General features: G+C 60.3%; 57 protein-coding genes (2 of these 57 only partly in view). 51 read left to right on the top strand and 6 right to left on the bottom strand.

Translation table 11 applies throughout. From position 1 onward, the window contains the following. Together BLT00_RS12745 and map are read right to left on the bottom strand one after the other, a co-directional pair. A protein-coding gene (locus BLT00_RS12745) for a [protein-PII] uridylyltransferase (RefSeq protein WP_063322767.1) crosses the window boundary here: on the bottom strand, positions 1-1589 show its 5' portion. 1114 nt of this gene lie to the left of the window's left edge; the window shows 1589 of its 2703 coding nt (coding positions 1-1589); the start codon lies at positions 1587-1589; its stop codon lies off the left edge, out of view. Positions 1590-1627: 38 nt separating this feature from the next. Beyond that, complete coding sequence (gene map, locus BLT00_RS12740) at positions 1628-2410, bottom strand: type I methionyl aminopeptidase (RefSeq protein ID WP_057448350.1); 783 nt, start codon at positions 2408-2410, stop codon at positions 1628-1630. Positions 2411-2857: 447 nt separating this feature from the next. Here map and rpsB point away from each other — a divergent pair, with 447 nt between their 5' ends. From rpsB to ispD, 23 genes are all read left to right on the top strand, one after another. Beyond that, positions 2858-3595 carry a 30S ribosomal protein S2 gene (gene rpsB / locus BLT00_RS12735; protein ID WP_003198231.1) on the top strand — a complete coding sequence of 246 codons (738 nt, stop codon included), beginning with the start codon at positions 2858-2860 and terminating at the stop codon, positions 3593-3595. Between the two features lie 194 nt (positions 3596-3789). Further along, positions 3790-4656, top strand: coding sequence for a translation elongation factor Ts (gene tsf, locus BLT00_RS12730; RefSeq protein WP_092144062.1), 867 nt, complete (start codon positions 3790-3792; stop codon positions 4654-4656). A 213-nt stretch (positions 4657-4869) separates the two neighbouring features. Continuing rightward, complete coding sequence (gene pyrH, locus BLT00_RS12725; protein WP_003198235.1) at positions 4870-5613, top strand: UMP kinase; 744 nt, start codon at positions 4870-4872, stop codon at positions 5611-5613. After that, a complete protein-coding gene (gene frr, locus BLT00_RS12720; protein WP_063322765.1) occupies positions 5610-6167 on the top strand; it encodes a ribosome recycling factor in 558 nt (185 codons plus the stop codon). Before pyrH ends, frr begins: the two co-directional genes overlap by 4 nt. A 13-nt stretch (positions 6168-6180) precedes the next feature. Continuing rightward, entirely contained in the window at positions 6181-6936 is a 756-nt protein-coding gene (uppS, locus tag BLT00_RS12715; RefSeq protein WP_063322764.1) for a polyprenyl diphosphate synthase, read from the top strand. Further along, positions 6936-7742, top strand: a complete 807-nt coding sequence (locus tag BLT00_RS12710; protein ID WP_063322763.1) for a phosphatidate cytidylyltransferase — start codon at positions 6936-6938, stop codon at positions 7740-7742. Before uppS ends, BLT00_RS12710 begins: the two co-directional genes overlap by 1 nt. Then, a complete protein-coding gene (gene ispC / locus BLT00_RS12705) occupies positions 7739-8929 on the top strand; it encodes a 1-deoxy-D-xylulose-5-phosphate reductoisomerase (RefSeq protein ID WP_063322762.1) in 1191 nt (396 codons plus the stop codon). Before BLT00_RS12710 ends, ispC begins: the two co-directional genes overlap by 4 nt. A 52-nt stretch (positions 8930-8981) precedes the next feature. Further along, positions 8982-10334 (top strand): RIP metalloprotease RseP, encoded by a 1353-nt coding sequence (rseP, locus tag BLT00_RS12700; protein ID WP_092144065.1) that lies wholly within the window; start codon positions 8982-8984, stop codon positions 10332-10334. Between the two features lie 74 nt (positions 10335-10408). Further along, complete coding sequence (gene bamA, locus BLT00_RS12695) at positions 10409-12796, top strand: outer membrane protein assembly factor BamA (protein ID WP_063322760.1); 2388 nt, start codon at positions 10409-10411, stop codon at positions 12794-12796. A gap of 45 nt (positions 12797-12841) precedes the next feature. After that, positions 12842-13345: an OmpH/Skp family outer membrane protein gene (locus tag BLT00_RS12690; RefSeq protein ID WP_003184901.1), complete on the top strand. Its 504-nt coding sequence runs from the start codon at positions 12842-12844 to the stop codon at positions 13343-13345. Positions 13346-13348: 3 nt separating this feature from the next. After that, entirely contained in the window at positions 13349-14404 is a 1056-nt protein-coding gene (gene lpxD, locus BLT00_RS12685; RefSeq protein ID WP_060738995.1) for a UDP-3-O-(3-hydroxymyristoyl)glucosamine N-acyltransferase, read from the top strand. Positions 14405-14509: 105 nt separating this feature from the next. After that, positions 14510-14950 (top strand): 3-hydroxyacyl-ACP dehydratase FabZ, encoded by a 441-nt coding sequence (fabZ, locus tag BLT00_RS12680; RefSeq protein WP_003184897.1) that lies wholly within the window; start codon positions 14510-14512, stop codon positions 14948-14950. Then, on the top strand, positions 14947-15723 hold the full coding sequence (gene lpxA, locus BLT00_RS12675) for an acyl-ACP--UDP-N-acetylglucosamine O-acyltransferase (protein ID WP_003198252.1): 777 nt from the start codon (positions 14947-14949) through the stop codon (positions 15721-15723). Before fabZ ends, lpxA begins: the two co-directional genes overlap by 4 nt. 2 nt (positions 15724-15725) lie before the next feature. Continuing rightward, the gene (gene lpxB / locus BLT00_RS12670) at positions 15726-16856 is read left to right on the top strand and encodes a lipid-A-disaccharide synthase (RefSeq protein WP_092144068.1); all 1131 of its coding nucleotides are present in this window, start codon (positions 15726-15728) and stop codon (positions 16854-16856) included. Next, positions 16853-17506 (top strand): ribonuclease HII, encoded by a 654-nt coding sequence (gene rnhB, locus BLT00_RS12665; protein WP_063322758.1) that lies wholly within the window; start codon positions 16853-16855, stop codon positions 17504-17506. The genes lpxB and rnhB overlap by 4 nt, the downstream gene beginning before the upstream one ends. A gap of 200 nt (positions 17507-17706) precedes the next feature. Continuing rightward, positions 17707-21228: a DNA polymerase III subunit alpha gene (gene dnaE / locus BLT00_RS12660; RefSeq protein WP_063322757.1), complete on the top strand. Its 3522-nt coding sequence runs from the start codon at positions 17707-17709 to the stop codon at positions 21226-21228. A gap of 149 nt (positions 21229-21377) precedes the next feature. Further along, on the top strand, positions 21378-22325 hold the full coding sequence (locus BLT00_RS12655) for an acetyl-CoA carboxylase carboxyltransferase subunit alpha (protein WP_063322756.1): 948 nt from the start codon (positions 21378-21380) through the stop codon (positions 22323-22325). Between the two features lie 132 nt (positions 22326-22457). Beyond that, positions 22458-23783, top strand: a complete 1326-nt coding sequence (gene tilS, locus BLT00_RS12650) for a tRNA lysidine(34) synthetase TilS (RefSeq protein ID WP_092144071.1) — start codon at positions 22458-22460, stop codon at positions 23781-23783. Positions 23784-24057: 274 nt separating this feature from the next. Further along, complete coding sequence (locus BLT00_RS12645) at positions 24058-25689, top strand: CTP synthase (protein ID WP_003198266.1); 1632 nt, start codon at positions 24058-24060, stop codon at positions 25687-25689. Positions 25690-25693: 4 nt separating this feature from the next. Continuing rightward, positions 25694-26539, top strand: a complete 846-nt coding sequence (gene kdsA, locus BLT00_RS12640; protein ID WP_063322754.1) for a 3-deoxy-8-phosphooctulonate synthase — start codon at positions 25694-25696, stop codon at positions 26537-26539. A gap of 204 nt (positions 26540-26743) precedes the next feature. Beyond that, positions 26744-28033, top strand: a complete 1290-nt coding sequence (gene eno, locus BLT00_RS12635; protein WP_063322753.1) for a phosphopyruvate hydratase — start codon at positions 26744-26746, stop codon at positions 28031-28033. A gap of 171 nt (positions 28034-28204) precedes the next feature. Then, positions 28205-28483 carry a cell division protein FtsB gene (gene ftsB / locus BLT00_RS12630; protein ID WP_003184873.1) on the top strand — a complete coding sequence of 93 codons (279 nt, stop codon included), beginning with the start codon at positions 28205-28207 and terminating at the stop codon, positions 28481-28483. Continuing rightward, positions 28480-29187 (top strand): 2-C-methyl-D-erythritol 4-phosphate cytidylyltransferase, encoded by a 708-nt coding sequence (ispD, locus tag BLT00_RS12625; protein ID WP_092144074.1) that lies wholly within the window; start codon positions 28480-28482, stop codon positions 29185-29187. Before ftsB ends, ispD begins: the two co-directional genes overlap by 4 nt. Before the next feature lie 52 nt (positions 29188-29239). Here the strand turns inward: ispD and BLT00_RS12620 are convergent, their stop codons facing one another. Then, complete coding sequence (locus tag BLT00_RS12620; protein ID WP_072343395.1) at positions 29240-30136, bottom strand: LysR family transcriptional regulator; 897 nt, start codon at positions 30134-30136, stop codon at positions 29240-29242. Positions 30137-30243: 107 nt separating this feature from the next. Here BLT00_RS12620 and BLT00_RS12615 point away from each other — a divergent pair, with 107 nt between their 5' ends. The 8 genes from BLT00_RS12615 to rpoS all read left to right on the top strand — a co-directional run bounded on the left by BLT00_RS12615 (position 30244) and on the right by rpoS (position 37367). Further along, positions 30244-31356, top strand: a complete 1113-nt coding sequence (locus BLT00_RS12615; RefSeq protein WP_063322750.1) for an S-(hydroxymethyl)glutathione dehydrogenase/class III alcohol dehydrogenase — start codon at positions 30244-30246, stop codon at positions 31354-31356. Between the two features lie 8 nt (positions 31357-31364). Then, on the top strand, positions 31365-32210 hold the full coding sequence (gene fghA / locus BLT00_RS12610; protein ID WP_092144077.1) for an S-formylglutathione hydrolase: 846 nt from the start codon (positions 31365-31367) through the stop codon (positions 32208-32210). A gap of 43 nt (positions 32211-32253) precedes the next feature. Further along, positions 32254-32727, top strand: a complete 474-nt coding sequence (gene ispF / locus BLT00_RS12605; RefSeq protein ID WP_072343388.1) for a 2-C-methyl-D-erythritol 2,4-cyclodiphosphate synthase — start codon at positions 32254-32256, stop codon at positions 32725-32727. Then, positions 32724-33782 carry a tRNA pseudouridine(13) synthase TruD gene (truD, locus tag BLT00_RS12600; protein WP_092144080.1) on the top strand — a complete coding sequence of 353 codons (1059 nt, stop codon included), beginning with the start codon at positions 32724-32726 and terminating at the stop codon, positions 33780-33782. Before ispF ends, truD begins: the two co-directional genes overlap by 4 nt. Further along, entirely contained in the window at positions 33770-34519 is a 750-nt protein-coding gene (gene surE / locus BLT00_RS12595) for a 5'/3'-nucleotidase SurE (RefSeq protein ID WP_092144083.1), read from the top strand. The genes truD and surE overlap by 13 nt, the downstream gene beginning before the upstream one ends. A 41-nt stretch (positions 34520-34560) precedes the next feature. Beyond that, positions 34561-35196: a protein-L-isoaspartate(D-aspartate) O-methyltransferase gene (locus BLT00_RS12590; RefSeq protein ID WP_170862085.1), complete on the top strand. Its 636-nt coding sequence runs from the start codon at positions 34561-34563 to the stop codon at positions 35194-35196. A gap of 211 nt (positions 35197-35407) precedes the next feature. Continuing rightward, positions 35408-36253 (top strand): peptidoglycan DD-metalloendopeptidase family protein, encoded by an 846-nt coding sequence (locus BLT00_RS12585; protein WP_092144086.1) that lies wholly within the window; start codon positions 35408-35410, stop codon positions 36251-36253. 106 nt (positions 36254-36359) lie between these two features. Further along, positions 36360-37367, top strand: coding sequence for an RNA polymerase sigma factor RpoS (rpoS, locus tag BLT00_RS12580; protein WP_003198289.1), 1008 nt, complete (start codon positions 36360-36362; stop codon positions 37365-37367). A 660-nt stretch (positions 37368-38027) separates the two neighbouring features. Here the strand turns inward: rpoS and fdxA are convergent. The 3 genes from fdxA to BLT00_RS31875 all read right to left on the bottom strand — a co-directional run bounded on the left by fdxA (position 38028) and on the right by BLT00_RS31875 (position 41615). Beyond that, entirely contained in the window at positions 38028-38351 is a 324-nt protein-coding gene (fdxA, locus tag BLT00_RS12575; protein ID WP_092144089.1) for a ferredoxin FdxA, read from the bottom strand. Positions 38352-38493: 142 nt separating this feature from the next. Continuing rightward, on the bottom strand, positions 38494-41061 hold the full coding sequence (gene mutS / locus BLT00_RS12570) for a DNA mismatch repair protein MutS (RefSeq protein ID WP_167331288.1): 2568 nt from the start codon (positions 41059-41061) through the stop codon (positions 38494-38496). 386 nt (positions 41062-41447) lie between these two features. After that, positions 41448-41615 carry a hypothetical protein gene (locus BLT00_RS31875; RefSeq protein WP_170862083.1) on the bottom strand — a complete coding sequence of 56 codons (168 nt, stop codon included), beginning with the start codon at positions 41613-41615 and terminating at the stop codon, positions 41448-41450. 642 nt (positions 41616-42257) lie between these two features. Between BLT00_RS31875 and BLT00_RS12560 the strand changes: the two genes are divergently transcribed. From BLT00_RS12560 to BLT00_RS12465, 20 genes are all read left to right on the top strand, one after another. Continuing rightward, on the top strand, positions 42258-42992 hold the full coding sequence (locus tag BLT00_RS12560; RefSeq protein WP_072343527.1) for a LexA family transcriptional regulator: 735 nt from the start codon (positions 42258-42260) through the stop codon (positions 42990-42992). A gap of 466 nt (positions 42993-43458) precedes the next feature. Continuing rightward, a complete protein-coding gene (locus BLT00_RS12555; RefSeq protein WP_092144095.1) occupies positions 43459-43647 on the top strand; it encodes a Com family DNA-binding transcriptional regulator in 189 nt (62 codons plus the stop codon). A gap of 4 nt (positions 43648-43651) precedes the next feature. Continuing rightward, on the top strand, positions 43652-44233 hold the full coding sequence (locus BLT00_RS12550; protein ID WP_092144098.1) for a DUF642 domain-containing protein: 582 nt from the start codon (positions 43652-43654) through the stop codon (positions 44231-44233). Positions 44234-44292: 59 nt separating this feature from the next. Then, positions 44293-44721, top strand: coding sequence for a hypothetical protein (locus BLT00_RS12545; RefSeq protein ID WP_092144101.1), 429 nt, complete (start codon positions 44293-44295; stop codon positions 44719-44721). 131 nt (positions 44722-44852) lie between these two features. Then, positions 44853-45203, top strand: a complete 351-nt coding sequence (locus BLT00_RS12540; protein WP_092144103.1) for a phage holin family protein — start codon at positions 44853-44855, stop codon at positions 45201-45203. A 36-nt stretch (positions 45204-45239) separates the two neighbouring features. Beyond that, positions 45240-45752, top strand: a complete 513-nt coding sequence (locus BLT00_RS12535) for a hypothetical protein (protein WP_092144105.1) — start codon at positions 45240-45242, stop codon at positions 45750-45752. 3 nt (positions 45753-45755) lie between these two features. Further along, on the top strand, positions 45756-46367 hold the full coding sequence (locus BLT00_RS12530) for a phage baseplate assembly protein V (protein WP_092144107.1): 612 nt from the start codon (positions 45756-45758) through the stop codon (positions 46365-46367). An 11-nt stretch (positions 46368-46378) separates the two neighbouring features. Then, entirely contained in the window at positions 46379-46711 is a 333-nt protein-coding gene (locus BLT00_RS12525; RefSeq protein WP_063322739.1) for a hypothetical protein, read from the top strand. Next, a complete protein-coding gene (locus BLT00_RS12520; protein WP_092144109.1) occupies positions 46708-47703 on the top strand; it encodes a baseplate J/gp47 family protein in 996 nt (331 codons plus the stop codon). The genes BLT00_RS12525 and BLT00_RS12520 overlap by 4 nt, the downstream gene beginning before the upstream one ends. Next, positions 47700-48335, top strand: coding sequence for a phage tail protein I (locus tag BLT00_RS12515; protein WP_092144111.1), 636 nt, complete (start codon positions 47700-47702; stop codon positions 48333-48335). The genes BLT00_RS12520 and BLT00_RS12515 overlap by 4 nt, the downstream gene beginning before the upstream one ends. After that, positions 48336-50255: a phage tail protein gene (locus tag BLT00_RS12510; protein ID WP_092144113.1), complete on the top strand. Its 1920-nt coding sequence runs from the start codon at positions 48336-48338 to the stop codon at positions 50253-50255. Positions 50256-50265: 10 nt separating this feature from the next. Next, the gene (locus BLT00_RS12505; protein WP_092144115.1) at positions 50266-50691 is read left to right on the top strand and encodes a tail fiber assembly protein; all 426 of its coding nucleotides are present in this window, start codon (positions 50266-50268) and stop codon (positions 50689-50691) included. Between the two features lie 89 nt (positions 50692-50780). Further along, positions 50781-50990 carry a hypothetical protein gene (locus BLT00_RS12500; RefSeq protein ID WP_063322736.1) on the top strand — a complete coding sequence of 70 codons (210 nt, stop codon included), beginning with the start codon at positions 50781-50783 and terminating at the stop codon, positions 50988-50990. 2 nt (positions 50991-50992) lie between these two features. Continuing rightward, positions 50993-52159, top strand: coding sequence for a phage tail sheath protein (locus BLT00_RS12495; RefSeq protein WP_092144121.1), 1167 nt, complete (start codon positions 50993-50995; stop codon positions 52157-52159). Then, the gene (locus BLT00_RS12490; protein ID WP_092144123.1) at positions 52159-52665 is read left to right on the top strand and encodes a phage major tail tube protein; all 507 of its coding nucleotides are present in this window, start codon (positions 52159-52161) and stop codon (positions 52663-52665) included. Before BLT00_RS12495 ends, BLT00_RS12490 begins: the two co-directional genes overlap by 1 nt. A 184-nt stretch (positions 52666-52849) precedes the next feature. After that, positions 52850-53416, top strand: a complete 567-nt coding sequence (locus BLT00_RS12485; RefSeq protein WP_092144125.1) for a phage tail assembly protein — start codon at positions 52850-52852, stop codon at positions 53414-53416. A 128-nt stretch (positions 53417-53544) separates the two neighbouring features. Next, positions 53545-55722, top strand: a complete 2178-nt coding sequence (locus BLT00_RS12480; RefSeq protein WP_092144127.1) for a phage tail tape measure protein — start codon at positions 53545-53547, stop codon at positions 55720-55722. Next, positions 55722-56105 carry a phage tail protein gene (locus BLT00_RS12475; RefSeq protein WP_038857206.1) on the top strand — a complete coding sequence of 128 codons (384 nt, stop codon included), beginning with the start codon at positions 55722-55724 and terminating at the stop codon, positions 56103-56105. Before BLT00_RS12480 ends, BLT00_RS12475 begins: the two co-directional genes overlap by 1 nt. Further along, on the top strand, positions 56098-56310 hold the full coding sequence (locus BLT00_RS12470; protein WP_063322730.1) for a tail protein X: 213 nt from the start codon (positions 56098-56100) through the stop codon (positions 56308-56310). The genes BLT00_RS12475 and BLT00_RS12470 overlap by 8 nt, the downstream gene beginning before the upstream one ends. 9 nt (positions 56311-56319) lie before the next feature. After that, positions 56320-56475: the 5' end (the start) of a contractile injection system protein, VgrG/Pvc8 family gene (locus BLT00_RS12465; RefSeq protein WP_092144129.1), read on the top strand. Its footprint extends 861 nt past the window's final position; the window shows 156 of its 1017 coding nt (coding positions 1-156); the start codon lies at positions 56320-56322; the stop codon falls past the right edge of the window.

Raw genomic sequence — 56475 nt, 5'->3', positions numbered from 1 at the left:
TGGCAGAAAGCCTCGGCATCCACCGCGCCAATCTCGGAGTGATCGCCTTGACGACCCTTGCCGATGTCGTGATACAGCCCTGCCATGTAGATCAGTTCGGGCTTGGGCAACTTGGCCATGAGCTTGCTGGCCAGCGGGAATTTCTCCGACACCTGGGTGTACTGGAGCTTACGCAGGTGCTTGATCAGGTTCAGGGTGTGGGCATCGACCGTATAGATGTGGAACAGGTCGTGCTGCATTTGCCCAACGATGAAACCGAACTCCGGCAGATAACGCCCGAGAATCCCGTAGCGGTTCATGCGCCGCAGGTTGCGATGCACGCCGATCTTGCACTTGAACAACTCGATGAACAGGCTGGTGTTGCGGATGTCGTGACGGAAATCTTCATCGATCAGGTGACGGTTTTCTCGCAGCAAGCGAATGGTGTCGGCGCGTACACCCTTGATTTCCGGTTGCTGGGCCATGAGCACGAAGATTTCCAGCATGGCGAACGGCGTGCGACGGAATACATTGGCGTTGCGCGCCTCGATGTAGCCGTCGTGCAGTTGGAAACGTGAATTGATCGGCTGCGGCGGTTCTTCGTCTTCGGGGGCGAGGATGACTTCCTCGAAGTGCTGGATGATCAGTTCGCTGAGTTGGGCGATGCTCATCACCACGCGGTAGTACTGCTGCATGAAGTTTTCGATGGATTGCTTGGCATCCTGCCCTTCGAAACCCAACAGGCTGGCGATGGAGCGCTGATGGTCGAACAGCAGGCGATCTTCGGCGCGCCCGGCCAGCATGTGCAGGGCGTAGCGGACCTTCCACAGGAATTCCTGGGACGAGGCCAGCAAGGCGTTTTCGCTTTCCACCAGGAAACCTTCACCGGCCAGGGCGCGCAGGTTCAGCGTGCCGTACTGGCGCCGGGCGACCCATAGGATCGTCTGGATGTCCCGCAGCCCGCCGGGCGAGCCCTTGACGTTGGGCTCCAGGTTGTATTCGGTGTCGTTGTACTTGTGGTGGCGGGCCTTCTGCTCGGCGCGCTTGGCCAGGAAAAAGTCCTTGCTGGGCCACATGTGCGCCGTGCTGGTGACATCGAGCATGCGCTGGCGCAGGTGCTCGGGGCCGGCGATGGTGCGGCTTTCCATCAGGTTGGTGATCACCGTCAGGTCGGCGCGGGCCTCGTCGGCGCATTCCTGCACCGAGCGCACGCTCTGGCCGACTTCCAGGCCGATGTCCCACAGCAGCGTCAGGAACCGCTCGATTGAGTCACGGAAAACTTCATGATCGGCGCTGTCGAGCAGGATCAGCAGATCGATGTCGGAGTAGGGGTGCAGTTCGCCGCGCCCGTAGCCGCCGACCGCCACCAGGGCGATGTCGGCATCCTCGCTCCAGTTGAACTGTTCCCAGGCTTTTTGCAGGATGTTATCGACGAACCAGGCACGGTCCTCGATCAGCCGCCGAATGTCCCGGCCGTTGCGAAAGCGCTGGTCGAGCACTTCGTGGGCCTGGCGGATCGCCTTCTTGAACGCCGCGATGGGGCTTGCCTTCAGGGCCAGTTCAGCCTGGAACTGGCCGCGGTCGAAGAGTTCGGGATCCACCTGCGGCATTGAATGACTTTCCTTTCTATCTATAGGCTGGGTTCGGATCAGGCGGAAACGCGAGGGATGGTGTCATCGCTGCGCAGGGTAAAGATCTCGTATCCGGTCTCGGTGACCAGCAAGGTGTGTTCCCACTGGGCCGACAGCTTGCGATCCTTGGTGATGGCAGTCCAGCCGTCGCCCAGCACCTTGGTATCGGCGCGTCCCTGGTTGATCATCGGCTCGATGGTGAAGGTCATGCCCGCCTGCAGTTCCATGCCGGTGCCGGCACGGCCGTAGTGCAGGATCTGCGGTTCTTCGTGGAACACCTTGCCGATGCCATGGCCGCAGAATTCGCGTACCACCGAGAAGCCGTTTTTCTGCGCGTGCTTCTGGATCACTTCGCCGATGTCCCCCAGGCGGCAGCCCGGCTTCACCAGTTCGATGGCCATGTACATGCATTCCTGGGTGACCTTGGACAGGCGCTCGGCCCACTCCGGCACGTTGCCGACATGGAACATGCGGCTGGTGTCGCCGTGAAAGCCGTCCTTGATGACGGTGACGTCGATGTTCAGGGTGTCGCCATCCTTCAACGGTTTTTCGTTGGGGATGCCGTGGCAGACCACGTGGTTGATCGAGGTGCAGATCGACTTCGGGAAGCCTTTGTAGTTGAGCGGGGCCGGGATGGCTTTCTGCTCGTTGACGATGTAGTCATGGCAGATGCGGTCCAGCTCTTCGGTGGTCACGCCAGGCTTGACGTAGTCGGCGATCATCTCCAGCACATCGGCGGCGAGTTTGCCGGCGACACGCATTTTGGCGATGTCCTCGGGAGTCTTGAGGGTAACGGTCATACAGGCTCTCTCTGCGCCCGACGGCGCTGTTCAAAACGAAATGGGCGGCGGATGGGGATCCGGGCGGCCCTGAAAACGCGATTCTAACAGACGATCAGTACAATGAGCTCTCCAGGCTGGAACTCTGTGGTGAGGGGATTTATCCCCGTTGGGCTGCGCAGCAGCCCCAAATCAGGCAGCATGGTGTATCAAGTCGATTGAATCGCCTGGTATGGGGCCGCTACGCGTCCCAGCGGGGATAAATCCCCTCGCCACAAGAGGTTTTCAGATTCCATGTTCCGTTTTCGCCCTTGCTGTGGTATAAAATGCGCCGCTTTCCGGGGATGACCCCGTAAGCTTAAATCCACACACGTGTCGACACGATGACCTGGGTGCCTTTGGCTTATATAGCCGCTGGTTGGTCATTGGGATACGTGGAGGCCAAACCCGACTTATCAAGGAACTATCATGTCCCAAGTCAACATGCGCGATATGCTGAAGGCCGGTGTGCACTTCGGTCACCAGACCCGTTACTGGAACCCGAAAATGGGCAAGTACATTTTCGGCGCGCGTAACAAGATCCACATCATCAACCTTGAAAAAACCCTGCCGATGTTCAACGAAGCACTGACCTTCGTAGAGCGCCTGGCCCAGGGCAAAAACAAGATTCTGTTCGTCGGCACCAAGCGTTCCGCTGGCAAGATCGTTGCTGAAGAAGCAGCACGTTGCGGTTCGCCGTACGTCGATCACCGCTGGTTGGGCGGCATGCTGACCAACTTCAAGACCATTCGCGCTTCCATCAAGCGTCTGCGTGACCTTGAAGTCCAGTCCGAAGACGGTACTTTCGCCAAGCTGACCAAGAAAGAAGCGCTGATGCGCACTCGCGATCTTGAGAAGCTGGACCGCTCCCTGGGCGGTATCAAGGACATGGGCGGTCTGCCTGACGCGCTGTTCGTGATCGACGTTGACCACGAGCGCATCGCGATCACCGAAGCCAACAAGCTGGGTATCCCGGTCATCGGCGTTGTCGATACCAACAGCAGCCCGGAAGGCGTTGACTACATCATCCCAGGCAACGATGACGCCATCCGCGCCATCCAGCTGTACATGGGTTCGATGGCTGACGCTGTTATCCGTGGTCGCAACAACGTGAATGGCGGCACCGAAGTCTTCGCTGAAGAAGCTCCGGCAGCAGCCGCTGAGTAATTGACGCCCTGGCGTTGACTCAGTAAGCAAAAAGGGGGCTTGGCCCCCTTTTTGCCACCTCGAAAACCATTTGCCGCCAGCGCAGTGATCTGTTTGTAACCTGCCGTGGCCTATAAGCAGTGGTTTTCCAGGAAGAATTGATCGCCCGTTCGATCGGGTGGAATGGTTGAAAACCTATCCAAGAGGATTTTGAAATGGCAGAGATTACTGCAGCGTTGGTCAAAGAACTGCGCGAGCGTACCGGCGAAGGCATGATGGACTGCAAGAAAGCCTTGACCAAGGCTGGCGGCGACATCGAAAAAGCCATTGATGACATGCGTGCTTCGGGCGCCATCAAGGCTGCCAAGAAAGCGGGCAACGTTGCCGCTGAAGGCGCCATCGCCATCAAGGACGACGGCAAGGCTGCCGTTCTGCTGGAAGTTAACTCCCAGACCGACTTCCTGGCCCTGCAGGATGACTTCAAGGCATTCGTCGCTGCCAGCGTCGAAAAAGCCTTCGCTGACAAACTGACCGACGCAGCTCCGCTGATCGAAGCTCAGGAAGAAGCGCGCCTGGTCCTGGTTGGCAAGACCGGCGAAAACGTCAACATCCGCCGTCTGGTTCGTGTTGAAGGTGACGTGGTCGGTACCTACCTGCACGGCAACAAGATCGGTGTTGCGGTTGTCCTGAAGGGCGGCGATACCGAGCTGGCGAAAGACATCGCCATGCACGTTGCTGCAACCAACCCTGAGTTCCTGCTGCCTTCGGACGTTTCGGCTGAAGCGATCGAGCGCGAGAAGGGCGTTTTCCTGCAGCTGAACGAAGAAAAGCTGAAAGGCAAGCCTGCTGAAATCGCAGAAAAAATGGTCAGCGGCCGTATCTCCAAGTTCCTGGCCGAAGCCAGCCTGGTTGAGCAGGCTTTCGTCAAGAACCCGGAAGTCAAGGTTGGCGACCTGGCGAAGAAAGCCGGTGCTGAAATCGTTTCGTTCACCTACTTCAAAGTGGGCGACGGCATCGAGAAGCCGGTCGACAACTTCGCTGAAGAAGTTGCTGCCCAAGTAGCTGCTGCCAGCAAGCAATAAGACGGTTTTTACAACTGTCGCCCTGAAGAGGCTGCCCGCTTAACGCGCGCAGCCTCTTTTTGGATGGGGATGCCGATTTTTATTGGTTTCCTGTCGGAACTGGCTTACAAAGCCGTGTTCCGATGGCGCTGTGTCAGCGTCAGACTAGAGTAGACGCAGGCTGCAAACAGCCTGCAAAGAATTTTCGAAAATACGCCGCAGGAGAGATTCGCAATGGCTCAGCAGGGCAGTGGTTATCAGGCTCGCTATAAACGCATTCTACTCAAGCTTAGCGGCGAGGCCCTGATGGGCTCGGAAGAGTTCGGGATCGATCCGAAAGTGCTGGATCGCATGGCCCTGGAAGTCGGCCAGCTGGTCGGGATCGGCGTTCAGGTCGGTCTGGTCATCGGCGGCGGCAACCTGTTTCGCGGCGCGGCGCTGAGCGCGGCCGGCATGGACCGGGTCACGGGCGACCACATGGGCATGCTGGCTACTGTGATGAATGCCCTGGCTATGCGTGACGCGCTGGAGCGTGCCAATATCTCGGCCATCGTGATGTCGGCCATTTCCATGGTTGGCGTAACCGATCACTACGACCGCCGCAAAGCCATGCGCCACCTCAACTCCAAGGAAGTGGTGATTTTTGCCGCCGGTACCGGTAATCCGTTCTTCACCACGGATTCGGCCGCCTGCCTGCGAGCGATCGAGATCGATGCCGATGTCGTGCTCAAGGCAACCAAGGTCGATGGCGTCTATACCGCTGACCCGTTCAAGGACCCGCATGCCGAGAAGTTCGATCATCTGACCTACGATGAAGTGCTGGATCGCAAGCTGGGGGTAATGGATCTGACGGCTATCTGTCTCTGCCGCGACCACAAGATGCCGCTGCGTGTCTTTAACATGAACAAGCCCGGTGCCCTGCTGAATATCGTCCATGGCGGCGCCGAAGGAACACTGATCGAGGAAGTTCAACAATGATCAACGAAATCAAGAAAGACGCTGAACAGCGCATGCAGAAATCCCTGGAGTCCCTGGCGCACAACTTCGGTCGCATCCGCACCGGCCAGGCGCACCCGAGCATCCTTGAGGGCGTGATGGTGCCGTACTACGGCTCCGATACCCCGATCAAGCAAGTGGCCAACATCACCGTCAAGGACGCGCGTACCCTGCAGGTCGTGGCCTTTGAGCGCAATATGCTGGCCGCGGTCGACAAGGCCATCGGCAGTGCCGGTCTGAACCTGAACCCGACCAACCTGGGTGAGCTGCTGCTGATCTCCATGCCGGCCCTGACCGAAGAGACCCGCAAGGGCTTCACCAAACAGGCCCGTGACGTGGCTGAAGACGCCCGTGTTGCCGTACGCAACATCCGTCGTGATGCCAACAGCCAGCTCAAGGACCTGGTCAAGGAAAAGGAAATCAGCGAAGACGAAGAGCGTCGTGCCACTGGCGAGATCGACGACCTGACCAAGAAGTACGTGGCTAAGATCGACGCGGATTTGGCGCAGAAAGAAAAAGACCTGATGGCCGTATAAGGGTCTCGTTTTCATGGAAAAGACCAAGCAGGCCGTGCCGTTCGCGGTGCCGCGCCACGTGGCGATCATCATGGACGGCAATAACCGCTGGGCCAAGAAACGCTTTATGCCTGGCGTCGCCGGGCACAAGGCGGGTGTCGATGCGGTGCGTGCGGTCATCGAGGTGTGCGCCGAGGCAGGGGTCGAGGTGCTGACCCTGTTCGCCTTCTCCAGTGAGAACTGGCAGCGTCCGGCCGATGAAGTCAGTGCCTTGATGGACCTGTTCCTCAAGGCCCTGCGTCGTGAGGCCAAGCGCCTCAACGATAACAAGATCAGCCTGCGGATCATCGGTGATCGCTCGCGCTTCCATCCTGAATTGCAGGCTGCGATGCGCGAAGCCGAGGCAGCGACTGCGGGCGCCGATCGGTTTGTCCTGCAGATCGCCGCCAACTATGGTGGACAGTGGGACATTGCCCAGGCTGCCCAGCGGCTGGCGCGGGAAGTCCAGGCCGGGCACCTGCGCCCGGAAGACATCACGCCGGAACTGCTGCAGACCTGCCTGGCGACCGGCGACCTGCCGTTGCCGGACCTGTGCATCCGTACCGGTGGCGAGCATCGCATCAGCAACTTCCTGCTCTGGCAGTTGGCGTATGCCGAGTTGTACTTCTCCGACCTGTTCTGGCCGGACTTCAAACACGATGCCATGCGCACCGCACTGGCCGATTTCGCTTCCCGTCAGCGTCGCTTCGGTAAAACGAGCGAGCAGATCGAAGCTGGAGCCCGGGTTTAATGCTCAAACAACGAATCATCACTGCCTTGATCCTGTTGCCCATCGCCCTGGGCGGTTTCTTCCTGCTCGAAGGCGCCAGTTTTGCGCTGTTCATCGGACTGGTCGTGACCCTGGGGGCGTGGGAATGGGCGCGGCTGGCGGGTTTTCCTGCGCAGTCGGCGCGCGTGGCCTACGCAGCGGCCGTGGCGGCCATGCTGTTCATCATGTACGTGATGCCCGGGCTCGCGCCTTGGGTGTTGGGTGCCGCGGTGCTGTGGTGGGCGACAGCGACCTTCCTGGTCCTGACCTACCCGCAGACTACCCATCATTGGGCCAATGCGGCGACCAAGCTGGTGATCGGCCTGTTGATCCTGCTGCCGGCCTGGCAAGGGCTGATCTGGATCAAGCAAGACCCGCTGGGCAACTGGCAGATCATGGCCGTGATGGTGTTGGTCTGGGGTGCCGACGTCGGCGCCTATTTTTCCGGCAAGGCCTTCGGCAAGCGCAAGCTGGCGCCGAAGGTCAGCCCTGGCAAGAGCTGGGAAGGGGTCTATGGTGGCCTGGCCTTGAGCCTGGTGATCACCACTGTGGTCGGCTTCGTGCGGGACTGGACGGTCGCGCAGCTGCTGATGGGCCTTATGGGGGCCGCCTTGATCGTATTTGTGTCTGTGGTCGGCGACCTGACCGAAAGCATGTTCAAGCGTCAGTCGGGAATCAAGGACAGCAGTAACCTGCTGCCCGGTCACGGTGGCGTGCTGGATCGCATCGACAGTCTTACCGCCGCGATTCCGATCTTTGCCGTGCTGTTGTGGATGGCGGCGTCGTGAGTCGCCCCCAGCAGATCACTGTCCTCGGTGCGACCGGTTCGATCGGCCTGAGTACGCTTGACGTCATCGGCCGGCACCCGCAGCGTTACCAGGTGTTCGCCCTCAGTGGTTTCACGCGCATGAGTGAATTGCTGGCCTTGTGCATACGCCACACGCCGCGGTTTGCCGTGGTGCCTGAGGCCGCTGTGGCGCGGGCGCTGCAGGACGATCTGCGCGCAGCCGGCCTGCAAACTCGCGTGCTGGTGGGGGAGGAAGGCCTCTGCCAAGTGGCTTCCGACCCGGAAGTCGACGCCGTGATGGCGGCAATCGTCGGTGCGGCGGGCTTGCGTCCGACGCTGGCGGCGGTGGAAGCAGGCAAGAAGATCCTGCTGGCCAATAAAGAAGCGCTGGTGATGTCCGGCGCGCTGTTCATGCAGGCTGTGCGCAAAAGCGGTTCGGTGTTGCTGCCTATCGACAGCGAGCACAATGCGATTTTTCAATGCATGCCGCAGGATTTTTCCCGTGGCCTCGGCGCGGTGGGTGTCCGGCGGATTTTGCTGACAGCCTCCGGTGGTCCGTTCCGGCAGACGCCGCTGGAAGAATTGGTGCATGTTTCACCCGAGCAGGCCTGTGCCCACCCGAACTGGTCCATGGGGCGCAAGATTTCCGTGGATTCGGCCAGCATGATGAACAAGGGGTTGGAGCTGATCGAGGCCTGCTGGCTGTTCGATGCCAAGCCGTCCCAGGTCGAGGTGGTGATTCATCCCCAGAGCGTGATTCATTCCCTGGTGGACTATGTCGATGGTTCGGTGCTGGCCCAGTTGGGCAATCCGGACATGCGCACCCCGATCGCCAATGCCCTGGCCTGGCCGGAGCGTATCGATTCGGGTGTTGCGCCGCTGGACCTGTTCGCCATCGCCCGCCTGGATTTCCAGGCGCCCGATGAGCAGCGTTTCCCCTGCCTGCGCCTGGCGCGCCAGGCGGCCGAGGCGGGCGACAGTGCGCCGGCCATGCTTAATGCCGCCAATGAAGTGGCGGTTGCAGCGTTTCTCGATGGACGTGTCCGTTACCTCGAGATCGCGAGTATCATCGAGGAAGTCTTGAATCTCGAGGCCGTGGTTTCGGTCGATGACCTCGACACGGTATTTACGGCGGATGCCAGGGCTCGTGAATTGGCGGGCCAATGGCTGCAGCGCCACGGGCGTTGAAGCTGCGATACGTTAGCCAGGGTTGCCCTGGACAGGATTGCGGAGAAAACAGATGAGCGCGCTCTATATGATTGTCGGCACCCTGGTTGCCTTGGGGGTGTTGGTCACATTTCACGAATTCGGTCATTTCTGGGTCGCGCGGCGCTGTGGCGTCAAGGTCCTGCGTTTTTCCGTGGGCTTTGGCATGCCCTTGCTGCGCTGGCACGACAAGAAAGGCACCGAGTTCGTCGTGGCGGCCATCCCGCTGGGCGGCTACGTCAAGATGCTCGATGAGCGAGAAGGTGAAGTCCCGGCAGACCAGCTCGATCAATCCTTCAATCGCAAGACCGTCCGTCAGCGTATTGCCATCGTCGCCGCGGGGCCGATCGCCAACTTCCTGCTGGCCATGGTGTTTTTCTGGGGCCTGGCCATGCTGGGCAGCGAGCAGGTGCGTCCGGTCATCGGTGCGGTGGAGTCGGGTAGCGTTGCCGCCCGTGCCGGGTTGGGCGTCGGGCAGGAAATCGTCGCTATCGACGGCGAGCCGACCTCGGGCTGGGCGGCGGTCAATCTGCAACTGGTGCGTCGCCTGGGTGAGAGCGGTTCGTTGCAATTGATGGTGCGTGAGCAGGGCTCCACGGTGGATTCGCCTCGCGAACTGACCTTGGACAACTGGCTCAAGGGCGCCGACGAGCCCGATCCGATCCGGTCCCTGGGGATCCGGCCATGGCGTCCGGCGATGCCACCGATACTCGCCGAACTCGATCCGAAAGGCCCGGCCCAGGCTGCAGGCCTGAAGACCGGCGATCGGTTGCTGGCCCTCGACGGCCAGCCGGTCAGCGATTGGCAGCAGGTGGTCGATTCGGTTCGTGTACGTCCTGATACCAAAATTGTGCTGCGCATCGAGCGCGACGGTGCTCCAATCGATGTCCCGGTGACCCTGGCCGCCCGTGGCGAGAGCAAGGCACCGAGCGGTTACCTGGGGGCGGGCGTCAAGGCGGTCGACTGGCCACCGGAAATGATTCGCGAGGTCAGTTTCGGCCCGGTGGCGGCGATTGGCGAGGGTGCGCGTCGTACCTGGACCATGAGCGTCCTGACGCTGGACTCGCTCAAGAAAATGTTGTTCGGCGAGCTCTCGGTAAAAAACTTGAGTGGACCGATAACCATTGCTAAAGTGGCGGGCGCTTCTGCCCAGTCGGGCGTCGCTGATTTCCTGAATTTCCTTGCTTATCTGAGCATTAGCCTGGGGGTTCTGAATTTGCTGCCCATCCCGGTACTGGATGGGGGGCATCTGCTGTTTTATCTGATCGAGTGGGCGCGTGGTCGTCCCTTGTCGGATCGGGTGCAAGGTTGGGGGATACAGATCGGTATCAGCTTGGTGGTCGGGGTCATGTTGCTTGCCCTCGTCAACGATCTGGGTCGTCTGTAACGCTTCGCTGAATTGCGAATCTGCCGCATTTTGCGGCAGTTTGTTTATTGCCAGTTGGAATAAGAAAGGACTTCATGAAACGTCTGCTGCTAACTGCGGTTCTCACCGTATTGATGATCGCCGAAGTTCACGCCGAGTCCTTCACTATCTCTGATATTCGCGTCAATGGCCTCCAGCGGGTCTCCGCGGGTAGCGTCTTTGGTGCCTTGCCGTTGAACGTCGGCGAGCAGGCGGATGATCGGCGCCTGGTGGAATCCACGCGTGCGCTGTTCAAGACCGGCTTCTTTCAAGATATCCAACTGGGCCGTGACGGCAATGTCCTGGTCATCACCGTTGTCGAGCGCCCGTCGGTCGCCAGTATCGAGATCGAAGGCAACAAGGCGATCTCCACTGAAGACCTGATGAAAGGCCTCAAGCAATCCGGCCTGGCCGAAGGCGAGATCTTCCAGCGCGCCACCCTCGAAGGTGTACGCAACGAACTGCAACGCCAGTACGTTGCCCAGGGTCGCTACTCGGCCACCGTCGACACCGAAGTGGTGCCGCAACCGCGCAACCGCGTCGGCCTGAAGGTCAACATCAACGAAGGCACCGTGGCAGCCATCCAGCACATCAACGTGGTGGGCAACACGGTTTTCCCTGACGAAGACCTGATCGACCTGTTCGAACTCAAGACCACCAACTGGCTGTCGTTCTTCAAGAACGACGACAAGTACGCCCGTGAAAAACTCTCCGGTGACCTGGAGCGCCTGCGTTCCTACTACCTGGACCGCGGCTACATCAACATGGACATCGCCTCGACCCAGGTGTCCATCACCCCGGACAAGAAGCACGTCTACATCACAGTCAACGTCAACGAAGGCGAGAAATACACCGTTCGTGACGTCAAGCTCAGCGGCGACCTGAAAGTGCCTGAAGACCAGGTCAAGTCGCTGCTCTTGGTGCAGAAGGGCCAGGTGTTCTCGCGCAAGCTGATGACCACCACCTCCGAGCTGATCACCCGCCGCCTGGGTAACGAGGGTTACACCTTCGCCAACGTCAACGGCGTGCCACAGCCGCATGATGAAGACCACACCGTCGACATCACCTTCGCCGTGGACCCGGGCAAGCGTGCCTACGTCAACCGTATCAACTTCCGTGGCAACACCAAGTCCGAGGACGAAGTGCTGCGCCGTGAAATGCGTCAGATGGAAGGCGGTTGGGCCTCGACCTACCTGATCGACCAGTCCAAGACCCGCCTGGAGCGCCTGGGTTTCTTCAAGGAAGTCAACGTCGAGACCCCGGCAGTGCCCGGTGTCGATGACCAGGTGGATGTGAACTACAGCGTCGAAGAGCAGGCTTCCGGCTCGATCACTGCCAGCGTCGGTTTTGCCCAGAGTGCCGGTCTGATCCTCGGTGGCTCGATCACCCAGAACAACTTCCTGGGTACCGGTAACAAGGTCAGCATCGGCTTGACTCGCAGTGAGTACCAGACCCGCTACAACTTCGGTTACGTGGACCCCTACTGGACCGCTGACGGCGTGAGCCTGGGCTATAACGCCTTCTACCGTACCACCGACTATGACGAGCTCGATTCCGATGTCTCCAGCTATGCAGTAGACAGCTTGGGTGCCGGCGTCAACGTGGGTTATCCAATCAGCGAGACTTCGCGGCTTACATTCGGTCTCACCGCCCAGCAGGACGAGATCAGCACTGGCCGCTATACCGTTGACGAGATCTTCGATTTCGTCGAGAAAGAAGGCGACAAGTACCTGAACTTCAAGGCGTCTGCCGGTTGGTCCGAGTCGACCCTGAACAAGGGCGTGCTGGCGACCCGTGGTCATTCCCAGAGCCTGGTCCTGGAAACGACTGTGCCGGGTAGTGACCTGTCATTCTTCAAGCTCGACTATCGTGGCCAACTGTTCCAGCCGTTGACCGACAACTACACCATGCGCCTGCACACCGAACTGGGTTATGGCGACGGCTACGGTTCGACCGATGGCCTGCCGTTCTATGAGAACTACTACGCCGGTGGTTTCAACTCGGTGCGTGGCTTCAAGGACAGTACGCTCGGGCCGCGCAGTACGCCGAGCCGGGGAGCGAGTGTCACGGGTAACACTGGTACAATCCGTGATCCGGACCAGGATCCGCTGCCATTCGGCGGTAACGTCCTCCTCCAGGGTGGCGTGGAGTTGCTTTTCCCAATGCCGTTCGTCAAGGATCAGCGCTCGCTGCGCACTTCGGTATTCTGGGACGTCGGTAACGTATTCGACTCCACATGCGAAGACACCACTACTTCTAACGGGGGCAACTCCAATACGGAGTGCAACGACATCAGCCTGAGCAACCTGGCCAGTTCCGTCGGCGTGGGCGTGACCTGGGTCACCGCGCTGGGCCCCTTGAGCTTCGCATTGGCGATGCCGATCAAGAAACCGGATGACGCTGAAACCCAAGTGTTCCAATTCTCCCTCGGCCAGACGTTCTAAGCGCCTGACCCAAGATAACGACAATGGATTTTGTAGGAGTACATCGTGCGTAAGTTGACTCAATTGGTTCTCCTGGCCACCGTGCTGGTCGCCGGTCCGGCTTTTGCCGACATGAAGATTGCCGTGCTGAATTATCAGATGGCCCTGCTGGAATCCGACGCAGCGAAGAAATACGCCGTGGATGCGGAGAAGAAATTCGGTCCGCAACTGACCAAGCTCAAGGGCCTGGAAAGCAGCGCCAAGGGCATTCAGGATCGTCTGGTAGCCGGTGGCGACAAGATGGCCCAGGGCGAGCGTGAGCGTCTGGAGCTTGAATTCAAGCAAAAGGCCCGTGACTTCCAGTTCCAGTCCAAGGAGCTGAACGAAGCGAAAGCTGTTGCCGACCGCGAAATGCTCAAGCAACTCAAGCCGAAACTCGACAGCGCCGTGGAAGAAGTCATCAAGAAAGGTGGTTTTGACCTGGTGTTCGAGCGTGGCGCAGTGATCGATGTCAAGCCTCAATACGACATCACGCGCCAGGTAATCGAGCGCATGAATCAGCTGAAGTAATCCATGACAGCGACTATCAAGCTCGGCCAGTTGGCCGAGTTCCTCGGCGCCACCCTGCGTGGCGACCCGGAGAAGGCAATTACTGGGCTAGCCACTTTGCAAGAGGCTGGCCCAGCTCAGTTGAGCTTTCTGGCAAATCCTCAGTATCGCAAGTATCTGGCCGATAGCCGGGCCGCCGCGCTGTTGCTCAAGGCCGCTGATGCCGAAGGGTTTGCCGGCGATGCCCTGATCGTGCCCGATCCGTACCTGGCGTATGCGCGAATTTCCCATCTGTTCGATCCCAAGCCCAAGTCGGCTGCTGGTATTCATCCCAGCGCGGTGATCGCGGCGGATGCCGTGGTCGATCCCACGGCCAGCGTCGGTCCGTTCGTGGTCATCGAAAGCGCGGCCCGCATTGGTGCGGGTGTCACGCTGGGTGCCCATTGTGTCATTGGCGCACGCAGCGAGATCGGTGAAGGTGGCTGGCTGGCCCCACGGGTCACCCTGTACCACGATGTCCGCATCGGCAAGCGCGTGGTGATTCAATCCGGCGCGGTGTTGGGCGGCGAAGGCTTCGGTTTCGCCAACGAGAAAGGCATCTGGCAGAAGATCGCCCAGATCGGTGGCGTCACCATTGGCGATGACGTGGAGATCGGCGTCAACACCGCGATCGACCGCGGCGCCCTGGCCGATACGGTCATCGGCAATGGCGTCAAGCTCGACAACCAGATCCAGATCGCCCACAACGTCCAGGTCGGTGATCACACCGCCATGGCCGCCTGCGTGGGCATCTCCGGCAGCACCAAGATCGGCAAGCATTGCATGCTCGCCGGTGGCGTGGGGCTGGTGGGCCATATCGATATCTGTGACAACGTGTTCCTGACCGGGATGACCATGGTGACCCACTCGATTACCGAACCGGGTGCCTATTCTTCCGGTACGGCCATGCAGCCGGCAGCCGAATGGCGCAAGAGCGCGGCGCGTATCCGCCAGCTCGACGACATCGCGCGGCGCCTCAAGCAGGTGGAAAAGCGTGTAGGGGACGTGACCCCTGGCGGTAATGCTTCATCAGATGGCTGATACCATTTCCATATCAAGTGTGCACAGCCGTTAGGGCATCTTGATTTGCTAGCGGAGTGCGCGTCACTCGTGCGCTCCCAATCTTTACATAGGCTTCCCCCCGAAATGATGGACATCAACGAGATTCGCGAATACCTGCCTCACCGTTACCCGTTCCTGCTGGTGGATCGGGTGGTGGACCTGGACGTTGAAGGCAAGCGCATTCGCGCCTATAAGAATGTCAGCATCAACGAGCCGTTCTTCAATGGTCACTTCCCCGCGCATCCAATCATGCCGGGCGTATTGATCATCGAGGCGATGGCTCAGGCTGCCGGGATCCTTGGTTTTAAAATGCTCGACGTAAAGCCTGCCGACGGCACGCTCTATTACTTCGTCGGCTCCGACAAGCTGCGCTTCCGCCAGCCGGTCACCCCGGGCGATCAGTTGATCCTCGAAGCCAAGTTCATCAGTTGCAAGCGCCAGATCTGGAAATTCGAATGCCAGGCTTCGGTCGACGGCAAGCCAGTCTGCTCCGCTGAAATCATCTGTGCGGAACGCAAACTATGAGTTTGATTGACCCTCGCGCAATCATCGATCCGACGGCCGTTTTGGCCGCCGATGTCGAGGTCGGCCCGTGGTCGATTGTCGGCGCAGGTGTGGAAATTGGCGAGGGTACGGTGATCGGTCCCCACGTAATTCTCAAGGGACCGACCCGGATTGGTCGGCACAATCGCATCTACCAGTTCTCTTCGGTAGGCGAGGACACGCCCGATCTCAAGTACAAAGGTGAAGAAACCCGTCTGGTCATCGGCGATCACAACGTGATCCGCGAAGGTGTGACGATTCACCGTGGCACCGTTCAGGATCGTTCCGAAACGACCCTGGGCGACCATAACCTGATCATGGCCTATGCGCACATCGGCCATGACAGCGTGATTGGCAACCATTGCATCCTGGTCAACAACACCGCCCTGGCCGGCCATGTGCACGTGGACGATTGGGCGATCCTGTCCGGGTTCACCCTGGTGCACCAGTATTGCCATATCGGCGCCCACAGTTTCTCTGGCATGGGCACTGCCATCGGCAAGGACGTCCCGGCCTATGTCACGGTGTTCGGCAACCCGGCCGAAGCCCGCAGCATGAACTTCGAAGGCATGCGTCGGCGTGGTTTCAGCGAAGAGGCGATCACGGCACTGCGTCGCGCCTACAAGGTCGTGTATCGCCAGGGCCTGACGGTCGAACAGGCACTCGCCGAACTGGCCGAGGCTTCAGCGCAACACCCGGAAGTGGCGATCTTCCGCGATTCCATACAGTCTTCGACCCGCGGCATCACTCGCTGACCATGGCTAATTTGCGTATTGCACTGGTGGCGGGAGAGGCTTCCGGTGACATTCTGGGCGCCGGTCTGATGCGCGCGCTCAAGACGCAGCACCCCGCTGTCGAATTCATTGGTGTTGGTGGGCCGTTGATGGAGGCCGAGGGGCTGACGTCCTATTTCCCGATGGAGCGCCTGTCGGTGATGGGCCTGGTGGAAGTACTCGGTCGCCTGCGTGAGCTGCTGGCCCGGCGCAAGAAGCTGATCCAGACCCTGATCGATGAAAAACCGGATGTGTTCATCGGCATCGATGCGCCGGATTTCACCCTCAATATCGAACTCAAGCTACGTCAGGCCGGTGTCAAGACCGTGCATTACGTCAGTCCATCGGTCTGGGCCTGGCGGCAGAAGCGGGTGCTGAAGATTCGCGAAGGTTGCGACCTGATGCTGACGCTGCTGCCGTTCGAAGCCCGGTTCTATGAAGAGAAGGGCGTGCCGGTTCGATTTGTCGGGCACACCCTGGCCGATACCATTCCCCTGCAAGCCGACCGCGATGCGGCCCGCCAGGCGTTGGGCCTGCCCGAGGGCCCCCTGGTGGCCTTGATGCCCGGCAGCCGGGGCGGCGAAGTGAGTCGCCTGGGTGGGCTGTTTTTCGACGCCGCCGAGCGCCTTCGGGCGCTGCGTCCCGGTGTACGTTTTGTCCTGCCGTGTGCCAGTGCGCAGCGTCGCGCGCAGTTGGAGGCGTTGCTGGTTGGTCGCGATTTGCCGGTGACGCTGCTCGACGGTCGTTCCCACGAAGCGTTGGCGGCCTGCGATGCCGTGTTGATTGCCTCCGGCACTGCTACCCTTGAAGCGCTGCTGTATAAACGCCCGATGGTGGTCGCCTATCGCCTGGCGCCGCTGACGTTCTGGATTCTCAAGCGCATGGTCAAGAGCCCTTACGTGTCCTTGCCGAACCTGTTGGCCCAGCGCTTGTTGGTGCCGGAGCTGTTGCAGGACGAGGCGACCGCCGAGGCGCTGGCCACCACGCTGTCGCCCTTGATCGACGGCGGCGAGGAGCAGACCCGAGGCTTTGACGAAATCCACCGTACCTTGCGTCGTGATGCTTCCAACCAGGCGGCTGACGCGGTACTGACCCTGATTGGCGCAAAACCATGAGCAACTCAAAGCTACAGATGGGCCTGGACTTCAACCTGGTCGCCGAAGTGGAAGAACTGGTGGCTGGTGTCGATGAAGTGGGGCGTGGCCCGTTGTGCGGCGCGGTGGTGACGGCGGCGGTGATTCTCGACCCGAAGCGGCCGATCCTGGGCCTCAACGATTCGAAGAAACTCACTGAAGCCCGTCGCGAAAAGCTCTACGACGAGATCTGCGAGAAAGCCCTGAGCTGGTGCATCGCCCGGGCCGAAGTGGAAGAAATCGATGAACTCAATATCCTGCACGCCACCATGCTTGCCATGCAGCGTGCCGTGCAGGGCCTGCACATCACGCCGAAACTGGCGATGATCGATGGTAATCGTTGCCCGAAACTGTCGATGCGCGCCGAAGCGGTGATCCAGGGCGACGCCAAGGTGCCGGCCATCGCGGCGGCCTCGATTCTGGCGAAGGTCAGTCGCGACCGGGAAATGGCCGCTTTCGAATTGATTTACCCGGGCTATGGCATCGGCGGTCACAAGGGTTACCCGACCCCCGTTCATCTGGAAGCCCTGGCGCGCCTTGGGCCGACGCCCATCCATCGGCGTTCGTTCGCCCCGGTGCGGCTGGCTTATGAAGCCCGTGAAGGGGTGATCGAAATCGAGAGATTCGCCTGATCATTGTGGCGAGGGATCTTGCTCCCGCTTGGGTGCGAAGCGCCCATAAGAAGGGGGCTGCTGCGCAGCCCAGCGGGAGCAAGCTCCCTCGCCACGGATTCAATCACTTCAATGAGCGGTATGGGTTGCAGGCTGATGTTTTACCCAAGGCCCGGTACAATCCGGGCCTTGTTGTTTTCATGACTTAACGCAGGATCACTATGCCGGCTTCATTCGTTCATCTACGCCTGCACACTGAATACTCCCTGGTCGACGGCCTGGTGCGGATCAAGCCATTGGTCAAGACCCTGGTGGGCATGAACATGCCTGCCGTAGCGGTCACCGACCAGAACAACATGTGTTCGCTGGTCAAGTTCTACAAGGCCGCCATGGGCGCTGGGATCAAGCCGATCTGCGGTGCCGACCTGTGGCTGTCGAACAAGGACCCGGACGCGCCGTTGAGTCGCATCAGCCTGCTGGTGATGAATGCCGTGGGTTACCGCAACCTGACCGAACTGATTTCTCGCGGCTTTATCGACGGCCAGCGCAATGGCTCGATCATCATCGAGCGCGAGTGGGTGGCTGAAGCCAGCGAAGGGCTGATCATGCTGTCGGCGGCCAAGGAGGGTGAAATCGGCCTGGCCCTGCTCAGTGGCAACGCCGAAGAGGCTGAAGTCCTGGCGCGCGACTGGATGGCGGTGTTTCCCGATCGCTTCTACATCGAAGTGCAGCGCACCAATCGCCCCAACGACGAAGAACACCTGCACGCCGCCGTGGCCCTGGCCGACAAGATAGGCGCGCCACTGGTGGCGACCAACGACGTGCGCTTCATCAAGCAGGAAGATTTCGAGGCCCACGAAACCCGTGTCTGCATTGGTGAGGGCCGCGCCCTTGATGATCCGCGCCGTCCGAAGAACTACAGCGACCAGCAATACCTCAAAAGCGCCGAGGAAATGGCCGAGTTGTTCAGCGACCTGCCGGAGGCGCTGGAAAACACCGTCGAGATCGCCAAGCGCTGCAACATCGAAGTGAAGCTGGGCAAGCACTTCCTGCCCAACTTCCCGATCCCCGATGGCATGACCATCGACGAGTATTTCCGCAAGGTGTCCTTCGATGGTCTTGAGGAGCGCCTCAGCGTCCTGCTGCCCAAGGACACCACCGAAGATTACGAAGCCAAGCGCCAGGTCTATGTCGATCGGTTGAATTTCGAGCTGGATATCATCATCCAGATGGGCTTTCCCGGTTACTTCCTGATCGTGATGGACTTTATCCAGTGGGCCAAGAACAACGGCGTGCCGGTGGGTCCTGGCCGTGGATCGGGTGCCGGGTCGCTGGTGGCCTATGTGCAGAAGATCACCGACCTCGATCCGCTGGAATATGACCTGCTGTTCGAACGTTTCCTCAACCCGGAACGGGTCTCCATGCCCGACTTTGACGTCGACTTCTGCATGGACGGTCGTGACCGGGTGATCGACTACGTGGCCGAGAAGTACGGTCGCAACGCCGTGAGCCAGATCATCACCTTCGGTTCCATGGCCGCCAAGGCCGTGGTGCGCGATGTGGCGCGGGTACAGGGCAAGTCCTACGGCCTGGCGGATCGTCTGTCGAAGATGATTCCGTTCGAAGTCGGCATGACGCTGGAAAAAGCCTACGAGCAGGAAGAAATCCTGCGGGACTTCATCAAGGTCGATGAAGAAGCCGCGGAAATCTGGGAGATGGCCCGCAAGCTCGAAGGCGTGGTGCGTAACGTTGGCAAGCACGCCGGTGGCGTGGTCATCGCGCCGACCAAACTGACCGACTTCTCGCCGATTTATTGCGATGAAGAAGGCGACGGCCTGGTGACCCAGTTCGACAAGGACGACGTCGAGGCGGCTGGCCTGGTGAAGTTCGACTTCCTCGGCCTGCGCACCCTGACCATCATCGACTGGGCGCTGAAAACCATCAACCGTGACCGGGCCAAGGTCGGCGAAGAACCGCTGGACATTGCCTTCATCCCGCTCGATGACAAGCCGACCTACAACCTGCTGCAAAAAGCCGAAACCACAGCGGTGTTCCAGCTTGAATCCCGGGGCATGAAAGAGCTGATCAAAAAGCTCAAGCCCGACTGCCTGGAAGACCTGATCGCACTGGTGGCCCTGTTCCGTCCGGGCCCGCTGCAATCGGGCATGGTGGATGACTTCATCAACCGTAAGCACGGTCGCGCCGAGCTGGCGTACCCACACTCGGACTATCAGTACGAAGGCTTGAAACCGGTGCTGGCACCGACCTACGGCATCATCCTGTACCAGGAACAGGTGATGCAGATTGCCCAGGTCATGGCCGGTTATACCCTCGGCGGCGCGGACATGCTGCGTCGGGCGATGGGTAAGAAAAAGCCCGAGGAAATGGCCAAGCAACGCGGCGGTTTCATTGAGGGGTGCGCCACCAACGGCATCGACCCTGACCTGGCCGGTAACATTTTCGACCTGGTGGAAAAGTTCGCCGGCTACGGCTTCAACAAATCCCACTCCGCCGCCTATGGCCTGGTGTCGTACCAGACCGCGTGGCTGAAGGCGCACTACCCGGCGCCATTCATGGCCGCGGTGCTGTCGGCGGATATGCACAACACCGACAAGGTCGTGACCTTGATCGAAGAAGTGCGGACCATGAAACTGCGCCTCGACGCACCGGACGTGAACGCTTCGGAGTTCAAGTTCACGGTGAACGACGAAGGCCGCATCATTTACGGCCTGGGCGCGATCAAGGGCGTGGGCGAGGGGCCGGTGGAAGCCATCACCGAAGCGCGCCAGGACGGGCCGTTCAAGGACCTGTTCGATTTCTGCGCCCGGGTTGACCTCAAGCGCATCAACAAGCGCACCCTCGACGGCTTGATCCGCAGTGGCGCCCTGGACCGCCTGGGGCCTTATTTCCAGGATGAGCCCAAGGCCTACCAGGCCAACATCGACCGCAACCGCGCGGTGTTGCTGGCGGCAATGGAGGAGGCGATCAAGGCCGCCGAACAGACTGCCCGCACCCATGACAGCGGCCATGCCGACCTGTTTGGCGGGCTGTTCGTCGAAGAAGACGCCGATGTCTACGGCAATCATCGCAAGGCCAAGGAGCTGACCCTCAAGGAGCGCCTCAAGGGTGAGAAAGACACCCTGGGCCTGTACCTCACCGGGCACCCGATCGACGAATACGAAGGCGAGATCCGCCGCTTCGCCCGCCAGCGCATCATTGACCTCAAGCCGGCGCGCGATACGCAAACCGTCGCCGGCATGATCATCGCCCTGCGGGTGATGAAGAACAAAAAGGGCGACAAGATGGGTTTCATCACCCTCGACGACCGCTCCGGGCGCATCGAGGCGTCACTTTTCGCCGATGCGTTCCATTCGGCGCAGTCGCTGTTGCAGACCGACGCGATGGTGGTGGTGGAAGGCGAGGTCAGCAACGATGACTTTTCCGGTGGCCTGCGGCTGCGGGTCAAGCGGGTGATGAGCATGGAAGACGCCCGTACCAACCTGGCTGAAAGCCTGCGCCTGAAGTTGCAGACCCAGGATCTCAAGGGCGATCAGCTACGCTGGTTGGGCGAATTGTTCAAGCGCCATCGCGGTGCTTGTCCGATCACCATGGAGTACGTACGCCCCGATGCCAAGGCTGTGTTGCAGTTCGGCGAAGGCTGGCGGATCGATCCGGCGGATGCGTTGATTCAAGCCTTGCGTGACCAGTTCGGCAAAGACAACGTCTTCCTCCAATACCGTTGACGGCCAGGGGCCATTCTTGAAACCGGAATACCCCTGATCTCGACCCGAATTTTTAATCTCGACCTGAACGCGCCTCTCCCTTAAGGTAGGCGCGAATAGACAACCGGCCGGCCCAAGCTCTCTTGGACGTCGACCCAAGACGGACGCCTATGAACCCGAATTTTCTAGATTTCGAACAGCCGATCGCCGACCTGCAAGCCAAGATCGAAGAGTTGCGCTTGGTCGGTAATGACAATTCGCTGAATATCGGCGATGAAATCTCTCGTCTGCAGGACAAAAGCCGCACGCTGACCGAAGACATCTTCGGCAAGCTGACCAGCTGGCAGATCGCTCGCCTGGCGCGTCACCCGCGTCGTCCCTATACCCTGGACTACATCGAGCACATCTTCACCGAGTTCGATGAGCTGCATGGCGACCGTCACTTCTCCGACGACGCCGCGATCGTCGGCGGTGTCGCCCGTCTGGAAGACCAGCCAGTGATGGTGATCGGCCATCAGAAAGGCCGCGAAGTGCGCGAGAAAGTACGCCGCAACTTCGGCATGCCGCGTCCGGAAGGCTACCGCAAGGCCTGCCGCCTGATGGAAATGGCCGAGCGCTTCAAGATGCCGATCCTGACCTTCATCGACACGCCGGGTGCCTACCCGGGCATCGACGCCGAAGAGCGCAACCAGAGCGAAGCAATTGCCTGGAACCTGCGCGTCATGGCACGCCTGAAAACCCCGATCATCGCCACCGTGATTGGCGAAGGCGGTTCCGGCGGTGCGTTGGCCATCGGCGTCTGCGACCAGTTGAACATGCTGCAATATTCCACTTATGCGGTGATCTCGCCGGAAGGTTGCGCCTCGATCCTGTGGAAAACCGCCGAGAAGGCGCCGGATGCCGCCGAGGCCATGGGCATTACCGCCGAGCGTCTCAAAGGCCTGGGTATCGTCGATAAAGTGATCAGCGAGCCAGTCGGCGGCGCTCACCGCGATCCGGCTGCAGCGGCGGCACTGATCCGCGCCGAGCTGAGCTCGCAACTGTCGATGCTCAAGAAGTTCGACAACGAAGCGCTGCTGGCTCGTCGCTACGAGCGGTTGATGAGCTACGGCCTCTGATCTGACTGCAACACCCATGTGGGAGCGGGCTTGCTCGCGAAAGCGGTTTAACATTCAACAGATGCGTTGACTGGTACACCGCTTTCGCGAGCAAGCCCGCTCCCACATTTGTTTGTGCCAAGGCAAACCCTTATGAACCACAGCACGGACCTGCCAACCCGGCTCCTCACACAGCTATCCCCCTGGAGCAACGCCGCCACCTGGCGCATCGCCTTCTCCGGCGGCCTCGACTCCACCGTCCTACTGCACCTACTCGTAACCCTTTCTCAACGCCAACCCTTGCCCCCGCTGAGCGCTATCCATGTGCATCACGGCCTCCAGGCGGTGGCCGAGGCGTGGCCGGACCATTGCCGTTCGGTCTGTGCGGCCCTGGGCGTGCCGCTGGATGTGGTGGCTGTGCAAGTGCGCCCTGGCCCCAGTGTCGAGCGCGCCGCGCGGGAAGCGCGTTACGCGGCCTTTGTCGCGGCGATCCACAGCAATGAAGTGCTGCTTACCGCCCAGCATCGCGATGACCAGGCCGAAACCCTGCTGTTTCGCCTGCTCAGGGGAGCGGGGGTGAAGGGCCTGGCGGCGATGCCGGCGCAGCGTCCTTTGGGTCAAGGGCATTTGCTGCGGCCCTTGCTCGATGTGCCCCGGGCGGAGCTGGAAGCCTATGCGAGGCAGCATGGCTTGAGCTGGATCGAAGACCCATCCAACGACGACCATCGGTACGCGCGCAATTACCTGCGCCAGCGAGTTTTTCCAGTGTTGGCCAAGCAATGGCCCCAAGCTTCGACGACCCTGGCTCGTAGCGCTGCGCACATGGGCGAAGCCCAGGGGTTGCTGGACGATCTGGCGCAAATCGACCTGGCCCAGGCCGCGACCCCGGGCGCGTTCGACTGGCTCGGGCTGCAATCCCTGGCGCTGGCGCCTTTGCGGGCGTTGTCGCCGGCCCGTCAGCGCAACGCCTTGAGCCACTGGCTGGCACCGATGACCCTGCTGCCCGACACCGATCACTGGTCGGGCTGGGACTCGTTGCGCGATGCTGCCGACGATGCCCGGCCGATCTGGCGCCTGGCCGGTGGCGAGCTGCATCGCGCCGCCGGGCGGGTCTGGTGGTTATCCGACCACTGGCTATGTTCGCTGCCAGGCACCGTCGACTGGGCCGATCCGGCGGTTGCGCTGCGCTTGCCGGGCAATGGTCGGGTAGTGCTCGACGGCACGCCGCCTGCGGGACCGCTTAGCGTGCGCTATCGTCAAGGCGGCGAGGTGATGGTGTTAGCGGGTCGTGGTCATCGTGACCTCAAGCGTTTGCTCAATGAAAAGGCCGTGCCGGTGTTCGTTCGCGGCCGATTGCCGCTGCTCTATCAGGGCGAGCAATTGCTGGCGGTGGCCAACCTGACCGGGCTCGATGCACAGGCTGATGGCAGTTGGCAATTGATCTGGACGCCAGGAAGCCAAGATCTGGGTTTGAGCTGAAAGGGGCTTTCCGGTAGACTACGCTCCCTTCTTGATACAACTTCTGTGGATTCGCCTGAATTGCAGGAGTTGCCGATTACCAAGCAGTCTTTGCTGGGCGATTCCAAAAAATGTGTAGCGAGCAACGTACCGGTGATTTCACTTCCGGTCTGTCCCAACGCGGCGGTTTTTTTGAAAGGTGCACTGTGATTAATGCAGGTGATCGGGGGCTTCGGCCTTCCTTCGCTTTCCCCGGCGGCTCGGACCGCTTTAACGCAGACTTCTAGGGTTTTTCATGACGCGCTACATATTCGTCACGGGCGGTGTTGTTTCTTCATTGGGGAAAGGCATTGCCTCGGCTTCATTGGCGGCCATCCTGGAGGCGCGGGGACTTAAGGTCACCATGCTCAAGCTGGACCCGTACATCAACGTCGACCCGGGCACCATGAGCCCGTTCCAGCACGGTGAAGTGTTCGTCACCCACGACGGCGCCGAGACCGACCTGGACCTGGGCCACTACGAGCGGTTCATCCGCACCACCATGACCCAGAACAACAACTTCACCACCGGCCGTGTCTACGAGCACGTGCTGCGCAAGGAGCGTCGTGGTGACTACCTGGGCGCGACCATCCAGGTCATCCCGCACATCACCGACGAAATCAAGCGCCGCATCATCAAGGGTGCCGGCGATGCCGACGTGGCGATGGTCGAGATCGGTGGTACCGTGGGCGACATCGAGTCCCAGCCGTTCCTCGAAGCCATCCGCCAGTTGCGTTTTGAAATCGGCGCCAAGCGCGCGATGCTGATGCACCTGACCCTGGTCCCGTACATCGCCACCGCTGGCGAAACCAAGACCAAGCCGACCCAGCACTCGGTCAAGGAACTGCGTTCCATCGGCCTGCAGCCGGACGTGCTGATCTGCCGCTCCGATCACCCGATCGACATCTCTTCGCGTCGCAAGATCGCCCAGTTCACCAACGTTGAAGAGCGTGCGGTCATCGGTCTGGAAGACGCCGACACCATCTACAAGATTCCGGGCATCCTGCACTCCCAGGGCCTGGACGACTTCGTCGTCGAGCGCTTCGGCCTGCAATGCGCCAGTGCCGATCTGTCCGAGTGGGAAGCCGTGGTCGATGCCAAGCTCAACCCGGAGCACGAAGTCACCATCGCCATGGTCGGCAAGTACATGGAACTGCTGGACGCCTACAAGTCGCTGATCGAGGCGATGAGTCACGCCGGCATCAGCAACCGTACCAAGGTCAACCTGCGCTACATCGATTCCGAAGACATCGAGAACCAGGGCACCGGCCTGCTCGAAGGCGCCGATGCGATCCTCGTGCCGGGCGGCTTCGGCCTGCGGGGCGTGGAAGGCAAGATCACTGCCGTGCAATACGCTCGCGAAAACAAGGTGCCCTACCTGGGTATCTGCCTGGGCATGCAAGTGGCGGTCATCGAGTTCGCCCGTAACGTGTTGGGCTGGAAAGATGCCAACTCCACCGAGTTCGATCGTGCCAGCGGCCATCCGGTCGTGGGCCTGATCACCGAGTGGGAAGATGCTACCGGTGCCGTGGAAGTGCGTACCGAAAGTTCGGACCTGGGCGGCACCATGCGTCTCGGTGCCCAGGAATGCCTGCTGGAAGCCGGCTCCAAGGTGCACGATTGCTACGCCAAGGATGTGATCGTCGAGCGTCACCGTCATCGCTACGAAGTGAACAACAACCTGTTGCCACAGTTGATCGAAGCCGGCCTGAAGATCTCCGGTCGTTCCGGTGACGGCGCGCTGGTCGAAGTGGTCGAGGCTCCGGATCACCCATGGTTCGTCGCCTGCCAGTTCCACCCCGAGTTCACCTCGACACCACGGGACGGTCATCCGTTGTTCAGCGGTTTCGTGAAAGCCGCTTTGGCTCAACACCAGAAAAAGGCATAAGACGATGGCTCAGAAGATAATCCGCGTCGGCGACATTGAGGTTGCCAACGACAAGCCCATGGTGCTGTTTGGCGGCATGAACGTGCTGGAAAGCCGCGACATGGCGATGCAGGTCTGCGAAGAGTACGTGAAGGTCACCCAGAAACTGGGGATTCCTTATGTCTTCAAGGCCAGTTTCGACAAGGCCAACCGTTCGTCCGTGACGTCCTACCGTGGCCCAGGCCTGGAAGAAGGCATGCGGATCTTCCAGGACATCAAGCAAGCCTTTGGCGTGCCGATCATCACCGACGTCCACGAGCCGGTCCAGGCCGCCGTCGCCGCCGAGGTCTGCGACGTCATCCAGTTGCCGGCCTTCCTGTCGCGCCAGACCGACCTGGTGGTCGCGATGGCCAAGACCGGCGCGGTGATCAATATCAAGAAAGCCCAGTTCCTCGCGCCCCAGGAAATGAAACACATCCTGAGCAAGTGCGAAGAGGCCGGCAATGACCAGTTGATCCTCTGCGAGCGTGGTTCGAGCTTCGGCTACAACAACCTGGTGGTGGACATGCTCGGCTTCGGCATCATGAAGCAGTTTGAGTACCCGGTGCTCTTCGACGTGACGCATGCCTTGCAGATGCCTGGCGGTCGTTCCGACTCCGCTGGCGGTCGGCGCGCCCAGGTCACTGATCTGGCCAAGGCGGGCATGAGCCAGTCCCTGGCCGGTCTGTTCCTCGAAGCCCACCCCGATCCAGACAACGCCAAGTGCGATGGTCCTTGTGCCTTGCGTTTGAACAAGCTGGAACCCTTCCTGTCTCAGCTCAAGGCGTTGGACGAGCTGGTCAAGAGTTTTCCGACGATAGAAACCGCGTAACGCGGTTTTCTCCGGTAAAGTACCGCCCGATAATCGCTCTGGCCTGCGGGCCGCACCGTTCTTGAGGGCACGCCTTGTACCCTGTGGCGAGGGAGCTTGCTCCCGCTGGAGTGCGAAGCGCTCCCGTTGAGTTCAAGTCGTGTCGCAGCCGAGTGGGAGCAAGCTTCCTGCAACGTTCTAGTCAACTTTGGAGTGTTTACAACAATGGCAAAAATCGTCGACATCAAAGGTCGTGAAGTTCTCGACTCCCGTGGCAACCCCACTGTTGAAGCGGACGTGCTTCTCGACAACGGTATCATCGGCAGCGCCTGCGCGCCGTCCGGTGCTTCCACTGGCTCGCGCGAAGCGCTGGAGCTGCGTGATGGCGACAAGAGCCGTTACCTGGGCAAGGGCGTGCTCAAAGCCGTCGCCAACATCAACGGTCCGATCCGCGACCTGTTGCTGGGCAAGGACCCTGCCGACCAGAAAGCCCTCGATCACGCGATGATCAAGCTCGACGGTACCGAGAACAAAGCCTCCCTGGGCGCCAACGCGATCCTCGCCGTGTCCCTGGCCGCCGCCAAGGCCGCTGCCCAGGACCAGGACCTGCCGCTGTACGCCCACATCGCCAACCTCAACGGTACCCCGGGTGTCTACTCGATGCCGGTGCCGATGATGAACATCATCAACGGCGGCGAGCATGCCGATAACAACGTCGACATCCAGGAGTTCATGGTGCAGCCGGTTGGCGCCAAGACCTTCTCCGAAGGCCTGCGCATGGGCACCGAGATTTTCCATCACCTCAAGGCCGTGCTGAAGGCCCGTGGCCTGAGCACTGCCGTTGGCGACGAAGGCGGTTTCGCACCGAACCTGGCGTCCAACGAAGACGCGCTGAAAGTGATCTCCGAAGCCGTGGCCAACGCTGGCTACAAGCTGGGCACCGACGTGACCCTGGCCCTGGACTGCGCCGCCAGCGAGTTCTTCGAAGACGGCAAGTACAACCTGTCCGGCGAAGGCCAGGTGTTCACTGCCGAAGGTTTCGCCGACTACCTCAAGGGCCTGACCGAACGTTATCCGATCATCTCCATCGAGGACGGCCTGGACGAGTCCGACTGGGCTGGCTGGAAAATCCTCACCGACAAGATCGGCGAGAAAACCCAGCTGGTGGGTGACGACCTGTTCGTGACCAACACCAAGATCCTGAAAGAAGGCATCGACAAGAAGATCGCCAACTCGATCCTGATCAAGTTCAACCAGATCGGCACCCTGACCGAAACCCTGGAAGCCATCCAGATGGCCAAGGCTGCCGGCTACACCGCCGTGATCTCCCACCGTTCCGGTGAAACCGAAGACTCGACCATTGCCGACCTGGCCGTGGGCACTGCGGCAGGCCAGATCAAGACCGGTTCGCTGTGCCGTTCCGACCGCGTTTCCAAGTACAACCAACTGCTGCGTATCGAAGAGCAATTGAATGGCAAGGCCAAGTACAACGGTCGCGCCGAGTTTCGCGGTTAAGCGGTAAATGGTAAAAAGACAGCGGTTTAGGTCGCAAAAGTCGCCATGGCGGCGGTTTTGTCTCTAATCTGATGCCTTATCAAGCACAAGCCTGGTTCTTCCAGGCTTCGTGCTATCAGACGCTTCAAAGTTTGGCATGGCGGTCTTTTTTCACTGGATACCTGATATTCGATGCGCAGTCCCAATTGGTTGTTTCTTGTCTTGCTCCTGTTGCTGGCCGGCCTGCAGTACCGCCTGTGGGTGGGCAATGGCAGCTTGGCGCAAGTGGCCGACCTGACTCAGCAAATTGCCGACCAACACGCCGAAAACGAGGCGCTGCTGGAGCGTAATCGGGTGATGGACGCCGAAGTGACAGAGCTGAAAAAAGGCATGGAGACCGTTGAAGAGCGGGCTCGACATGAACTGGGCATGGTCAAGGAGGGCGAAACCCTCTACCAGTTGGCCCAATGAGTATTCGTTTGCCGGCCTTCTGGGCCGTAATTCCTGCCGCGGGCGTTGGCGCTCGTATGGCTGCGGACCGTCCCAAGCAATACCTGCAATTGGGCGGACGCACAATTCTTGAACACAGCCTCGGCTGTTTTCTCGACCATCCCACCGTCAAGGGTGTGGTGGTCAGCCTTGCACACGATGATCCCTACTGGCCGACCCTGGCCTGTGCCAACGACACACGCATCCAGCGTGTCGACGGTGGCGAGCAACGTTCGGATTCAGTGCTCAATGCCTTGCTGCACCTGCACGAGCAGGGCGCCGACGATCACGACTGGGTGCTGGTGCACGACGCAGCCCGGCCCAACCTGGCCCGGGCCGACCTGGACACACTGCTCAGCGAGTTGGCGAACGACCCGGTCGGCGGCCTGCTGGCCGTTCCGGCGCGCGACACCCTCAAGCGCGTCGACAAACACGGCCGCGTGCTGGAGACCGTTGATCGCAGCGTGATCTGGCAAGCCTACACGCCACAGATGTTCCGCCTCGGCGCCTTGCATCGGGCCCTGGCTGACAGCCTGGTGGCGGATGCGGTGATTACCGATGAAGCGTCCGCCATGGAGTGGGCGGGGCAGGCGCCACGGCTGATCGAAGGGCGGGCCGATAACATCAAGGTCACCCGGCCGGAAGATTTGGAGTGGTTGCGCCAGCGCTGGGCGAATCGGCATTAAACGGGATCTGTTCCCTCGTTAGATCGTCAGCCCAGGCAACAAAGACCCCCGGTCACCCCCGATACTCCGGCCGCCCAGCCAACCCTTCCTTCAAATATTCCACCAACTTGCGCACCTTCGGCGACAGATGCCGCTGCTGTGGATACAACGCCCACACTGCCGTATTCGGCGGCTGATGGGCTTCCAACAGCGAGATCAATGCACCGCTGTGCAAATGCTCCAGCACGTAATAATCCGGCAGTTGGCACAACCCCACACCTTGCAACGCCGCATCGAGCACCGCTTGCCCGCTGTTGCAGCGCCAGTTTCCCTGTACCCGCTGGGAAAATTCCCGCCCATTCTGCTCCAACTGCCAGATGTCGGAGCTGCCGATCAGGCAGTTGTGGCGGCTCAGTTCCGACAGACTATGGGGCCGCCCGTAGCGTTCCAGGTATGAGGGGGAAGCGCACAGGTACATGCGCCGCGGTGCCAGGCGCGTAGCGACCAGGCGGGAGTCCTGCAAGCGACCCAGGCGAATCGCCAGGTCCAGGCTCTCATGTACCAGGTCCAATGGGCGATTGCTCAGCTCGATGTCGACCCGCAACTGCGGGTAGAGCCCCATGAAACGCGTCACCAGCGGCACGATAAACCGCTCGCCGTAGGCCACGGCGCAGGTCATGCGCAGCATGCCCTTGGGTTCGCTGGCCAGGTCGCCGACGGCCCGCAGTGCTTCCTCGCGTCCGTCCTGCAGGCGCTGGCAATGCTGCAAAAAGGTTTGCCCGGCTTCGGTCAGTGTCACCCGGCGGGTACTGCGGTACAGCAAACGTGTTTGTAGACGTTCTTCGAGCCGTACGATTTGTCGACTGATATGGGAGGACGACACCCCGAGGCGTTCGGCGGCGGCGGTGAATTGACTGCATTCGGCCACGGCCACAAATTCGTCGATCCCCTCCCAGCGGTTTTCGGACATGAAAGATTATCCCTGTACGGCAATAATGTTTTGCTTTTGGTTGGATTATTCATCGTCCGGCGGAGGATTACACTCCCGGTCTTGTTTTTATTTGCTGGAGAGACCGGATGATCAAGTCGCGCGCTGCCGTTGCCTTCGAGGCCAAGAAACCCCTGGAAATCGTTGAAGTCGACGTCGCCATGCCCAAGGCGGGCGAAGTGCTGTTGCGCGTGGTGGCTTCCGGTGTCTGCCACACCGATGCCTACACCTTGTCGGGCGCCGACCCGGAAGGGATCTTCCCGTCGATCCTCGGCCACGAAGGCGGCGCTATTGTCGAAGCCGTCGGCGAAGGCGTGACCTCGGTCGCGGTGGGGGACCATGTGATCCCGCTGTACACCCCGGAGTGCGGCCAGTGCAAATTCTGTAAGTCGGGCAAGACCAACCTCTGCCAAGCGATTCGCGCCACCCAGGGCAAAGGCCTGATGCCGGACGGCACTTCGCGCTTTTCCTACAAGGGCGAGACGATTTTCCACTACATGGGCACCTCGACGTTCTCGGAGTACACCGTGCTGCCGGAAATCTCCGTCGCGAAGATTCCAAAAGAAGCGCCGCTGGAAAAAGTCTGCCTGCTGGGTTGCGGCGTCACCACCGGCATCGGCGCGGTCCTCAACACTGCCAAGGTCAAGCCAGGTGATACCGTGGCGATCTTCGGCCTGGGCGGCATTGGCCTGTCGGCGGTGATTGGTGCCGTGAAGGCCAAGGCCTCGCGCATCATTGCCATTGACATCAACCCGGCCAAGTTCGAAATCGCCAAGCAACTGGGCGCTACCGATTGCGTCAACCCAAAAGACTTCGATCGTCCGATCCAGGAGGTCATCGTGGATATGACCGACGGCGGCGTGGACTTTTCCTTCGAGTGCATCGGCAATGTCCAGTTGATGCGTGCCGCGCTGGAGTGCTGCCACAAAGGGTGGGGCGAGTCGGTGATCATCGGCGTGGCCGGCGCCGGCCAGGAAATCGCCACCCGTCCCTTCCAGTTGGTGACCGGGCGCGTCTGGCGCGGTTCGGCCTTTGGTGGCGTGCGCGGTCGCAGCGAATTGCCAAGCTACGTGGACATGGCCGAGAAGGGCGAAATCCCGCTGGATACTTTCATTACCCACACCATGGGCCTGGAAGATATCAACAAGGCATTCGACCTGATGCATGAAGGCAAGAGCATCCGCACCGTTATTCATTTCTGAGGTCGGTCATGAGCCTGGAAAACATTTCTTGCCAGAAAAGCTTCGGCGGCTGGCACAAACGTTACCGGCACCGTTCCGACGTGCTCGGTTGTGACATGGTGTTTGCCGTGTACCTGCCGCCGCAAGCGGAGCAGGGCGGCAAGTTGCCTGTTCTGTACTGGTTGTCCGGGTTGACCTGCACCGACGAGAACTTCATGCAAAAGGCCGGTGCCCAGCGCATGGCCGCCGAGTTGGGCCTGATCATCGTTGCGCCGGACACCAGCCCCCGTGGCGCCGACGTGCCGGGCGATCCGGACGGCGCCTGGGACTTCGGCCTGGGGGCGGGTTTTTATCTGAACGCCACGCAGGATCCGTGGGCGCGGCACTATCGGATGCATGACTACGTGGTGCAGGAATTGCCGGCGCTGGTCGAAGCGCATTTCCCGGCTTCTGACAAACGTGGCATCAGTGGCCACTCCATGGGCGGCCACGGTGCGCTGGTCTGCGCCTTGCGCAACCCGGGGCGTTACCGTTCGGTGTCGGCCTTTTCGCCGATCAACAATCCGATGGATTGTCCATGGGGCCAGAAGGCTTTCTCTCGTTACCTGGGGGAAGACCGCTCGAAATGGCGTGAATGGGATGCCTGTGCGTTGATTGCCGAGGCGCAGGAGAAGCTGCCATTGCTGGTGGACCAGGGTGATCGTGATGATTTCCTGGCCAACCAGCTCAAGCCCGAAGCCCTGCAACAGGCGGCCAAGGCTGCCGATCATCCGTTGGAATTGCGCCTGCAACCGGGCTACGACCACAGCTACTTCTTCATCGCCAGCTTCATCGACGACCACTTGCAGCATCATGCGCGCGCTCTAAACCTCTAATGCAGGTAGAATCACGCCCTGACAAAAATCGGGGCGTTTTTTTATGCGTATTGGCCACGGCTACGATGTTCACCGTTTCGCTGAAGGCGACTTCATTACTCTGGGCGGCGTGCGGATCGCACACGGCTTCGGGCTGCTCGCGCATTCTGACGGTGATGTCCTGCTGCATGCCTTGAGCGATGCACTGCTCGGCGCCGCGGCCCTGGGTGACATCGGCCAGCACTTCCCCGACACCGACCCGCAATTCAAGGGCGCCGACAGCCGCGTGCTGCTGCGTCATGTGGTTTCGCTGATCCACGCCAAGGGCTGGAAAGTTGGCAATGTCGATAACACCATCGTTGCCCAGGCCCCCAAGATGGCGCCGCACATCGAAGCGATGCGCCAATTGATTGCCGAGGATCTTCAAGTTGAATTGGACCAAGTGAACGTGAAAGCCACCACCACCGAGAAGCTGGGCTTCGTCGGTCGCGAAGAAGGCATTGCCGTCCACTCCGTTGCCTTGTTGCTGCGCCCATGACTGAACTGGAACTGTTGGGCCCGCGTGCCTACGGCGAACCGCTGGGCAGTGCGGTACTCAAGGCCACCGCTGAAGATTTCCAGGTCGATGAAGTGCTCGACATCCCGTTGACCGGTGATGGCGAGCACTTGTGGATCTGGGTTGAAAAACGTGGTTTGAACACCGAAGAAGCCGCCCGGAGAATCGCCAAGGCTGCCGGCGTGCCGTTGCGCACTGTCAGCTACGCCGGGCTCAAGGACCGCCAGGCCCTGACCCGCCAGTGGTTCAGCATCCAATTGCCGGGCAAGGCCGATCCGGACCTGTCGGCGGCAGAGAACGACACGCTGAAAATCCTCAAGACCGCACGCCACAGGCGCAAGCTGCAACGCGGCGCGCACTCGGCCAATGGCTTTACCTTGCGCCTGACTCAATTCAACGGCGACACGACGGCGATCGATGCGCGGCTGCAACAGATCGTCCGCCAGGGCATCCCCAACTATTTTGGCGCCCAGCGCTTCGGCCATGACGGCGGCAATGTCGTCGATGCCCGGGCCTGGGCGGCGCGCAAGGCGTTGCCGGAACAGCGCAATGTACGCTCGCGGTTGTTGTCCACCGCCCGCAGCTTTCTGTTCAACCGGGTGTTGGCGGCGCGGGTCGCCGACGGTACCTGGCAGCAAGCGCAGGTGGGCGATTTGCTCGCCTTCACCGACAGCCGCAGTTTTTTCCCCGCCGGCGAGGCTGAGTGCAGCGACCCGCGCCTAGCCATTCTCGACTTGCACCCGACCGGGCCGCAGTGGGGCGAGGGACCTTCGCCTGCCGCTGGCGCGACGTTCGAGTTGGAACAAGCCATCGCCGCGGGCGAAGCCGACCTGCGGGACTGGTTGATAAACGCGGGAATGAGTCACGAACGTCGCATCCTGCGACTGCCCATTGGCGGCCTGTCGTGGCATTATCCCCAGCCTGACATTCTGCAACTGGAATTCGTCCTGCCGGCCGGATGTTTCGCCACTGTCTTGGTGCGCGAACTCGTCGATTTGGTGCCGGTGGGGCAGACGGACAGCCCATGCGTATTCTGATTTCTAACGACGACGGGGTGACAGCACCCGGTCTTGCCGCGCTTTATGCTGCGCTGGCGGATTTTGCCGAGTGCGTGGTCATCGCCCCGGACCAGGACAAAAGCGGCGCCAGCAGCTCGCTGACGCTCGACCGTCCGTTGCACCCCTGCTATCTGGATAACGGTTTCATCAGCATCAACGGTACTCCGACCGATTGCGTGCACCTGGGCCTCAACGGCTTGCTGGAGCGTGAGCCGGACATGGTGGTGTCAGGTATCAACCTGGGCGCCAACCTGGGGGACGACGTGCTTTATTCCGGCACGGTTGCCGCTGCCCTGGAAGGTCGTTTCCTGGACAAGCCATCGTTTGCCTTTTCGTTTGTTTCGCGGCAGGTCGATAACTTGCCGACCGCTGCCTATTTCGCTCGTAAACTGGTCGAAGCCCACGGCGAGTTGGAGCTGCCGCCACGCACGGTGCTGAACGTGAATATCCCCAACCTGCCGCTCGATCATATCCGTGGCATCCAGCTCACTCGCCTGGGCCACCGTGCCCGGGCCGCCAAACCTATGCATGTCGTCGACCCGCGCGGCAAGGCCGGTTACTGGATCGCCGCCGCCGGTGATGCCGAAGACGGCGGGCCGGGCACTGATTTCCATGCGGTGATGCAAGGTTATGTCTCGATCACGCCGTTGCAGTTGGACCGTACCTTCAACGACGCCTTTCGAAATCTCGACGGCTGGCTGGAGGGGCTGCGCTGATGGCTCGTGAGCAAGACGATATGCTGCGCCGCGGAATCGGCATGACCTCCCAGCGCACCCGTGAACGATTGATCCAGCGTCTCTACGAAGAAGGTCTCTCCAACGCCCAGGTGTTGGAGGTGATTCGCCGTACGCCGCGCCATCTGTTCGTCGATGAAGCCCTGGCCCATCGCGCCTATGAAGACACGGCGTTGCCGATCGGCCATAACCAGACCATTTCCCAGCCATACATGGTGGCCCGCATGAGCGAGTTGCTGCTCGAGGCCGGGCCGCTGGACAAGGTGATGGAGATCGGTACCGGCTCGGGTTACCAGACGGCGGTGTTGTCGCAACTGGTCGAGCGGGTGTTTTCCGTAGAGCGGATCAAGGTACTGCAGGATCGCGCCAAGGAACGCCTGGTGGAGTTGAACCTGCGCAACGTGGTGTTTCGCTGGGGAGATGGCTGGGAGGGGTGGCCGGCCCTGGCGCCGTACAACGGCATCATCGTGACTGCGGTGGCCACCGATGTACCCCAGGCCCTGCTGGATCAGCTTGCTCCCGGCGGACGACTGGTCATTCCGGTGGGCGCAGGTGAAGTCCAGCAGTTGATGCTGATCGTACGTGAAGAACATGGTTTTTCACGACACGTCCTGGGGGCGGTGCGGTTCGTGCCGTTACTCAATGGGCCGTTGGCCTGAGCATTTATAAACACACGCTGAATTCCGTGGCCTGGCCTGTGTCTTACAGCGGCACCGATTTGCTGAACAGAGTCCAACGGCGTCGAGCAAACGTGTGCGGCCACACGTTGCGCTTCATTAATAGAGGCGTAGTCGTTGCCAGCTATATTTGTATGAGTTCTGCCTGGACAGGCAGTTTCCAATTTTTCTGCCACCACAAAGGGAGCGGCGGGTGAGTCTCACAGTCATTGCGCAGCGTATGGGTATCACGAGCTTTCAGCGCCTGGTGACTGGCCTCGTCTTGAGCACTTTGCTGGTCGGATGTTCCAGTACGCCGTCGAGCAATGTCCGGGTTGTCGATCGCAACAGTGCAACACCGCAACGTCCTACAGTAACGACCGGTCAATATGTAGTCCGTCGCGGCGATACGCTGTTTTCCATCGCTTTCCGCTACGGCTGGGACTACAAAGCCCTCGCGGCGCGCAACAACATTCCTGCGCCTTATACGATTCACCCCGGTCAGACGATTCGCTTCGATGGCCGTAGCGGTTCAACGCCTACCGCGGTGGTTACGCAGTCGGGTTCGACGCCTTCTTCGTCGAGTAAGACCACGGTCATTCGCCGGCCGACGGGGGCTGGGACGGCGGCAGTACCGTCCGTCGCGAGCAAACCGACCCCTGCTCCGATGCCTCCCGCAGGCCCCGCCCCGACCGGCTGGGGATGGCCTTCTAATGGCGTTCTCATTGGAAAATTCTCTTCAAACGGTAGTTTGAATAAAGGAATTGATATCGCCGGGGATTTGGGACAGCCTGTTTTAGCCGCGTCTGATGGCACGGTTGTGTACGCCGGGAGTGGTTTAAGGGGCTACGGCGAACTCGTGATCATCAAACACAGCGATACCTACGTCAGTGCCTACGGTCACAACCGCAGGCTGTTGGTTCGGGAGGGGCAGCAGGTCAAAGTCGGACAGACAATTGCCGAAATGGGATCAACGGGAACAGACCGGGTGAAACTGCATTTTGAGATTCGCCGGCAAGGTAAACCAGTCGATCCGCTGCAATTCCTGCCTCGGCGTTGATTTGATTGTCAGCCTGTTCCGTCACGTAGAGGGAACAGGCTCCAGCGTTGCCAAGGATAAAGGCGTCGCTTGGGCTTGAGGTCGAACTCACCAAAGGACTATAACAATGGCTCTCAGTAAAGAAGTGCCGGAGTTTGACATCGACGATGAGGTTCTCCTTATGGAGACCGGCATCGCTATGGATTCGATGTCGAATGATGAAGGGGCGACTCCACCTTCCGTTCGTGCCAAATCCAAACACTCCGCTTCGCTTAAACAACATAAGTACATCGATTACACCCGGGCGCTGGACGCCACTCAGCTGTACCTCAACGAAATCGGTTTTTCGCCACTGCTCTCCCCCGAGGAAGAAGTTCATTTTGCGCGGCTGTCGCAAAGTGGCGACCCGGCCGGTCGAAAACGCATGATTGAAAGCAACCTGCGCCTGGTGGTGAAAATCGCCCGACGCTACGTCAATCGTGGGCTTTCGCTGCTGGACCTGATCGAAGAGGGCAACCTGGGCCTGATTCGTGCCGTCGAGAAATTCGACCCCGAGCGCGGCTTCCGCTTCTCGACCTACGCCACCTGGTGGATCCGCCAGACCATCGAACGGGCGATCATGAACCAGACCCGGACGATCCGGTTGCCGATTCATGTGGTCAAGGAACTGAACGTCTATCTGCGGGCCGCCCGCGAGTTGACCCAGAAACTCGACCATGAGCCTTCACCCGAAGAAATCGCCAACCTGCTGGAAAAACCGGTAGGTGAGGTCAAGCGCATGCTTGGGCTCAACGAGCGTGTCTCTTCGGTAGATGTCTCGCTGGGGCCGGACTCGGATAAGACCCTGCTGGATACCCTGACCGACGATCGTCCGACCGATCCGTGCGAGTTGCTCCAGGACGATGACTTGTCCCAGAGCATTGACCAGTGGCTTTCGGAACTTACGGACAAGCAACGGGAAGTGGTGATTCGCCGCTTCGGCTTGCGCGGTCACGAAAGCAGCACGCTTGAAGATGTAGGCCTGGAGATTGGTTTGACCCGTGAGCGGGTCAGGCAGATCCAGGTGGAGGGCCTCAAGCGCCTCCGGGAGATCCTGGAGAAGAATGGCCTGTCGAGTGAGTCGCTGTTCCAATAACCCGAGTGCAGCGCAGCAAGAAAAGCCCCGACTGGTTCGGGGCTTTTCCGTGTTTGGGCAGATGTATTGAGCACTACGCTATGCGATGCACTCTTGTGGCGAGGGGATTTATCCTCGTTGGGGCGCGAAGCGGCCCTGAAACAGAAACCGCGGCGTTCAATTCAATAATTTGAGACTCTACGCAGTCCCACGGGGCGGTGCGACGTTTCGCTAAATCCCCTCGCCACCAGAGTGCGTTTCTACGCCTTCTCTATTTATAGATTCAGCGTGTAAGCCTTTGCCTAGTGTTGCGTAAGTGATCGGTTTCTCATTGGCGGGACAGACCGCTATAAACGCCGTGTTATTTTCTTATTTATATGATTTATAAGGAAAATTTGTTGGTGAACGAAACGTTACAAAGCAAGCCACCTGTATCAGCCGCGTTGCACTCGCCTGGGAAAATACTAATATCAGTCCTGTGTCGACGGACAGACACACCCGTCAAGGATGATGGGAAGGAAGGACATCGCAGGACGCGATTCATCAGGATGATGAAAAGGATTAAAGGGATTAGGGAAAAAATGTGGGCGGGTCAAACCGCCCCTTTTTTTGCCTGCGATTTCTTGAATCCGGAAAAGCAAAAAGGCCCGCAAGGGGCCTTTTCGACGAACGCAGGGATGATCAGCGTTCGAGCTCCTTGAGCTTATCGTCCTTGCCATCCCACTCAGCGGCGTCCGGCAGAGGATCTTTCTTCTCGGTGATGTTCGGCCAGATGTCCGCCAGTTCGGCGTTCAGCTCGATGAAATTCTCCATGCCAGCGGGCACTTCATCTTCGGAGAAGATGGCCACGGCAGGGCATTCCGGCTCACACAGGGCGCAGTCGATGCACTCATCCGGGTGAATGACCAGGAAGTTCGGGCCTTCGTAGAAGCAGTCCACCGGACAGACTTCTACACAATCGGTGTACTTGCACTTGATGCAGTTGTCGGTGACGACGAAGGTCATTTCTAATTCTCTCCTCAGGCGGCGGCAGCGAAGCCCCTTCACGGTAGGGTCGCCAGGTTTGGGAGCGATAGTCTGCGAACCAGGCTAATAGCCCGCAGCATCCCAAACCGCGCGCGATTCTAACAGCTTGAAAGCCTGTATGTTAGATCCGTGTCTTCAATGTATAGAGTAAATCCAGTGCCCGACGAGGTGTCAGGTCGTCCAGGTCGAGCTTGGCCAGTTCATCGAGTACCGGATGCGGCAGGCTGGCGAACAGGTCGCTTTGCTGCGGTGCGGCCGGTTTGCCTTTGGTCGGGCGCGGCGCTTCGTGGGGCAGGCTGGTGGTTTCCAGGCGGCTCAGATGCTCGCGGGCACGGGTAATGACTTCACTTGGCACGCCGGCCAGTTGCGCCACCGCCAAGCCGTAGCTCTGGCTGGCCGGGCCGGGCAGCACGTGGTGCAGGAAGACGATGCGCTCGTTGTGCTCGGTGGCATTGAGGTGAACGTTGGCCACCAGCGGCTGGCTTTCCGGCAACACGGTGAGTTCGAAGTAATGGGTGGCGAACAGCGTGTAGGCCCGCAGGTGCGCGAGGCGCTCGGCCGCGGCCCAGGCCAGGGACAAGCCGTCGAAGGTGCTGGTGCCGCGTCCGACTTCGTCCATCAGCACCAGGCTGCGTTCGGTGGCGTTGTGCAGGATGTTTGCGGTTTCGCTCATTTCCACCATGAACGTCGAGCGTCCACCGGCCAGATCGTCACTGGAACCGATCCGGGTGAAGATCCGGTCCACCAGGGACAATTCGCAACTGGCCGCCGGGACGAAACTGCCGATGTGGGCCAGCAGCACGATCAACGCGGTTTGGCGCATGTAGGTGGATTTACCACCCATGTTCGGACCGGTGATCACCAGCATGCGGGTGTTGTCGTCCAGGCTCAGATCGTTGGCCACGAACGGCGTGGTCAGTACTTGCTCGACCACTGGGTGGCGACCCTGGCTGATGCGCATGCACGGCTCGCTGACGAAACGTGGGCAATTCAGGTCCAGGTTCAGCGCGCGTTCGGCCAGGTTGCTCAGCACGTCCAGTTCCGCCAAGGCGCCGGCGGTGTCCTGCAAGGGGGGCAATTGGCTGATCAGGTCCTCGAGCAGCGCTTCGTAGAGCATCTTTTCCCGGGCCAGGGCGCGGCTCTTGGCGGACAGCGCCTTGTCTTCGAACGCCTTGAGTTCCGGGGTAATGAACCGCTCGGCGCCCTTGAGGGTCTGGCGGCGAACATAATCGGCCGGGGCCTGTTCGGCCTGCTTGCTCGGCAACTCGATGAAATAACCGTGGATGCGGTTGTAGCCGACCTTGAGGTTGGCCAGGCCGGTGCGGGCTTTTTCCCGGGCCTCGAGGTCGATCAGGAACTGGCCGGCGTTCTCGCTCAGCGCTTGCAGCTCGTCGAGTTCGGCGTCGTAGCCGGTTTTCAACACACCACCGTCACGGATCACCGCCGGTGGGTTATCGATGATGGCTTTTTCCAGCAGCGCGGCCAGTTCCGGGTAGGTGCTGGTGGTGCGTGCCAGTTGTTGCAGGTGCGGCGCTTCGAGGTCGGTCATCGCCACCTGCAGTTCAGGCAACGCACCGAGGGCATCGCGCAAGCGCGCCAGGTCACGGGGACGGGCGTTGCGCAGGCCGATTCGGGCGAGGATTCGCTCGATGTCACCGATTTCCTTGAGTTGCGGTTGCAACTGCTCGAAGCGATAGCGATCCAGCAGGCAGGTAATGGAGGACTGGCGCGCCAACAGCACGGTCAGGTCCCGCAGCGGCCGATTCAACCAGCGAGTCAGCAGGCGGCTGCCCATGGCGGTCTGGCAGCGATCGACCACCGATTGCAAGGTGTTGTCGCGCCCGCCGGCCAGGTTGGTGTCCAGCTCCAGGTTGCGTCGGCTCGCGCCGTCCAGCACCACGGTGTCATCCAGGCGCTCGTGACGCAGGCTGCGCAAATGGGGCAGGGCGGTGCGCTGGGTTTCCTTGGCGTAGGCCAACAGGCAGCCGGCAGCGCCGATGGCCAGGGTCAGGTTTTCGCAGCCGAAGCCCTTGAGGTCCTGGGTGGAGAATTGCTGGCAGAGACTTTTCAGCGCCGAATCACGTTCGAAATCCCACGGCGCCCGACGCCGTACGCCACGGCGTTTTTCCGCCGGCAGGTCTTTGGGCCAGTCGTCCGGGATCAGCAGTTCCACCGGGTTGACCCGCTCCAGTTCGGCCAGCAGGTTTTCCCAGCCCTTGATTTCCAGTACCGAGAAATTGCCACTGGTGATGTCCAGCACCGCCAGGCCGAACAGGCGTTCATCCCCAAGCACTGCGGCGATCAGGTTGTCCCGGCGTTCGTCCAGCAAGGCCTCGTCACTGACTGTACCTGGGGTGATGATCCGCACGACTTGGCGTTCCACGGGGCCCTTGCTGGTGGCAGGGTCGCCGACTTGCTCGCAAATCACCACGGATTCGCCGAGCTTGACCAGCTTCGCCAGGTAACCTTCCGCCGCGTGGTAAGGAATCCCACACATCGGAATCGCCATGCCTGCCGATTGCCCACGTGCCGTCAGGGTGATGTCTAGCAACTTGGCGGCTTTCTTCGCATCCTCGTAGAAGATCTCGTAGAAGTCGCCCATGCGGTAGAACATCAGCTGATCGGGGTGCTGGTTCTTCAGGCGCCAGTATTGTTGCATCATCGGCGTGTGGCTGGAGAGGTCGTTCACGGCGGTATTCATGGGTGTCAGGCAAGCTCGTTGAAAGGTGTGGGGCAAAAGGAGGGGCATTGGCCCGGCTTTTCCGCGATGGGCGCAAGGTTAACATGGGCGGTCTGGTGCTACCCAGCGTTTGGGATTGTGTGCATATCCGTTGCTGCGGTAACGGCTGCTTAGGGTTCCGCCCCGACGGCGGGCTCACTTTCGAAAATCCAGCGTGGTTAATGGGGCGCGGAGATCAACGTCCACCGCGAGGCGGCCTGATAGCCGACCTGATTCTTGGCGGGACCGCGTTTCCCCCTGTGGGAGCGGGCTTGAACTCGTGAAGGCGGCACCACAGTCGATGAAAATGTTGGACGGCATTACGACACTTGATCGAGCTCTCTTGAATCTGGAGATCAGGCTCGTTTTACCTCGGCTTGCATCATCACCAGATTCTGCTGCTTGGTAGCCTCGGCCAATACCTTGCGGTAAACACGCTTCTTTTCCTTCGATTTTGCGTTACGAATGAAATCAGCAAAGGGGCGTTTGGCTCCTTTGGACAAGCCTTGCTTGATCGAAATCATAGTGCGCTCCCGATGGCGGTTCATTGGCGCTCCAGCGCGAAGCGCTCACTCGCGACTAAACGAGGGCGGCGGCTGTACGCAGGTTAGTCGACCGGGGATCCAAGGAACCGGCGCGCCCGAGGGCGCCCTGCGCACAGCTACCATCAAGTGCAGGAATAGAAGGACCTGACTGAATGGAGCAATGAGCACCTTGGAATACCGAGCGACTAAACCCGATCACTGATGGGCAGTGACGAGTCCAAAGTACCGATGGGATCCAAGGTGGACAAGCCGGCGGATTCTGGCGTAGTCGTAGGCAGAGGCGAAAGGCGATGTAGCCTGGTGTCGCACATTTGAAGGACGCGGATTGAGGGATTTCCCAAGAAGTTGTAGGGGAAATTCCCCAATATAAGGATTGGACTGAACCCGTGGCGAGGGAGCTTGCTCCCGCTGGCGTGCGTAGCGCGCCCAAAAGGACTGAGCTCAATTCGCCGAATGCTCAGTGATTGGAGGTTTTTTGGGGCTGCTGCGCAGCCCAGCGGGAGCAAGCTCCCTCGCCACGGTGGATCGGGCCGACCTTGAGTGAATGGTTTCTTCATCGATATGCACGCTTATGCAAAACAGCATTTGTCTTCTGCGAAAAGAACAAGCACTATGCGCGTTATGCAAAAACGCAACGTTTCTACCGTATTAAGAGCATTGCTCGATCAGCACGGGATCTCCCCCACGGAGCTTCACCGGCGTACCGGCGTGCCTCAATCCACCCTCTCGCGGATCCTCAGCGGCAAGATTGTCGATCCTTCGGATAAACACATCTCGAAGATCGCCGAGTACTTCGCCGTGAGCACCGACCAGTTGCGCGGGCGCGCGGACGTTGCGCCCGCCGGCAATGCTCGCCGCGATGAGCCGCATTCCGAACTCAAGGACATAAGCCTGTGGGACGACGAAACACCCGTCGAAGAAGACGAAGTGTCGGTCCCTTTTCTGCGCGAGGTTGAATTGGCTGCTGGATCAGGAAGATTCGTCATCGAGGAAAGCGAGCGCTCCAGCCTGCGCTTTGGCAAGCGCAGCCTGCGCCATAACGGCGTGCAGTTCGACCAGGCCAAGTGCGTGACGGTGCGCGGCAACAGTATGTTGCCGGTGCTGCGCGACGGTGCCACGGTCGGGGTGAACGCAGGCAAATGCGGGATCGGCGACATCGTCGACGGTGACCTCTACGCCATCAATCACAACGGCCAACTGCGGGTGAAGCAGCTTTATCGCCTGCCCACCGGCATCCGCCTGCGCAGCTTCAACCGCGATGAGCATCCGGACGAGGACTACACGTTCCAGGAAATGCAGGACGAGCAAATCGTTATCCTCGGTCACGTCTTCTGGTGGGGCATGTACGCCCGTTAACCCCTCCGCTGTCAGATAAAACCCGCCGCCGTGCGGGTTTTTTTTCGCCTCTCGAAAACCCGCAACCCCGTATTTGCAAGGGGTCCATGCATTTGCGCATTCGATCTGCATAAATAAATGCATTTACGCATTGACTGTATATGCATCCGTGCATATTCTGTGTCCAAGCCGCTCGACAAAGCGGCTGGCAACGAAGCTCTTTAGTTCCACTAACAGGCAGCGATGAACCGGCCTTGACGGTTCAGAGGGTTGGCAACTGACCCGGGTGTGCAGCGTAAAGCACCAGAAGCAGTTATCCGGCGGGCAGGGACCGCGGTCGGAAAAACAATTTGAATGGATCCGTACCGCGCCAGTCGCGCCGAAAGATCAAGCGCATTACTGAAAAGCCTGGGCAACCGGGCTTTTTGGAATGCCTGCACCGTGAGGTGCGTTCAACCACATCACCGCCGCCAATGGAGGGCTTCCGATGCTGAAGGATTTCAGATGCGGTCACTGCAAACGACTTCTGGCCCGCGTGGGCGAGAACATCGAACTCCAGATCAAATGTTCCCGGTGTGGGGCGTTGAATCATGTGAAGGCCCTGAGCCTCGAGTTATCGCCTTTGAGCGACATGGATGCGGAATGCTCCGCGCAAAAACATCGACTCTTAAGGTGAACGCATGAAAAAAATCAAACGTCTTATCGGCTCGTTCGTTCTGTCCATGGCGCTGTTGGCGGCCAGCGGTGCTGCCTTCGCAGCCAACCTGGTTGTGAACGGCAGCTTTGAAACCCCCGGTTGTGGCAATGACTGCGTACTGAATACCCCGGCCCAAGCCGACTTCGTGACCGGTTGGACCACGTTTCTGTCAGGCGTGGAGTACATCAATGTCAGAGCTGCCATTGGCAGTTCGGTCGCCGCCGAAGGTGTAATGAGCGTCGACCTCGCCAACTACACCTATCAAAACGGTGGTGGCATCCAGCAGAACATCAACACGGTAGTAGGCGCACGTTATCGCCTGACGTTCAGTGCCGGCAGTTCCAGGTACGTGAACCGCACGGGGACCGGCATCATCAACGTCAAGGTGGCAGGCCAGACCACCCGTTTCGACACCCCTGTCGCCACTAGTGATGCGACCGTATGGGAAACCAGAACCTACGATTTCACCGCCGTGAGCGATCAAACTACGTTGAGCTTCTGGAATGAGCAGGATCCGAATGCTCACTTCGCCTTTATTGACAACGTCATTGTCGAGCGACTGTAAACGTCGCCGGCCTTACGCACGATCCCGTCAAGCTTAATTTATCCAAAGGAAATCAATTAATGAAAAAATTGCTCAGCGTATTGATCGCAGCCGTCCTGGCGACCCAGGCCCTCCACGCGTTTGCCGAAACCTCACCTGTCGGTTCCTGGCAATTCGCTTATTACCACGTTCCGGGCGGCGGTTTTTATGCCAACCAAACTATCTGTTTCAAAGAAGACAACACCTGGTACTCGAGTTCCCAGGCCGGCTGGAAGGGCGCATGGTTCCAGAACGGGGACGATCTCCAATGGAACGGGAGTGTGCCCATGCCGGGTGCAGGGAGTGCCAACAATCTCGCGACCATTGCCATGGGTAAGTTAGCTGTCGCTGGTTCGATGTCGGGTAACTACGCGGAATGGGCCGCACCCAGTGCGCTACCGCTGTCTTGGGACAGGCACTACACCTACACCATGACTTACAAAGGCGCGACCTGCGCTGCGCCAAAGTGATGTCAGCCCCCAATTGCCTGACAAACGTTTGAACGCCGTTTCTAGCGACTTAATGGGTTTCATCGACCCACATCTCTTTCAACTTCAAACAACTTCCCCGCCCAATCTTAATCACCCCCAGGAAACGAGACATGACAAACGAGCAACAAGCGTTGCTGGACATGCCGATCTGGCTGGTCATCGTGCTCGCCCTGGTGGGCGGGGTGTCCGGCGAGATGTGGCGCGCTGACAAGGAGGGCGCCCGTGGTTGGCCGTTGCTGCGCCGCGTGGTGCTGCGCTCCGGTGCCTGCGTGGTCTGCGGCGTGTCGGCAACCATGCTGTTGTATGCCCTGGGCATGTCGATCTGGAGTGCTTGCGCACTGGGTTGCCTGACCGCCATGGCCGGTGCCGATGTGGCGATCGGTCTTTACGAGCGCTGGGTCGCCAAGCGGCTCGGCGTTTGCGAAGTCCCTCCGCGGGACCTACCGCCCGACCAGCAGTGAATCGACAGCGCTGATCCATACACAAGGAGGCGATCAATGCCTGCCCTTATCGAAAAACCGTCGCAGTTGTTCTCGGCCATTGCCCAGACGCTGCGCGCCATTTATCCCGCCTTGAAAGTCGGCAGCCCCCAGGCGTTCGATGGCGCCGACGACCAACCCTGGGTGCTGATTGCGCTTGAGCGCGATGCGCCCGGTAACCGCGCCAATGACGGGCGTATCGCCCATGTCCTGACGGTGTCTTTGCAAGTGGTCATGGCCGTTCCAGGATGGGAGGCCTGTGATCTGGCCGGTGAATTGAAACACCTGGTCATGGATAACCGCTGGGGCCTGTCGGGTGATCAATGCGACCTGCCCACGGAAATCGATGGCATCGCATCCACGTTCATCCACGAAGCACGGGCGTACAGCGCCTGGACTCTTTCCTTCAACCAAACCCTGTACCTCGGCCCGACGCTGCTGGAGGACCCGTTGGGCATCCCGAAATTTGCCCGTACCTGGGAAGTGTCGAACATCGACGACCCGGATCAATACACCGCACTCGAGGGCTGAGCCATGTTCGATGGGCTGTTACGGATGCACCTGGGGCCGATCGTCGAGCGTCTGGCTCAGATGGAAACCGAGCTGGAAGATTTGCATCGGCGTGCGGAGAGTTTCTGCCGCATTGGCGTTTGCCAGGAAGTCGATGCGGCCAGCAACACCTGCAAGGTCAGCCATGGTGGCCTGCTGACCCCGGCGATCCGCTTTTTCAACCCGAGCGCCGGCGCCCAGAGCGAGTCGCGGATTCCGTCCGTGGGCGAGCAGTGCCTGTTGCTCAACCATGGCGGCGGCGAGAGCGGCGGGCAGGCAGTGGCGTTGTTCGGCCTTAACGGCGGTCAGTTTCCGCCCGTCTCGACCCGAGCCTCGCTGACGCGGCGCCTCTATCAGGACGGTACGGAAAACGGCTACGACCATGCCAGCCATGTCCTGCACTGGCAGAACGGCCCGGCGACGTTCAGCGGTTCCCGTGAAGCGCTCCAACTGAGCATCGGCCCGTCGCGGTTGGCGATGACCGCCGACGCCATCGAATGGCAGTTGGGCGCCGTCGGCATTCGGCTCGACGCCTCCGGCGTGCACCTGAGCGGCCCGGTGGTGGACCACCAGGGACGCGTCATCAGTACCGCATAAGGGACTTCCTCATGATTGGAATCGATCGAAATACCGGCGCCACGGTCGACGACTGGCTGCAGTTCGTACAGCGCGCCACCCGGGCGTTGACGACGCCGTTGGGCACTCGCCAGAAGCGCCCGTTGTATGGCTGTGCACTCACGCAACTGCTGGGGCAGAACCTTGGTGACGACCTGCTGATTCTCGCCCAGAGCCACGCGGCCCAAGCGTTCTACAACCCCCAAAACGGCATCGGTGATTTCGAGCCGCAGGTCATTGTCGCCAGTCGACACGGCGCCGGCTTGCTGTTGCGTTTCGCCGGTACCTGGAAAAACCGCAAACAGACGTTCGAGGTGGTGACATGAGCATGCTGATACCCGGCCAGAACCAACTGGCCGAACCGGCCATCGTCACTGTCGAAGCGTTCGAGGACTTGCTCGCAGAGTTCAAGACCTTCGTGGTCGAGTACGTCGGCGCGCGCTCGCCAGCAAGTGCGGCGAAGCTGGTGGACAGTCTTGAAAACGAAAGTGAACTGCTGACCCTGGCGCTTGAAGCCTTCTGCGTGCGGCTGCAAACCCACGAACGCAAATACAACGCCCGCATCAAGCAGATGTTGGCGTGGTGGGCCACGGGCACCAACCTCGACGCTCGTCTCGCGGACATGGGCCTTGAGCGTCAGTTGCTCGACCCGGGCGACCCGGCAGCGTTCCCGCCCATCCCCCCGGTCTACGAGAGCGATGACGATGCGCGGTTGCGCTACTACCTGGCGCCCCACGCGCCAGCGGCGGGCTCGCGCATGCAGTATCGGCGGGAGATTTTTACCTTGGGTGAACGGCCAGTGGTGAAGGTGGACAGTGCCGCTGGCGGTGTCGTGAACGTGACCTACACATTCGATCCGGACGGTCTCGCCGCGCAGGTCAAGGACGGCAACGGACGCCGGACGGCACCGGGCGAAGTCACGGTCACGGTGCTTTCCCGCGAGGGCGATGGCACACCGTCCGAGGCGCTGCTCAACGGTGTTCGCCAGCACTTCGCCCGGCCTGACGTGCGACCGGAAACCGATCTGGTCATCGTGCAGGCCACACAAATCAAACCCTACAAAATCCGTGTCGTGGCGAGGATCAATGCCGGCCCGGATTCAGGCTTGACCCAGGTTGCCGCCGAGCAGCAGTTGCAGGCGTATGCCCAGGCCTGTCATCGCTTGGAAGGGCGGGTGGACCCGAGCTGGATCGACTACACGCTGCACAGCGCCGGCGCGGTCCAGCTTGAGATTCTCGAACCGCTGGTGCCGATTGTGACCACGGCTTTCCAAGCCCCGTACTGCACGGGCGTCGAGGTTGAGGTGGACACGTTATGAGTGACGACACACCTCGCCCGAGTCTGCTGCCGGCCAACAGTTCGCCACTGGAAAGGGCCCTTGACCTCGGTTTCGCCCGCTTGCTTGAACGCATCGATCCGCCGTTTCCCGAGTTGATGAACCCGGCCACCACGCCCTTGGCGTTCCTGCCGTATCTCGCGGCGGATCGTGGGGTCAACGAGTGGAGCTCCACGGCGCCCGAAGCTGAAAAGCGCCTGACCGTTGAACTCGCCTGGCCAACCGCCCGGCAGGCCGGGACGCGAAAGGCGCTGGAAAATGCTGCCAAGGGTTTGCAGCTGATGCCTGAAGTGCGCGCCTGGTATGAGCAAACACCCGCTGGCCCGCCCTACAGTTTTTCCGTCAGGGCATTTACCGAGCAGCCCTACAGCGAAGAAATTGACGCCCGTCTCGACCGTCGCCTGGCGGATGCCAAAAGCGAACGCGACACCTTGAAGGTGTCTGTCGGCTTGAGTGCATTCGGCCGTCACGTCATCGGCGCCGCGACGCTGTGCGGCGAACTGACGACGGTTTACCCGATCATCATCGAAGGACTGGAAGCCTCGGGCCAGGCCTTCATGGCCGCCGGACTCTACACCGTCGAAACCTCCACTATTTATCCACAGGGGTCCTAAATGGCCGACTACTACACCCTGCTCACCGATGCGGGGATCGCCTACGAAACCGCCTGCAAGGCGGCGGGCACACCCATCAAGCTGTCGCAGATTTCCGTCGGTGATGGCGGCGGCGAAGTTTACAACCCGGCCGCCACCGCCACGGCGCTCAAACGCGAAGTGTGGCGTGGGCCGCTCAATGCGCTGTTCCAGGATGAGAAAAACCCGAGTTGGTTGCTGGCCGAAGTGACCATCCCGCCGGAAGTGGGCGGCTGGTATGTGCGAGAGGCCGGGATCTGGACCGATACCGGGATCCTGTACGCGATTGTCAAATATCCAGAGTCGTTCAAACCGGTGTTGGCGACTTCGGGGTCGGGGAAAGAGTTTTACATCCGGGCGATTTTCGAGACCAGTAATGCTGAGTTGGTGACGTTGCTGATCGACGATACGGTGGTCAAGGCGACGCGGGCTTGGGTTGCAAGTTATGTCGCTGATGAACTTGCCAAGCTCGACAGGAAACAGTCGGTGCGGGTAGCGACGACGGGCAATATTGTCTTGAGTGGCGCGCAGGCAATCGATGGTATTGCAGTGATCGCCGGGAATCGGGTCTTGGTCAAGTCCCAGACTTTGGCGAAAGACAACGGTATTTACGTGGCCGCGAACGACGCTTGGGTTCGGGCAAAGGATGCCGATGCGAGCGCCGAAGTGACTTCGGGGTTGATTGTCTCGGTGGAGGAGGGCGCGACGCTTGCCAACACGATCTGGCAGTTGGTTACCGATGGGGCGATTGTGTTGGGCACTACGGGGTTGGTGTTTCAGAACATCACTCAAGGGTTTGCGCCGCTCAATTCGCCGGTGCTCGTTAATCCGACGGCAAATACGCCGCCGCTATTCGACAACACGAAGTCGATCGCGACGACTGAATACGTTATGCGCGCTAGTGGCAGCTATCGTGGCTTTACAAGTTTGACTGCGACCACCACGTTGACGGCATCAGCTGTTGGCACGCTGGTTACTGCCATCGGATCTTTCTCCATCACCTTGCCTCCAGTCAATTCCCTGCCGGCAGGTGGTGCGATCCATTTTCGGAATATCGGTAGCGGCATTGTCACCGTTGTTTGTGTCGATGCTGACAACATTAATTCGGGGGCAGGTCAGATTACGAGCATCGACTTGCAGGTAGGTGCGACCCTGGAGTTGACCGGTAATGGTGCGAGCGCGTGGTGGGCGGGTGGGACGGCACAGTTGCAATATTCAAGAATATTTGGCTCGACTGCGGCCCAGTTCGACAGCTCTCTCAGATTGGTGAACGCAGCCTTTGCCAAGCGGATGGGCGTCGAGTATTCGGTGTTTGTGCCGCTTACTGCCAGTTCCGCACTCGGTGCTTCGAGTATCGGCGGCATCATATCGGCGATATCACCTACACCGATCAGCATCACGTTGCCGCCGACCGCCGGAGTTGCAGAGGGTGCGACTATTGAGATAGTGGCTACTGGAAGTGGTGCTGTAACTGTTCTTGCTTCAGGGGGAGACGTATTGGCGTCTCCGGTTGCGACAGGGATCACTGTCGTTCTAGGTATGGGGGACAACGCAGAATTCGTAAAGGTGTCGACGACTTGGCGCTTGCGTGGCGGGTCCTTAGCCCTTAAGTACGCTGCTTCCTTTGCTGCCTTATTCGGTTCCGCGGGCTATCAAAAATTACCGGATGGTTTGGTTTTACAGTGGGGGGCAGGGACAACTTCTACGGGGGGGACCGCTACCATCGCCCTTCCTATCACGTTTCCGACCGCGGTAATGAAGGTTCTGGTTTCTGCATCTGGAACTAACTCTGTCCCGACGGTCGGTGTGGTTGCTACCAACTCGGTCGGAATTAACTGCTTCAACGGGAGTACCGGCGCCGGAAAGTCTGAAAACGTCCAGTTCCTAGCCATCGGTTACTAAGGAGAAAAGTATGTTCGCTTCAAAAATAGCCCGTGGTTTCTACGACGCAGCTATTAATGTTTCGATGCCAGATGATGTGGTCGAAATTTCTGCTGAACGCCACGCTGAGCTGCTGGCGGGACAATCGGAGGGTAAGGTTATTGCCTGGGATGATGACGGTCTTCCTATGCTTGTGGATCCGCAACCGTCCAGCGATGAGGAGTTGGCAGTTGTCGAGCGGGCTTGGCGGGATCAGTGCTTGTCCGAAACGGACGGCGTGGTGGCTCGCCATCGCGACGAACTGGAGGAGAATGTTGGAACCACGTTATCTCCTGCACAATATCTCGATCTTCAGCAATACCGGCGTGCGCTTCGCAATTGGCCTGAAGCGCAAGCGTTTCCTCGGCTGGATCACCGTCCGATAGCCCCCTCCTGGCTATCTGAGCAACCCAAATAAACGCCCCGCACCGACGGGGCGTTTTCTTACCCATCCAAAACCCAACAGCCCCTTCCTCAAGGGGCTTTTCCGTATCTGGAGAACCAAAAATGGCACCACGCCAAACCTACACCGTACTCCTCCCATTCCCCACCGGCGGCGGTCACTGGTCGACCACTGGCCAGGAACTCGACCTGCTCGACGTCGAGGCCAATGCCTTGCGCAGCGCCGGTCGCCTGGAGCTGAAAAAAACCGAGGCCGGCGAATCGGCCTCTGCATCCACCCCGGCCAAAAAGGCCGCCACCAAAAAGGCTGAATAACCATGGCTGAGGTTTTGAACTTCGAGCACAACGGCATTACCGTCAATGCCACTGAATCTCCCGAGGCCATGGGTGGCCTGGGTGACAACGTCATCGGGCTGGTCGGCACCGCGCCGAATGCCAATCCGCTGATTCCGAAAAACACCCCGTTCCGCATCAACAGCTTCACCACCCAGGCCCAGTTGGACCCGACCGGTGCCGAAGCGGGGACGTTGTTCCAGGCGGTCTACCAGATCCTCAAAGTGGTCAAGGTGCCGGTCTATGTCGTCATCGTCGAAGAGGGCGCCACGCCGGCCGACACGCAGAACAATGTGATCGGCGGCATCGAAGCGCAGACCGGTCGCAAGTTGGGCTTGGCGGCGTTGAGTGGGGTCGCTGAAGACCTGACCATCATCGGCGCGCCAGGCTTTACCGGCACCAAGGCCGTCGCCAGTGAGTTCGCCTCGTTCGGCAAGCGCATCAAGGCGCGTGTGGTGCTCGATGGCAAGGATGCCTCGGTCGCCGACCAGGTGACTTACAGCCAGGAGCTGGGCGGTGCGGACCTCGGTTTCGACCGTTGCCTGGTGGTGCACAACATGCCGGCGGTGTACTCCAAGGCCGCGAAGAAAAACGTCTTCCTGGCGCCGTCGAGCCTGGCCATCGCCGCCCTCGCCAAGGTCAAGCAATGGGAGAGCCCGGGCAACCAGGTCACCTACGCCGAAGACGTTTCCCGCACCGTGGAATACAACATCCTCGACACCTCCACCGAAGGCGACCTGCTCAACCGCTATGGCGTCAGTTACTACGCCCGGACCATCCTCGGCGGCTTCTCCTTGCTGGGCAACCGCTCCATCACCGGCAAGTTCATCAGCTACGTCGGCCTGGAAGACGCCATCAGCCGCAAGCTGGTCAAGGCCGGGCAGAAGGCCATGGCGAAGAATCTGACCAAGTCGTTCATGGACCAGGAAGTGAAGCGCATCAACGACTGGCTGCAAACCCTGGTCGCCGACGAAACCATCCCCGGCGGCAGCGTGTACCTGCACCCGGAATTGAACAGCGTCGAGAAGTACAAGAACGGCACCTGGTACGTGGTCATCGACTACGGCCGCTACGCGCCGAACGAACACATGATTTATCAACTCAATGCCCGCGATGAAATCATCGAGCAGTTCCTGGAGGACGTTCTCTAATGTTTACCAACCGCGTAAGACAGGCCATCGCGGCCACCCTGCAAGGCTTGCCGTTGTCGGCGACCGTGGAAGAGTTCACCCCGCCGAAGATCGAATTCGACATGGAGGAGATGCGTGGCGGCCGTTTCATTGGCGAGGAAATGGCCAAGGCCGGCAAAGTGCTGACAGCCAAGCTGACGCTGCAAGGCCTTGGCCCGGAAGTCATGCTGGCGCTGGGTGTGAGCGTGGGCGACGACATTCTGCTGAACGTGCGTGAAGCCGGCCAGGATCAGGACGGCAACACCTGGTTTACCTACCACACGGTGGGTGGCAAGTTGAAGTCCCTCGAGGAAACCCTGCTGAAAATGGGCGAGAAACCCAAGACCAACCTGGAGCTGTCCTGCCGCACCTACAACCGCCTGGAAAACGGCGTCCCGGTGATCGACATCGACGTGCGCACCCAGAAGTTCGTGCTCAACGGCGTCGACATCCTCGGCGATGCTCGCCGTGCGGTGTTGTTGCCTTAAACCTTTGCCAGTCGGCTAGATGCAGCCCCTGTGGGAGCGAGCTTGCTCGCGATAGCGGTGTGTCAGCCAACATCGATGCTGACTGATCCGACGCCATCGCGAGCAAGCTCGCTCCCACAGGGGGCACATCGTGATTGACCGGAAAATCGCAGCACTTTCCAGTATCCACCAAGGAATTCACTTCATGCCCTGGACACCTCCCGTTCACGTCTTGCTGTCGCCGATCATCGGTGACGACGATGCGCGGATCGAGCAGCTCCCCCTCAAACCGCTGTACTACGCCGCGCAAAAAGACGCCCTGGCCCGCGCCGGCGATGATGAAGACGATCAGTTCTTCGAACTGGCCAAACTGGCCACCGGGTTGTCGGTCAAGGAACTCGACCAGCTCAAGCGCCCGGACTACGTGAGCATTGCCCAGTACGTGCACGACATGTCGACGCGCCCGGCGTCGCACTTTCTGGATGAGCCACAGGGCGATCCCGACCAGGTGCAACTGCTGCAACCGCTCGACGTCGCGGGTCGCAGCCTGACGTCGCTGACCCTGGAAATGCCGGTGCTGCGTGCGACCAAGGCGATGAAAAAACTGAAGACGGCCAAGGAGCGCGCCGAGTTCATCACCGCCCACTGCACCGGCCTGATGATTCCCGACCTGGACCGGCTGACCGTGCCCGACTGGACGCAACTGCAGGTGCGCATCGACGATTTTTTAAACAAACCGGCGGACTTCTTTCGGAGCGCGACATCGAAGTGATCCTCGATGTGGTGCCGCTCATTTACTCGGTAAGTGAGGCGGAAATCCTGGAGTGGGACGCCGGCAAGGCCTTGCGTCGCTACGACATTGCGATCACTCGCCTTGGCGTGAAACAGGAGTAGAGCGGGATGGCGGACGATAGATATTCGCTCAAATACGCAGCCTTCAATGAGAGTGGGTTGGCGTTCGGTAATACCAGCCCTACGAACGGTGTGTCAGCACAAGGCACGTTCGCCAGGGATCAGCTGTCGGGCCTCGACCTGGCGCTGGAGAAACTTGGGCTCAAGCTCGGGTTGCTGACCACGGCGATCGAGTCGCTGACCGTGAAGCTATCGGCGCAACGATTGTTTTCCCAAACGATGGGCGCCGGCACCAAGGGTGAGTCGGCCAATGAGCCAAAGGGTAAGTCGGGTGGCGGTATCGAACCACCGGCGCTGCTCAAACCGGCGATAGCGATGGATGCGGCCATGGCCGATCTGAAGCAGGCCGGCCACTTCACGCCTCGCCAGATTGCAGAAATGGCGGAGCCAACCCAGCGTATCGCCAGTGCGCCGTTGGTGGCGGCCGGCGGGACCACGGCGGTTGAGGTGGTGAGGATGCAAAGCCTGGCGGCCAGGGCAGGAGTCGGCAGCGATCTGCCCAATGCCTCGGACCGGCAATTGGCGCTGTTGCGCTTCGCCAGTGATGCGGGTGTCACAGCATCGACGTTCAAAATGCCAGCCATGGAAGCCGCCGAGATGCTGCTCGGCTGGCGCACCTCCATGAAGCTCAGCGCAGAGAAAGCGTTTGATCTGGCGGACGCTACCAACCACCTGAGCAAGATTCCCGGTGGTGCGAAAGCGAGTGAGATCGGCACAGTGTTGCAGCGTGACGGTGCGGCCGCGACCTCGGCGGGCCTGCAGCCTGCCCAAGCTGCGGCGCTGACGGCGGCACTTCTCAATACCGGCGCGCAACAAGCTGAAGCGGGTGTGGCGCTCGATCACTTCACGACTGCTCTAGGCAAGGGCGATCAGGCCTCCGCGACCGAGCAAGCGGCTTGGAAGCAACTGGGACTTGATCCCAAAGAGGTGGCGAGCGGCTTGCGTGACAAGGACGCCGCGCCGGGGACAGTGATGTCGGTGCTGGCGGCCTTGAACGCGCAGCCGACCGAAAAACGCTCGTCCCTGGCCTCTTCGCTGTTTGGCTCTGGGGATGCCGCGGTGTTGCGCATGTCGCAGAAACTCGACGATGTGAACGCCGCGTTCTGGCAGGTCAAAGACCCAGGCCAATACGCCACTTCACAATTGGACAACAACGGTTCGGTGCGGCAGGACGCGTTGGCGCTGTCGAATACCCGGCAGGGCCAACTGAACGTCCTCAACGCCCGCAGCGAGCGTTTGTCGCTGGCCACGGGCAATGCCCTGATGCCCTCGGCGGATACCTCGTTCCAGTGGTTGGGGTCGCTGGCCGATGGCATGAGTGAGTTGGCGGAGTCCTCACCTAAAGCCGCTGCGGCCATTGTGTTGATTGGCGCGGCGATCAAACCGCTGGTGGGCGCGCTGCTCAAGGCTGTAGGGGATGAGATGTCCAATCAGGTGGCCAAGCGGGTGTTGGGCAAGGTCGCTCCGCACCTTCCCGGCCGATTGGGGGAAGTGATCTCCGAAGATTTCAGAAATCCTCGTGGGGACAAGCTGGATACACGCAATGCCACCCAGCGTCCCGAATCCCCGAGCGGGACGAAAATACGTGTCAGTACACGAGGCTCACTGGGAGGCGCAGGGCGTTTTTCACTCGGGTCAACGGCCTCATTACGCTCGATGACCCGCAGGGCGCCCGGCCCATTAAAAGTAGTCGGTGCCGTCGCTGATGTGGCCGAGGGTGTACTGACCGGCGACAAACGAATGATGAGTGCAGGCCTGGGAGCGGCAGGTGGCGGCTGGGCAGGCGCTGCTGCGGGGTCTGCGGCCGGTGCCGCTTTGGGGAGCGTCGTTCCGGTGATCGGCACTGCCATTGGTGGTCTGGTTGGCGGACTGCTGGGCGGCTGGTTGGGGAGCGATGCGGGCGCGTCCTTGGGGGAGAAGCTCGTCGCCCCCGCCGACAGACTCGCCGCTCCAGACCAGGTCAGCAAAGACCTGGCTAGCACCCAGACAACCACGCAACAAAACACCATGACCGCAAACATCTACATCAACGGCCAGGACCAGGCCAGCGCGAGTCAGTTGGCCAACCTGGTCGTGCAGCAGCTCTCGGGCCAATTCGGCTTGATGACCATGCCCAACTCACTCGCCATGCGCAGTGACGCGGCCCTGACCGACGGAGGTACGTGATGCGTCAGCAAATGGCACTCGGCAGTTTCATTTTCGGTTTGTCGAGAAACTTTGCGTACCACAGCCTGGTACGCACCTCGGACGGTGGCTGGAAGAGCATCGACATCCTCACCAGCAAACCCAAGTCCAGCCAGGTCGGCCAAGGCCTGCAAGGGCTGACGATCACCGGCAAGTCGATGTACGCCACCGCCATGGATCGCCTCGATGAGTTGCGCGCCTTGCAGGCGCAGCGAGTCCCCGTGCCGTTGGTCGATGGCATCGGTCGCAATTGGGGCCTGTGGCAGATCAACAAGGTGACGGAAACCCAGACCGAGATCATTGATGACGGCACGGCGATGGTGGTCGGCTGGGTGGTTGAATTGACGGAGTTCGCCAATGCGTAGGGTTCGAAGTATCGCCGGTGATTCGGTGAATCTGTTGCTGTACCGCGAGCTTGAGCGCTGTGACGACATCGTCGAAGAGGCGCTCTGGCGGCTCAATCCGGGGCTGGCTGAATGGGGGCCTGTATTGCCGGCGGGCGTATGGGTGGTCTTGCCGGAAGTGGACCTCAAGCCCGTGGCAACCCCACCGGTTTCGGCCTGGGATTAAGGAGGCAACATGTCATTGGGTTTCACGCCTGCGGTGGAAGTGTACGGCGCGAACGCCGCGCTGCTCAACGCACGATTGCTCAGTTGGACACACGTCGACGCGGCAGGAATCGAGTCGGATCAACTGACCCTCACCATCAGCCTGGACGGGCTGGAAGGGTTGCCC

Source organism: Pseudomonas sp. NFACC51, assembly GCF_900103575.1.
Taxonomy (GTDB): domain Bacteria; phylum Pseudomonadota; class Gammaproteobacteria; order Pseudomonadales; family Pseudomonadaceae; genus Aquipseudomonas; species Aquipseudomonas fluorescens_Q.
This window is presented reverse-complemented; position numbering and strand designations above follow the sequence as displayed.

What these genes read in the sequence shown, in the direction of transcription:
- map (WP_057448350.1), bottom strand. Translation starts at nt 2,410, where the DNA reads ATGACCGTTACCCTCAAGACTCCCGAGGACATCGCCAAAATGCGTGTC.
- rpsB (WP_003198231.1), top strand. Translation starts at nt 2,858, where the DNA reads ATGTCCCAAGTCAACATGCGCGATATGCTGAAGGCCGGTGTGCACTTC.
- tsf (WP_092144062.1), top strand. Translation starts at nt 3,790, where the DNA reads ATGGCAGAGATTACTGCAGCGTTGGTCAAAGAACTGCGCGAGCGTACC.
- pyrH (WP_003198235.1), top strand. Translation starts at nt 4,870, where the DNA reads ATGGCTCAGCAGGGCAGTGGTTATCAGGCTCGCTATAAACGCATTCTA.
- frr (WP_063322765.1), top strand. Translation starts at nt 5,610, where the DNA reads ATGATCAACGAAATCAAGAAAGACGCTGAACAGCGCATGCAGAAATCC.
- uppS (WP_063322764.1), top strand. Translation starts at nt 6,181, where the DNA reads ATGGAAAAGACCAAGCAGGCCGTGCCGTTCGCGGTGCCGCGCCACGTG.
- BLT00_RS12710 (WP_063322763.1), top strand. Translation starts at nt 6,936, where the DNA reads ATGCTCAAACAACGAATCATCACTGCCTTGATCCTGTTGCCCATCGCC.
- rseP (WP_092144065.1), top strand. Translation starts at nt 8,982, where the DNA reads ATGAGCGCGCTCTATATGATTGTCGGCACCCTGGTTGCCTTGGGGGTG.
- bamA (WP_063322760.1), top strand. Translation starts at nt 10,409, where the DNA reads ATGAAACGTCTGCTGCTAACTGCGGTTCTCACCGTATTGATGATCGCC.
- lpxD (WP_060738995.1), top strand. Translation starts at nt 13,349, where the DNA reads ATGACAGCGACTATCAAGCTCGGCCAGTTGGCCGAGTTCCTCGGCGCC.
- fabZ (WP_003184897.1), top strand. Translation starts at nt 14,510, where the DNA reads ATGATGGACATCAACGAGATTCGCGAATACCTGCCTCACCGTTACCCG.
- lpxA (WP_003198252.1), top strand. Translation starts at nt 14,947, where the DNA reads ATGAGTTTGATTGACCCTCGCGCAATCATCGATCCGACGGCCGTTTTG.
- lpxB (WP_092144068.1), top strand. Translation starts at nt 15,726, where the DNA reads ATGGCTAATTTGCGTATTGCACTGGTGGCGGGAGAGGCTTCCGGTGAC.
- rnhB (WP_063322758.1), top strand. Translation starts at nt 16,853, where the DNA reads ATGAGCAACTCAAAGCTACAGATGGGCCTGGACTTCAACCTGGTCGCC.
- dnaE (WP_063322757.1), top strand. Translation starts at nt 17,707, where the DNA reads ATGCCGGCTTCATTCGTTCATCTACGCCTGCACACTGAATACTCCCTG.
- BLT00_RS12655 (WP_063322756.1), top strand. Translation starts at nt 21,378, where the DNA reads ATGAACCCGAATTTTCTAGATTTCGAACAGCCGATCGCCGACCTGCAA.
- tilS (WP_092144071.1), top strand. Translation starts at nt 22,458, where the DNA reads ATGAACCACAGCACGGACCTGCCAACCCGGCTCCTCACACAGCTATCC.
- BLT00_RS12645 (WP_003198266.1), top strand. Translation starts at nt 24,058, where the DNA reads ATGACGCGCTACATATTCGTCACGGGCGGTGTTGTTTCTTCATTGGGG.
- kdsA (WP_063322754.1), top strand. Translation starts at nt 25,694, where the DNA reads ATGGCTCAGAAGATAATCCGCGTCGGCGACATTGAGGTTGCCAACGAC.
- eno (WP_063322753.1), top strand. Translation starts at nt 26,744, where the DNA reads ATGGCAAAAATCGTCGACATCAAAGGTCGTGAAGTTCTCGACTCCCGT.
- ftsB (WP_003184873.1), top strand. Translation starts at nt 28,205, where the DNA reads ATGCGCAGTCCCAATTGGTTGTTTCTTGTCTTGCTCCTGTTGCTGGCC.
- ispD (WP_092144074.1), top strand. Translation starts at nt 28,480, where the DNA reads ATGAGTATTCGTTTGCCGGCCTTCTGGGCCGTAATTCCTGCCGCGGGC.
- BLT00_RS12620 (WP_072343395.1), bottom strand. Translation starts at nt 30,136, where the DNA reads ATGTCCGAAAACCGCTGGGAGGGGATCGACGAATTTGTGGCCGTGGCC.
- BLT00_RS12615 (WP_063322750.1), top strand. Translation starts at nt 30,244, where the DNA reads ATGATCAAGTCGCGCGCTGCCGTTGCCTTCGAGGCCAAGAAACCCCTG.
- fghA (WP_092144077.1), top strand. Translation starts at nt 31,365, where the DNA reads ATGAGCCTGGAAAACATTTCTTGCCAGAAAAGCTTCGGCGGCTGGCAC.
- ispF (WP_072343388.1), top strand. Translation starts at nt 32,254, where the DNA reads ATGCGTATTGGCCACGGCTACGATGTTCACCGTTTCGCTGAAGGCGAC.
- truD (WP_092144080.1), top strand. Translation starts at nt 32,724, where the DNA reads ATGACTGAACTGGAACTGTTGGGCCCGCGTGCCTACGGCGAACCGCTG.
- surE (WP_092144083.1), top strand. Translation starts at nt 33,770, where the DNA reads ATGCGTATTCTGATTTCTAACGACGACGGGGTGACAGCACCCGGTCTT.
- BLT00_RS12590 (WP_170862085.1), top strand. Translation starts at nt 34,561, where the DNA reads ATGACCTCCCAGCGCACCCGTGAACGATTGATCCAGCGTCTCTACGAA.
- rpoS (WP_003198289.1), top strand. Translation starts at nt 36,360, where the DNA reads ATGGCTCTCAGTAAAGAAGTGCCGGAGTTTGACATCGACGATGAGGTT.
- fdxA (WP_092144089.1), bottom strand. Translation starts at nt 38,351, where the DNA reads ATGACCTTCGTCGTCACCGACAACTGCATCAAGTGCAAGTACACCGAT.
- BLT00_RS31875 (WP_170862083.1), bottom strand. Translation starts at nt 41,615, where the DNA reads ATGATTTCGATCAAGCAAGGCTTGTCCAAAGGAGCCAAACGCCCCTTT.
- BLT00_RS12560 (WP_072343527.1), top strand. Translation starts at nt 42,258, where the DNA reads ATGCAAAAACGCAACGTTTCTACCGTATTAAGAGCATTGCTCGATCAG.
- BLT00_RS12555 (WP_092144095.1), top strand. Translation starts at nt 43,459, where the DNA reads ATGCTGAAGGATTTCAGATGCGGTCACTGCAAACGACTTCTGGCCCGC.
- BLT00_RS12550 (WP_092144098.1), top strand. Translation starts at nt 43,652, where the DNA reads ATGAAAAAAATCAAACGTCTTATCGGCTCGTTCGTTCTGTCCATGGCG.
- BLT00_RS12545 (WP_092144101.1), top strand. Translation starts at nt 44,293, where the DNA reads ATGAAAAAATTGCTCAGCGTATTGATCGCAGCCGTCCTGGCGACCCAG.
- BLT00_RS12540 (WP_092144103.1), top strand. Translation starts at nt 44,853, where the DNA reads ATGACAAACGAGCAACAAGCGTTGCTGGACATGCCGATCTGGCTGGTC.
- BLT00_RS12535 (WP_092144105.1), top strand. Translation starts at nt 45,240, where the DNA reads ATGCCTGCCCTTATCGAAAAACCGTCGCAGTTGTTCTCGGCCATTGCC.
- BLT00_RS12530 (WP_092144107.1), top strand. Translation starts at nt 45,756, where the DNA reads ATGTTCGATGGGCTGTTACGGATGCACCTGGGGCCGATCGTCGAGCGT.
- BLT00_RS12525 (WP_063322739.1), top strand. Translation starts at nt 46,379, where the DNA reads ATGATTGGAATCGATCGAAATACCGGCGCCACGGTCGACGACTGGCTG.
- BLT00_RS12520 (WP_092144109.1), top strand. Translation starts at nt 46,708, where the DNA reads ATGAGCATGCTGATACCCGGCCAGAACCAACTGGCCGAACCGGCCATC.
- BLT00_RS12515 (WP_092144111.1), top strand. Translation starts at nt 47,700, where the DNA reads ATGAGTGACGACACACCTCGCCCGAGTCTGCTGCCGGCCAACAGTTCG.
- BLT00_RS12510 (WP_092144113.1), top strand. Translation starts at nt 48,336, where the DNA reads ATGGCCGACTACTACACCCTGCTCACCGATGCGGGGATCGCCTACGAA.
- BLT00_RS12505 (WP_092144115.1), top strand. Translation starts at nt 50,266, where the DNA reads ATGTTCGCTTCAAAAATAGCCCGTGGTTTCTACGACGCAGCTATTAAT.
- BLT00_RS12500 (WP_063322736.1), top strand. Translation starts at nt 50,781, where the DNA reads ATGGCACCACGCCAAACCTACACCGTACTCCTCCCATTCCCCACCGGC.
- BLT00_RS12495 (WP_092144121.1), top strand. Translation starts at nt 50,993, where the DNA reads ATGGCTGAGGTTTTGAACTTCGAGCACAACGGCATTACCGTCAATGCC.
- BLT00_RS12490 (WP_092144123.1), top strand. Translation starts at nt 52,159, where the DNA reads ATGTTTACCAACCGCGTAAGACAGGCCATCGCGGCCACCCTGCAAGGC.
- BLT00_RS12485 (WP_092144125.1), top strand. Translation starts at nt 52,850, where the DNA reads ATGCCCTGGACACCTCCCGTTCACGTCTTGCTGTCGCCGATCATCGGT.
- BLT00_RS12480 (WP_092144127.1), top strand. Translation starts at nt 53,545, where the DNA reads ATGGCGGACGATAGATATTCGCTCAAATACGCAGCCTTCAATGAGAGT.
- BLT00_RS12475 (WP_038857206.1), top strand. Translation starts at nt 55,722, where the DNA reads ATGCGTCAGCAAATGGCACTCGGCAGTTTCATTTTCGGTTTGTCGAGA.
- BLT00_RS12470 (WP_063322730.1), top strand. Translation starts at nt 56,098, where the DNA reads ATGCGTAGGGTTCGAAGTATCGCCGGTGATTCGGTGAATCTGTTGCTG.